Origin of the sequence: Rhodoplanes elegans, assembly GCF_016653355.1 — a bacterium.
GTDB lineage: Bacteria > Pseudomonadota > Alphaproteobacteria > Rhizobiales > Xanthobacteraceae > Rhodoplanes > Rhodoplanes elegans.
This window is the reverse complement of the sequence record NZ_NHSK01000161.1, coordinates 1-51,429: the sequence shown is the minus strand read 5'-3', so window position 1 is coordinate 51,429 and position 51,429 is coordinate 1. Positions and strand designations below refer to the sequence as shown.

Here is a 51,429-nt window from a genome sequence, read left to right as displayed (position 1 = left end):
TCTTCGCCCGTGTAGCCGGAGCGCGACACCAGGCAGGACTCGCCGAGAATCGTGACCGGCCGCGAGTCCATGAACTGCATGGCCGCGACGGCGGGCGCGAGCGCGGCGAGCCCCGCCTCGGCCTTCGGACCCTGCAGGGCGATCAGGGCGTGGTCGGCCAGCGGCTCGACGGTGCAGCGTCCGGCGAGCGCCGTGCGAAGATGCGCTTCGTCGGCCGCCTTGCAGGCGGCGTTGACGACGAGAAACAGGTGGTCGCCCTGGTTCGACACCATCAGGTCGTCGAGGATGCCGCCGGCCGCATCGGTGAACAGCGCGTAACGCTGCCGGCCCGGTGGCAGCGCGACGATGTCGGCCGGCACGAGCGTCTCCAGCGCGCGCGCCGCGTCCTCGGCCTGTCCCGAGGGTGCGCGCAGTACGATCTGGCCCATGTGCGATACGTCGAACAGGCCGGCCTTCTCGCGCGTGTGGAGATGCTCGGCGAGGATGCCGGCCGGGTATTGCACCGGCATCGCGTAGCCGGCGAACGGCACCATGCGGGCGCCGCGCCGGCGATGCAGCGCATCGAGCGGCGTGTGGCGGAGCTCGTGGGTGGAGGGGGCGGTGTCGGTCATGACGCGGTCCTGGCGTGATGCGGTCGGCCTCTGTCGACGGCATCGACGGGCGGCGCAATCTGCCGGACGCGGGTGGTGCGGCGCAAGACGCGAGCCTCGTTCCGCCGTGGTTTCGTCGCAGGGCGCCGGCCGCGCGTGACCAGGAGGGGGCGTCGGTCGGCGTCGGAGGGATCAGGACAGGCGAGCCGGCCCGTCGGTCCGCGCCATGGTGGCGAGCCGATAGTGCTCGGCGCCTTCGCGGACCGGCACGGCGTGCTCGTTCGCGGCATCGTCGGAGACGATGATGGTCGCCTTGACGGTCAGCCACCACGCATCGGCGTGCACCAGCTCGAAGGCGATCGAGTGGGCCTCCTGCACGGCGTCGGCGTCGGAGGCGAAGCTGCCGTCGAGCTCGTTCTCCAGGCGCCGGTCGTTGACGTGCAGACGAAACGAGTAACGACGCAGACCCGGCGTGCGCGGCATGGCTCCCCCCGAAAGTAATCAGCCTAACATTCCAGACGAGAAGCGCGCCTTCGGGAAACTGCGAATCCATCCGGTTCCAAGCTACCTCCAAATGGCGAGCCCCTTGGGGGCGAGCCGAGGCCTCATGGTTCGGGACGCGGACCCTCGGTCCGCGCCTCAGCATGAGGGGCCATCAGAGCAGGGGCGACGGACTAGGCGGCGAAGTCCGAGAGGCTCTCGGGGCCGGGCAGCGCATCGGCGCTCGCGATCACCACACGGGCGAGGGCCGGGGCGCCGACGGCGATCGCCTGGGCGTAGAAATAGGCCGTGGCGATGGTGTCGGCGTGGATCGGATCATTGTCGCCGGCCTCGCGCCGCGCCCGCGCCGCGAGCGCGGCCTTGGCCAGATAGGCGACGCCGGCCGCGAGGCCGAACAGCCGCAGATAGGGCGTGGCGACGGCGAGCAGCTCCTCCGGCGTGCGCTCCGGCGCGCGCAGCCAGGCGGTCGCCTGCGCCAGCGCGTCGGCCGCCTCGCCGACGATTCCGCCGAGCAGGCGCAGCCGCGGCTCGGCGATCGCGCCCGCCGCCGTCCCGACCTCCCGATAAACCGCGATCGTCGCCTCGGTGATCGCGCCGCCGGGCCCCAAAATCTTGCGGGTCACGAGGTCGATCGCCTGGATGCCGTTGGTGCCTTCGTAGATCGGCACGATGCGGGCGTCGCGATACTGCTGGGCCGCGCCCGTGTCCTCGACGAAGCCCATGCCACCGTGGATCTGGATGCCGAGCGAGGCGACCTCGACCCCGGTGTCGCTGCAGCAGGCCTTGGTCACCGGCGTCAAGAGGCCCGCGAGCCGCTCGGCCGCCTCGCGCTCGTCGGCGGTCCGCGCGTGGCGGGCCCGGTCGATCGCCGCCGCGGCCGCATAGGCGATGGCTCGCGCCGCGGCCGTCATGGCCTTCATGGTCATCAGGGTGCGGCGCACGTCCGCGTGCGCCACGATGAGGCTCGACTGATCGGGCGGCGCCCCGGCGGCGCGGCCCTGGCGGCGCGTCTTGGCGTAGGCGAGGGCCCGCTGATAGGCGCGCTCGGCGACCGCGACGCCCTGTACGCCGGTGAACAGCCGCGCCTTGTTCATCATCGTGAACATGCAGGCGAGGCCGCGGTTCTCCGCCCCGACCAGCCAGCCGACGGCGCCGCCGTGATCGCCGAAGGCGAGGCTGCAGGTCGGGCTCGCATGGATGCCGAGCTTGTCCTCGATGCCCGTGCACCACACGTCGTTGCGGGCGCCGAGCGTGCCGTCGTCGCCGACCAGGAACTTCGGCACCAGGAACAGCGACAGCCCCTTGGTGCCGGGCGGCGCATCGGCGAGCCGCGCCAGCACCAGATGCACGATGTTCTCGGCGAGGTCGTGCTCCGCATAGGTGATGAAGATCTTCTGGCCGCTGAGTCGGTAGGTGCCGTCCTCGGCCTTCACGGCGCGGGTGCGCACCGCGGCGAGATCCGAGCCGGCCTGCGGCTCGGTCAACGCCATGGTGGCGGTCCATTCGCCGGCGACGAGCTTGGGCAGATACTTTTCCTTCAGGGCCCGGTCGGCGTGCAGCTCGAGCGCATCGACCGCGCCCTGCGTCAGCACCGGGCCGAGCGAGAACGACATGCAGGCGCTGGTCCACATCTCCATGCAGGCGGTGGCGAGCCGTACCGGCAGCCCCATGCCGCCCCATTCGGGCGGCAGGTCGACCGTGTTCCAGCCGGCCTCCGCCCACGCCTTGTAGATCGCCGGCCAGCCATCCGGCAGCGTGACGGTGCCGTTGGCGAAGCGGGCGCCGACGCGGTCGCCTTCGCGGTCGACCGGCGCCAGCGTCTCGCCGGCGAAGCGCCCGGCCTCTTCCAGGATGTGGGCCGGCATCTCGTGATCGAGATCGCCGTGCAGGCCGGCGGCGAGGTCGTCGGCGAGGCCGGCGACGTCGTCGAGGGCGAGATGAATGGCCTTGACGGGCGCGATATAATCCATGGCGGCGTCCTGAGCAGTGGCGTTCTGAGCAGTGCGATCGGGAACGGCAATTCCGGCAGTTCGGAAACAACGATGGCGACCGACAGGCCGCCGAACATGCGGGGCCGCGTCAGCGCGGCGCCAGTCGCAGCGCGCCGTCGAGGCGGATCACCTCGCCGTTGAGCGCCACGTTGCCGACGCAGGCCATCACCAGGTCGGCATATTCCTCCGGGCGGCCGAGCCGCTTCGGGAACGGCACCGCGGCGGCGAGGCTCGCCTGCACGTCGGCCGGCAGCGTGCCCATCAGCGGCGTCAGGAACAGGCCCGGCGCGATGGCGAGCACCCGGATGCCGAACTGCGCCAGCTCGCGCGCCGCCGGCAGCGTCAGCGACACGATACCACCTTTCGAGGCCGCATAGGCAGCCTGGCCGATCTGGCCCTCGTAGGCGGCGACCGACGCGGTGGAGATTATCACGCCGCGCTCACCGTCGGCGAGCGGGTCGAGCCCCGCCATGCCGGCGGCGGCGAGCCGGAGCATGTTGAACGAGCCGATCAGGTTGACCCGGATCACCCGCTCGAAGTCGGCCAGCTCCATCGGCCCGTCGCGGCCCAGGATGCGCTTCGCCGTGCCGATCCCGGCGCAGTTGACGAGGATGCGGGCCGGGCCGTGCCGCTCGGCCGCGGCGGCGACGGCGGCGGCCGCCTCGTCGGCGCTCGCCACGTCGCAGCGCACCGCGTGGCCGCCGATGCGTGCCGCTACGGCGGTCGCGCCGTCGCGATTCACGTCGAGGACCGCGACCCTGGCGCCGGCGCGGGCGAGCCGCTCGGCCGTCGCCGCGCCAAGCCCCGATCCGCCGCCCGTCACGATCGCGACCTGTCCGTTCACGTCCATGAAGGGTCTCCCCGCTCGCTCTTCGAGTGGCTTGTAGGGTGGGCAAAGCGAAGCGTGCCCACGCGGTCCTGATCGTGAGGCCGGTCTTCGCCGGCCCAGAACTCCGCTCATTCCCGCGTAAGCGGGAATCCAGAGGCCACACCCCGGAGCCCTGGGTCCCCGCTTTCGCGGGGACGAGCGGAGGGAGCACAGCACTTCGTCGACGGGGCGCGGCGCACTCACGCCGCCAGCTTGAGCGCCCGGATCGCGTTCTGCTTCAGAATCAGGTCGTGCACCTCCGGCTTGAAGCCGGCGTCGGCAAAATCCTTGATCCAGCGGTCCGGCGCGATCAGCGGGAAGTCGGAGCCGAACAGCATCTTGTGCTTGAGCTGGCTGTTGGCGTAGCGCACCAGCTCGGTGGGGAAGTATTTCGGCATCCAGCCCGACAGGTCGATATAGACGTTCGGCTTGTGCAGACACACCGACAGCGCCTCGTCCTGCCACGGCCAGGACGGGTGCGCGATGATGATGGTCATGTCCGGGAAGTCGGCCGCGACGTCGTCGAGATGGATCGGGTTCGAGTATTTCAGCCGCAGCCCGCCGCCGCCCGGCATGCCGGTGCCGATGCCCGAATGGCCGGAGTGGAACACGGCCGGCAGCTTGTGGTGGGCGATCACCTCGTAGAGCGGATAGGCCATCCGGTCGTTGGGGAAGAAGCCCTGCAGGGTCGGGTGGAACTTGAAGCCCTTGACGACGCCGGCCTCGATCAGGTCGCGCGCCTCGCGCACCCCGAGCCTGCCTTTGTGCGGATCGATGCTGGCGAACGCCATCATGATGTCGCTGTTGTCACGCGCGGCATCTGCGACCTCTTCGTTCGGGATGCGGCGGGCGCCGATCTCGTGCTCGCAGTCCACCGTGAACATCACGAGCCCGATGCGGCGCTCGCGATAATATGCGATGGTCTCGGCGATGGTCGGTCGCTTGCCGGCCTTGAAGTACTTGTTGGCCGCCTCCTCGTAGGGCGCCCAGGCTGGGTCGTGCGGATGCCGGCACGACACCTCGGCATGGGTGTGGACGTCGATGGCGACGAGATCGTCGATGTTCATGCATGCTCCCCGTGGCCGGCCGGCAGGATCACCCGGTCCGACAGCTCGTCGGCATAGAGCTCCTCGACCAGCGCGGCGCGCCGCGCGATGACGGCGCGCTGGTTGATCGAGCCCTTGTCGGTCACCTCGCCGGCGTCGATCGAGGGCGGCTCGGTCAGCACGAGGGCGCGCTCGATGCGGAACGACGAGCCGTGCACGCCGGCGTTCAGGGCGGCGAGGCGCTCGGCGATCTGGGCGCGCAGCACGGCGCTCCCCAGGATCGCGGCGTCGCTCACCGCGGCGTCGGCCCGGAACGCCGACCGGCACGCCGCGAGGTCGGGGATCAGCAGCGCCGTCACGTCGTCGCGGTCGTGGCCGGCGATGACGAGGTCGCGGATCAGCGGCGCCAGCCTCTCGATGGCGCGGGCACGCAGCGGCCCGACGCTGACCCAGGTGCCGGTGGCGAGCTTGAAGTCCTCGGCGATGCGGCCATCGAACAGGAAGCCCTTCTCCGGGTCGTCCGGATCGGCGAAGCGTACCGCGTCGCCCAGCCGGTAGAAGCCCTCCTCGTCGAAGGCCGTGGCGGTGAGGTCGGGGCGCCGCCAGTAGCCCGGCGTGATCGACGGGCTCTTGATGCGCGCCTCGAGCTTGCCGGCCGACGGCACCAGCTTCATCTCGACGCCGACGTTCGGGATGCCGACGACGCCCGGCGCGCAGGCCTTGGCCGTGACGCTGAGCGCCGACGGTGCCGTCTCGGTCGAGCCGAGCGACGTGAACATCGGGATGCGCTCGCCGCGCTCGGCGATCGCCATGCGCTCGTACTCCTGCCGCACCACGGTCGACAGTGCGGCGCCCGCGTAGAGCAGGAACTTCAGCCGGCTGAAGAAGGTGCGGCGAAGGTCGGCGTCGTCGCGCAGATAGGGCAGCAGCATCTCGAAGCCCTTCGGCACGTTGTAATAGGCCGTGGGCGCGATCTCGCGCAGATTGCGGACCGTCTCCTCGATCAGTCCGGGCAGCGGCTTGCCCTGGTCGATGTGCAGCGTGCCGCCATTCATCAGCGTGACGCCGAAATTGTGGTTCGCCCCGTAAGTGTGGCTCCACGGCAGCCAGTCGACCAGCACGAGCGGCTCCTCGGCGAGCGTCGGGAACGCCGTGTTGATCATCGCCTGGTTGCTGGTGAGCATCAGCTGGGTGTTGATCACGCCCTTCGGGTCGCCAGTGGAGCCCGACGTGAACAGGAGCTTGGCGATGGTGTCCGGGCCGACCGCGGCGTGCGCGGCGTCGACCGCCGGTCCGGCCGGCGTGTTGAGCAGCGCCGAGATCGGCGTCGTCGGCCGGTCGATCAGCGCGTCCTCGCTGACCACGAGCTCGACGTCCTCTGGCACGGTCGCCGTGATGGCGCGTGCGAACATCGCGCCGCTAGAGGCGAACACCAGCCCCGGCGTCAGCACGCCGAGAATGGCGCGCAGCTTGGTGAAGTCGGTCGAGGCGAGCGAGTAGGGCGGCGAGACCGAGGCGTAGGGAACGCCCGCGATCATGGCGCCGAGGCCGAGCAGCGCGTGGTCGATGCTGTTGCCGGACAGGATGGCGAGCGGACGCTCGGGCGAGAGGCCGCGGTCGATCAGCGCCTGCGCGATCGAGCGGGCGAGCGACCGCGCCTCCGCATAGGTGACGTGACGCCACGCGCCGGTGCCGTCGCGCTCGGCCAGATAGGGCCGGTCGGGCGCCACCGCGGCCCAGTGGTCGAGCCGGTCGGTCATCGAGCGATGATAGGGCGGCAGCGGATGCGGAGAGCGCACGATCATGACGCCGTCGTCGCGGCGGATCAGCTCGACCTCGGACGGCCCGCACTGCCGGACCTCTGGCGCATGCAACATCTCGATCGTCGTCATGATCGTCCTCCCGACCGTTTCTTCTCGGTGCGGCGTGCGCGCGTGCGGACCGGCGTCATCACGGCCGGCGGCACGGCGCGAGCGTCACAGCCCCGGCTTCACCTTGCCGGCGCGCTTCTCCAGAAAGTCCCGCAGCCGCTGCTGGGCCTCGGGCGTGCCGGCCGCGATGGCGGCCATCAGCGACTCGGTGAAGAAGCCGGCCGCCGGATCGCTCGCGGCGATGCGCGGCAGCGCATGCAGCACGGCGAAATTGGTCATCTCGGCGTTGCGGGCGATCTTTCGCGCGAGCTTGGTCGCGTGCGCTAGCCCTTCGCCGGCGCCGACCAGATACTGGCTCGCGCCGTGCACGCGGCCCTCCTCGGCCGAGAGCGTGCGGCCGGTCAGCATCAGATCCTGAACCAGCGGCACGCCGATCAGCCGCGGGATGCGGACCGATCCGCCGCCGCCGAGGAAGATGCCGCGCTGGCCCTCGGGCAGCGCGTAATAGGTCGACGGCTCGGCGACCCGGATGTGGGTCGCGGCGGCGAGTTCGAAGCCACCCCCGACGACGGCGCCGTGCAGGGCGGCGACCACGGGCACGCGGCCGAACTGGATCTCGTGGAACGCCTGGTGCCAGGTCTGCGAGTGATGGATCACCTCGAGGATGTCGTCCGGCTCGACCACGTCCTCCAGATCGAGGCCGGCGCAGAAGTGCTCGCCCTCGCCGGAGAGCACGACGGCCCGCACGCCGGACGGCAGATGCGCGAAGAACCGGTGCAGGCCCTGGATGGTGGCGAGATCGAGGGCGTTGCGCTTGTGCGGGCGCGACAGGCGCAGAAGCGCGATCTCGCCGTCGATCTCGGCGGTCAGGGTGGGAGGCAGTCCGATGTCCAGCATGATGGCGGTCCTGGTCGGAAAATCGCTTTCGGTCCGTGCGCTCGGCGGGCCGAGCGGCGGCGTTCAATGCCGGGCGCCGAGCCCGAGATAGCTGTCGATGACGCGGCGGTCCTGCGCGAGCTCGGCCGCCGGGCCATGGATCGTGATCTCGCCGAGCTCCATCACATAGGCGTAGTCGGCGACCTGCAGGGCGGCCCGGGCGTTCTGCTCGACGAGCAGGATCGAGACGCCGGTCTGGCGCAAATCGGTGACGATGCGCAGCACGTCCTTGACGATGCGCGGGGCGAGACCGAGGCTCGGCTCGTCGAGCATCAGGACGCGCGGGCGGCCCATCAGGGCGCGGCCCATGGCGAGCATCTGCCGCTCGCCGCCCGACAGCGTGCCGGCGTGCTGGCGACGGCGTTCCTTCAGGCGCGGGAAGCGCTCGAACACGCCGGCCAATCCCTCGCCGGCGGCGCGGCTGCCGAGCCGCCAGGCGCCGAGCCGCAGATTGTCCTCGACCGACATGGTGGGGAACAGCTCGCGCTTCTCCGGGACCAGGCAGAGCCCGTCGCCGACCCGCGTCTCGACGTCCTCGCCCGCGATGTCGCGGCCGTCGAGCCGGATGCTGCCGGCGGCCGGTAGCACGCCGGCGATGGCGTTCAGCAGCGTCGTCTTGCCGGCCCCGTTGGCGCCGATGATGGTGACGATGCCGCCGCGCGGAATGGTGAGCGACACGCGCCGCACCGCCTCGACGCGGCCGTAGCTGACCGACACGTCGTCGACCGCGAGGATCGCGTCGGCGGGCGCGGGGCGCGGCTCGGCTCCGACGGCAGGCGTCGGGTCGACGAGAGACGAGGCGGTCATTCGACACCTCCGAGATAGGCTTCGAGCACGGCGGGATCGGCAGCGACGGCGGCCGGCGGGCCCTCGGCGATCTTCTTGCCGAAGTCGAGCACGACGATGTGGTCGGTGAGCTTCATTACGAAGTCCATGTCGTGCTCGACCAGCAGGATCGAGACGCCCTCGTCGCGCAGTCGCGCCAGCAAGGCGCCGAGCTGCTGCTTTTCGGCGAAGCGCAGGCCGGCGGCCGGCTCGTCGAGGAGGAGGAGCTGCGGATCGAGGCAGAGCGCGCGGGCGATCTCGGCGACGCGCTGCTGGCCGAGCGCCAGCGAGGTCGCCGGCTTGTGCAGATGGGCGCCGAGCCCGACGCGGTCGAGCTGGCGGGTCGCCTCGCCGAGCAGCCGGGTCTCGTCGGCGCGGTCGAGCCGCAGCATCGCGGCGACGACGCCGGCCCGGCCGCGCAGATGGGCGCCGAGCGCGACGTTCTCCAGCACGGTCATCTGGCGGGCGAGCTTGACGTGCTGGAACGTGCGGGCGACGCCACGCCGCGCGATCGCCCGCGCGCTGGATCGCTCGATCCGCTCGCCCGAGAGCGTGATCTCGCCCGTCGTCGCCGGCAGCACGCCGGTGAGCAGGTTGAAGGTCGTGCTCTTGCCGGCGCCGTTCGGCCCGATCAGCCCGACGATCTCGCCTGCCTTCACCTTGAAGCTGACGTCGTTGACGGCGACCAGCCCGCCGAACTGTTTTCGCGCGTTTACGACGGCGAGCAGCGGCGAGCCGCGCTCGGGCATCGTGCGGGCCGGCAGCGGCACGCCGGCCGCAACGGTCTTCGGGGGGGCCTTCGGCAGCAGCCGCATCACCAAGGGCCACAGGCCGTCGCGCGCCACTTGGAGCACGACCACCATGAGAATGCCGAACACGATGGTCTCGAAGCTGCCGTCGGCGCCGATCAGCTTCGGCAGGACGTCCTGGAGCTGATCCTTCAGCAGCGTCACGATGCCGGCGCCGAGCACACCGCCGAGCACGTGGCCGGCGCCACCGAGCACCGCCATCAGCAGATACTCGATGCCGGCATTCAGCCCGAAGGGCGACGGCGAGACGGCGCGCTGGACATGGGCGTAGAGCCAGCCGGAGAGACCGGCGAGCAGCGCCGCGTAGACGAACACGACGAGCTTCACGCGTGCCGTGTCGATGCCGAACGACTCGGCGGCGAGCCGCCCGTCGCGGAGCGCCCGGATCGCCCGGCCCATGCGGCTGTCGAGCAGGTTCTCGCTGAGGATCACGGCGAGGATCACGGCGATCCAGATCGGATAGAATACGGCGCGCGCATCGATCAGCGGAGTGCCGAAGACGTCGAGCGGCGGGATGCCGTTGATGCCGTCGAAGCGGCCGAGCGCCTCCACGTTGCCGAACAGATAGAAGAAGGCGATGCCCCAGGCGATGGTGCCGAGCGGCAGGAAATGGCCGGAGAGCCGTACCGTGACGGCGCCGATGAGGAGCGCCATGGCGCCCGTGGTGGCGAGCGACGCCGGTAGCGTCAGCCAGGGCGAGAGGCCGAAGTCCTTGGTCAGCACCGCGGTTGTGTAGGCGCCGAAGCCGACGAAGGCGGCCTGGCCGAAGGACGTCATGCCGCCGACGCCGGTGAGCAGCACGAGCCCGATGGCGACCAGGCTCGACAGCCCGATGTAGCCGGCGAGCGTGATCCAGAAATCGGGAATGCCCGGCACCAGCGGCACGATCGCGATCGCGCCGATCGCGGCGACGCGCGGCAGGTGGTGGAGAAGCGGTCGGGACGGGGGCGTGTCGGGCGCGCGCATCAGGTCTCTTCCTCGTCCTGATGGCCGGCGGCGAGCGAGCGCCACAGCAGCACCGGGATGATCAGCGAGAAGACGATGACCTCCTTGAACGGGCTCGCGACGAAGGCCGAGAAGGATTCGAGGAGCCCGACCAGCACGGCGGCCAGCGCCGTGAGCGGATAGCTCGCCAGCCCGCCCATGATGGCGGCGACGAAGCCCTTCAGGCCGATCAGGAAGCCGGTGTCGTAGTAGATCGTCGTCAGGGGGCCGATCAGCACGCCGGACAGCGCCCCGATCGCGGCGGCGAGCGCGAAGGCGGCGCGGCCGGTGGCGCGCGTCGGGATGCCGACGAGGCGGGCGCCGAGCCGGTTGACGGCGGTGGCGCGCAGCGCCTTGCCGGCGAGCGTGAACTCGAAGAACGCCCAGAGGCCTGCGAGCAGCAGCGCCGTCACGGCGAGCACCCAGATCCCTTGCGCCTTGATCACCGCGGGACCGAACGGGACGATCGCATCGGAGAACGGCGTGGTGCGAAAACCCTCGGCGCCGAAGAACACGAGGCCGAGCCCGACCAGCGCGATGTGCACGCCGATCGCCGCGATGAACAGCACCAGCACCGAGGCGTCGGCAAGCGGCTGGAAGGCGAGCCGGTAGACGAGCGGTCCCATCGGCACGAGCAGCACCAGCGTCAGCACGAGGCCGGCCACCGTGCCGGGCTGGAGCGGCGCCAGCAGCACGACCCCGGCCAGCACGGCGGCCGGCAGGGCGACGTCGCGGGCGAGGATCAGGCCGACCCGGCGCGGCGTGAGCGCGGCCCGCTCGCGGACCAGTTCGAGGATCGCGGCGGCGACGCCGAGGACGACGAGCAGCCAGGCGGTGCCCGGCACCTTGCCGGCCTCGAGCGCCGCGAAGGTGAGGGCGCCCCAGGCGACGAACTCGCCCTGCGGTACGAAGATCACCCGCGTGATGGTGAAGACCATCACCAGCGTGACGCCGAGCAGCCCGTAGACGGCGCCGTTGATGACGCCGTCCTGCAGAAGAAAGAGTGCGATCGTCGTGTTCATGCCGGGCTCGCCATGCGGTCGGGCCGCCTCGGAGCGAGCCACGACGTCTCCGCCACGTCCCCGCACCGGCCGGCGGCCGGTGCGTCACGTGTCGACACCAAGAGACTCGAGATCGCCGGAACGCCCGGCGCCGGCGTCAGGTCAGGGCAGCAGCGTCCACTTGCCGCCGTCGATCTTGATCAGCACGCGCGAGCGCTTGTCGAGACCGGCATGGTCGGTCGGCGAGAAGGTGAAGACGCCGTGATTGCCGACGACCTCCTTCGAGCCCTCGATGGCGTCGCGTAGCGCGGCGCGGAACTCCGGCGTGCCGGGCTTCGCGGTGCTGTTCATCCGGCCGAGCGCGTCGATCATCAGCAGCGCGCAATCGACCATGTGGGCGCCGAAGCCGGCGACGGGCGACTTGTTGTTCGCCTCGTAGCCCTTGATGTAGTCGAGCGCGACCTTCTTGATCGGATTGGAGTCCGGAAGCTGGTCGGCGATCACCACCGGGCCGGCCGGGAACACGGTGCCGTCGACGTCCTTGCCGCCGACCCGCACGAACTCCATCGTGGAGACGCCGTGCGTCTGGTAGATGGGTTTGCGGTACCCCTGCTCCTTCAGCGCCTTCTGCGGCATCACGGCGGGCGTGCCCGAGGCCGCGATCAGCACGGCGTCGGGATTGGCGGCGACGATCTTGAGCGCCTGCCCGGTGACGCTGGTGTCGGTGCGCTGGAACCGCTCGGTCGCGACCACCTGGATGCCCTTGCCCGGCATCACCTTGCCGACGGCGTCGAGCCAGCCCTGGCCGTAGCCGTCCGTGTAGCCGAGGAAGCCGATCGTCTTGACGCCGTTCTTCGCCATGTGCTCGGCGAGCGCCTCGGCCATGATGGTGTCGTCCTGCACGGCCTTGAACACCCAGCGGCGCTTGTCGTCCATCGGATCGACCAGCGAGCGGGTCGGCACCATGGCGCAGTAGGGGGTCTTGGTCTCGGCGGCGACGTCGACCAGCGCGAGCGTCGCCGGCGTCGCCGAGGAGCCGAGCAGATAGTCGATCTTCTGCTCGGCGATCAGCTTGCGGGCGTTGGCGACCGCCTTGGTCGGATCGGTGGCGTCGTCCAGCACCGTGTACTCGACCGTGTAGGGGCCGACCTTCTTGGGAAGCTGGGCGACGCTGTTCTTCTGCGGGATGCCGAGCGCCGCGGCGGGGCCGGTCTGCGACACCGTGATGCCGATGTTGACGGTGCCGCCGTCGGCGGTCGCACCGGCCTGCGCATGGGCGGCACCGACGAGCAGTGCCGACACGGCCGCGCCGGCGAGAAGCGCGCGAATCTCAAGGGGCATGGCCCTCTCCTCGATGTGACGTTTCCTCGGCGTGCGTCCGTTAGTTTGCGCGTGGCGGCCGGACGTCTTCGCCTGATGGTGATCTTATATAACTATTATGTTGCGTCAACCGCCGGCCCTGCGTAATTTCGCGGAAGCAGTCGGCCGGCGGCCGCCTGTGTCGAAATGCCTCGCCGGCCGGATCTCCAACTCTCAGGTCCCGAGACAATGGACTCTTCTCTGCGCGCGAGAACGACGAAACCGGTCGGGCGCGACGGCGCCGAGCCGCGACCCGCCGATTCCCCGGCGAAGACGTCCATCGATTTCGGTCCGCTCGACCAGCGGGTCGGCTACGTCCTGCGTCGCGCCCAGCTCGCCGTCTTCCAGGACTTCTTCTCGCGCTTCGAGGCGCTCGACATCCGCCCGGCCCAGTACTCGATCCTCACCGTGATCGAGCGCAACGCGGGTCTGAGCCAGACCCGCATCGCCGATGCGCTCGGCATCAAGAAGACCAATCTGGTGGCGATGATCGACGCGCTCGAGGCGCGCGGCCTCGTGCGCCGCGAAGCGACTGCGCGCGACCGCCGCGCCCATGCGCTCTCGCTCACGGCGGACGGCCGGTTGCTGATGCGAAAGCTGCACCGCATATCGGCCGATCACGAGCAGCGCATCGTCGAACGCCTCGGCGCCGACGTCTATGCCGGACTGTTCGCCCCGCTGCGCGAGATCGCCGCCATGATGGGCGACCGCGACGAGGGCTGACCCCCCTCCGCCCGATCGGACGACGTCCGACCGCGGCGACGCCCGGGCGTCACGCCGCCGCGGATTGTCGCGGGTCGTCGGTTTCCGCGACTCCGGCCAGCGCCCGCATGCGCGCCCGAACCGCGAGGCTGATTTGTAACGTCTCGGCGAGCTGGCCGAGCACCAGGCGCGCGCCGGTCGGGTCGAAGCCGCGGGCCTCGAGCCCGTCGACGAACATTTGCTGCAGCGCGATGTGGCGCCGGTCGCAGGCGACCCGGCGCTCGGCTTGCGAAAGCCTCAGTTGGACGGGGGTGAGCTGTGCCATCCGGGTAATGTTAGCCCGGATGATCCCAACCCGTGAAGAGGTTGCGGATCTGCCGGCGTCACGGCTGCGTCATCGTATCGCGGTGACTCCGACCGATCCCATCGATGAGACAGGTTCGTGGAAGATCCGTGCATTCCATGGCTGCTCGATTGAGCAGTGCAGTGCGGAATGGCGCACAATGCGGCCGGATCGAGCGGCGACTGCCCACCATATCGGCAGACAGCGCGTTGACAGAAGCTGTCTGGTTTTTGATACAATTCACTCCGGCCCGCCCAGACCCGGCGCGCCGTGTCATCTCGCCCGAACGAACCGGGAGCCCCGTTTGACGGCCGCCGTCGAGCTTCTCAAGACACGCCGGCTCTATCTGCTGCTGCGCGACCGCATCGTCACCGGTGCGGTGGCGCCGGGCGGGCGGCTGCCGAGCGAGCCGGCGCTGGCGCAGGAGCACGGCGTCTCGCGTGTCACCGTGCGGCGCGCCCTCGATCTGCTCGCCGACGAAGGGCTGGTGCGGCGGCGCGTCGGCTCCGGCACCTTCGTCGAGGACGTGCCGGCGTCGCGGCCGATCGTCGCCGACTTCTCGAACGTGCTCTCCAACCTGATCGAGATGGGCCGCACCACCGCGGTGAAGCTCCTGTCCTTCGCCTATGTGGTGCCGCCGGCCTCGATCGCCGAGCCGCTCGGCCTCGCCCGCGGCGAGCGCGTGCAGCGCTCGGTGCGGGTGCGGCTGATCGACGGGCAGCCGTTCTCCTATCTGACGACGCATGTGCCGGAGCGCATCGGCCTCACCTATTCGGAGCGCGACCTCGCGACCATTCCGCTGCTCGAGCTGATGGAGCGCTCCGGCGTCGTCGCCGAGCGCGCGACGCAGTCGATCAGCGCCAGTCTGGTCGGTCCCGAGACGGCGGAGGCGCTCGACCTCGCGCCCGGCGACCCCGTGATTTCGCTCACCCGCGTCGTCTACGAGCCGTCCGGCCGTGGCGTCGAGCACCTGCACGCGCTCTACCGGCCCGACCGTTACGCCTTTCAGATGGACCTCGTCCGCACCGGAGCCGACGGCACCCGTCGGTGGACCCCGACCGTGGTGTGCACGAGCGGCCCGTCTTCCGAGTCCAGCGCCCCCCGTCCGAAGCGGACCGCCAGCAAGAAAGGGACCCGTCCATGACATCGTCCGATCGCCGGCTCGCCGCCGCGCTCTCGCGCCGCGCAGTGCTGAAGGCCGGTGCCGCCGGCGCGGCCCTGGTCGCGGCCCCGACCGTGCTGCGGGCGCAGGCGCCGGCCGTGAAGCTCGGCATCATCCAGCCGGTGACGGGCGCGCTCGCCGAGGCGGGCGACCTCGGCCGGCTCGGTGCCGAGCTCGCCATCGCCGACATCAACGCGGCCGGCGGCCTGAAGGCGCTGGGCGGCGCCAAGATCGAGATGGTGTTCGCCGACAACCGCTCGAACCCCGAGGCCGCGGCCCAGGAGGTCGAGCGCCTGCAGGGCGAGAAGGTGGCGGCGATCGTCGGCGGCTTCGGCAGTGGCCTGTGCATGACCGCGACACAGGCGGCAGCCCGCTACGACCTTCCTTATCTGGTCGACGTCGGTGTCGCCGACGCGATCACCAAGCGCGGCCTCAAGAACACGTTCCGCATGGCGCCGAGCTTCAGCATGGCGACCGAGGTCGCGCTGAAGAATCTCGTCACCTTGAACGACGCCGCCGGCAAGCCGGTGAAGACCGTGGTGATCGTCCACGAGGACGGGCTGTTCGGCTCCGGCCTCGCCAAGCTGCTCGGCTCCGAGCTGCCCAAGCTCGGCTTCGAGGTGCTGGAGACGATCTCGCACCCGACGCCGGCGCGCGACATGTCGAACATCGCGCTGCGCATCCGCTCGCTCAAGCCCGACCTCGTGATCCCGTCGAACTACTACGGCGAGTTCGTGCTGCTCGCTCGCACCATGCAGCAGCAGCGCATTCGGCCGAAGGCGATCTATGCGATCTTCGGCGGCGGCGCCTCCAGCCTGCGCTTCGTCAAGGAGTTCCCGCAGGCCGCCGACGGCGTGATCGACTGCAACCACTGGCACGACCCGAAGAACCCGAAGTCGGCCGACATCCGGGCCCGCACCGAGGCGGCCGGAAAGTCCTATGTCTACAACGTGCCGCTCAACTACTCGGCCGTGATGCTGATGGCCGAGGCGATCGAGGTGGCCGGTGGCGTCGCCTCCGACAAGCTGATCGCGGCGCTGTCGAGCCGCGACTTCGGCAGCGGGGTGATGCCGTACGGACGCTCGAAGTTCGTCGAGGGCCAGAACGTCAGCGCGCTGCCGCTCAACACCCAGATCCAGGACAACGACGTGAAGGTGATCTATCCGGACGCCTTCGCCCAGGTGAAGCCGGTCTTCCCGCTGAAGGCCTGATCCTGCGCGGCGGCCGCCCTGCCGCCGCTCACGTCCCGACGACGGCGGAGCTCCGCTCCGCCGCCCCACCCCCGCGCGCCGCCGGACCGTCCATGTACTCACCCCAGATCGTGCTCGAGGCCGTGCTGAACGGTCTGCTGACCGGCGGTGTCTATGCCCTCGTCGCGCTCGGCCTCACGCTGGTCTACGGCGTGCTGCACATCATCAACTTCGCGCACGGCGCGCTGCTCACCTGCGCCATGTTCATGGTGTGGGCGGCGTGGGCGTGGCTCGGCATCGACCCCTACGCGGCCGTGCTGATCGTCGGCCCGCTGATGTTCGGCCTCGGCTACGGCATGCAGCGGCTCGTCATCGGCCCGGCGAGCCGGCACGACGACGGCAACATTCTTCTGGTGACGCTCGGGCTCGCCATCGTTCTGGAGAACGCGCTGCTCGCCGGCTTCAAGTCCGACACCCGCACGGTGGCGAGCGACTACGCGCTCGAGGTCGTTTCGATCGGCCCGCTCCTGCTGTCGCAACCGCGGCTCGTCGGCTTCGTCGTGACATTGGTGATGACGGCGCTGCTGTGGCTCGTGCTCAACCGCACCGACATCGGCAAGGCGATCCGCGCCGTGGCGCGGGAGAAGACCGGGGCGCGGCTTGTCGGCATCGACGTCGATCACGTCTACGCCGTGACGTTCGGCATCGGCTGTGTCTGCCTCGCGGTCGCGGCGAGCCTCTTGATGCCCACCTTCTACGTCAATCCGCGCATCGGCGGTGCCTTCGTGCTGGTCGCCTTCACGATCGTCGTGCTGGGCGGCATGGGCTCGGTGGTCGGCGCGCTGATCGGCGGCCTGCTGATCGGCGCGGTCGAGAGCCTGTCGAGCCTCTATCTCGGCGACAGCCTCGGTCAGCTCGGCATCTTCCTCATTTTCATCGTGGTCCTGCTCGTGCGACCCACCGGCCTGTTTGGAGCGCGCGCATGACCGCGACCGATCTCCTGCGCCCGCTCCTCGTCGTCGCGGTGTTCGCCGTGGTGCCGTGGCTCGGTGTCTCCAACGCGACGCTGAACTTCCTCGTCTACATGCTGATCGTGGCGCTCGCCGCGCAGGGCTGGAACATCCTCGGTGGCTTCGGCGGCCAGTACTCGTTCGGCCACGCGGCCTTCTTCGGCACCGGCGCCTACGCGACCGCGATCCTGCAGGTGCAGCTCGGCGTCAACGCCTGGGTCGGACTCCTCTGCGGCGTCGCCGCCGGTGTCGCGGTCGGGCTGTTCATCGGGTTCCTGTCGTTCCGGTCCGGGCTGCGCGGCTCCTACTTCGCCCTGGTGACGCTCGCCTTCGCCGAGGTGTTCCGGGTCGTCGCCAATGCGGTCGGCTTCACCGGCGGCGCTGCCGGTCTTCTGATCAGGCTCGACCCCGGCGTCGCGACCCTGCAGTTCGCCGATCGCCGCATCACCTGCATGCTGGTGCTCGGCTTCGTCGGAATCGGCCTGGTGATCTCGACCTGGCTGACGCGCTCGCGGTTCGGCGCCCATCTGATCGCGGTGCGCGAGAACGAGCAGGCCGCCGAGGCGCTCGGCGTTGATCCGATGCGGGTGAAGCTCGGCGCCATCGCGCTGTCGGCGGCGCTCACGGCGCTCGCCGGCTGCCTCTACGCGCAGTATTTCCTGTTCGTCGACGCCACCGTCGCCTACGGCCCGTGGATCTCGGTCGAGGCGCTGCTGGCGCCGCTGGTCGGCGGCGCCGGCACGGTCTTCGGACCGCTGATCGGCGCGCTGGCGCTGCACGGGCTCGGCGAGGCGACCAAGGGCATCGCCGGCAGCGTGCCGGGGATCGACCTCGTCGTCTTCGGCGTGGTGCTGATTCTGGTCATCGCCTTCCTGCCCGGTGGGCTCATGGGCGGCCTGTCGCGGCTCGCGGGTCGCCTGCGCACCACCGGGCGCGGACGCAAGCCTGCGGTGGAGGCCTGACATGCTGGTCGCCGAAGGCCTCACGAAGAAATTCTCCGGCCTCGTCGCCGTCGACGATGTCTCGCTCCATGTCGCGGAGGGCTCGCTGACCGGCCTGATCGGGCCGAACGGCGCCGGCAAGACCACGGTCTTCGCCATGCTGGCCGGCTTCCTGCATCCGACCGGCGGGCGCGTGCTGCTCGACGGCGTCGACCTGACCGACGAGGCGCCCTACAGACGCGCGCGGCGCGGCATCGCCCGCACGTTCCAGATCACTCAGCCGTTCGCCGGCCTCTCGGTGCACGAGAACATCGCGGTCGGCGCCTATCTGCGCCACGCGCGTCGCGCCGACGCGATGGACCGCGCGGCCGCTGTCGCCGAGCGGGTCGGGCTCTCTCACGAGCTCGACAAGCCGGCCGCGGCCCTGACCGTCGCCGGTCGGAAACGGCTGGAAGTCGCGCGTGCGCTCGCGACCGAGCCGCGCCTTTTGCTGCTCGACGAGGTCTTGGCCGGCCTCAACCCGTCCGAGGTGCGCGACATGATCCCGGTGCTGCGCGCGATCCGCGACGACGGCGTCACCATCTTCATGATCGAGCACATCATGCAGGCCGTGATGAACCTCTGCGAGACCGTGTACGTGATCGCGCAAGGCCGTCACGTCGCCCACGGCACGCCGCAGCACGTCTGCGCCGATCCGCAGGTGATCGAGGCCTATCTGGGCCACGGCGCCGCCGCCCGCATCGCCGCCGGAGGCGCCCATGCTCGAGGTTGAGGGGCTGGAGGCCGGCTACGGCGGCACCACGGTGCTGCGCGGCATCGACCTGCGGGTCGACGCCGGCGAGATCGTCGCGGTGCTCGGCGCCAACGGGGTCGGCAAGACGACCCTCAACAACGTCCTGTCCGGCGTGCTGCCGGCCCGCGGCGGCACGATACGATTCGACGGCACCCGCATCGATCGCCTCCCCGACAAGACGATCGTCGCGGCGGGCCTGATCCACGTCCCGGAGGGTCGAAAGATCTTCCCCACGATGAGCGTGCGGGAGAATCTCGAGCTCGGCTGCTACCGCCGCGGGCGGGCGAACCGCGACGCCAATCTCAAGCGGGTGTTCACAACGTTTCCGCGCCTGCGCGAGCGCACCTCGCAGCTCGCCGGAACGCTGTCGGGCGGCGAGCAGCAGATGCTCGCGATCGGCCGGGGGCTGATGGGCGAGCCGCGACTGCTGATTCTCGACGAGCCGTCGCTCGGCCTCTCGCCCCTGCTGGTCGAGGAGATGTTCGCGCTGATCCGCCGCCTCAACCAGGAGGGCCTCGCCATCATGCTGGTCGAGCAGAACGTCGTGCAGTCGCTGGAGATCGCGGCGCGCGCCTACGTAATCGAGAACGGCGTCGTGGCGCTGTCCGGCACGGCCCGGGACGTCGCCGCCGACCCGGATCTGCGGCGCGTGTATCTGGGATTGTGAGGAGCCGGGCCGTGTGGATGAGGATGCAACCGCGATCCGCAGCCTGCTCTCTCCCCCCTTGTGGGGGAGAGGTGGAGAGGGGGGTGAGCCTCGCATTCAGCGTTCGTGGCTCACCTCCCTCCCTGTCCCTCCTCCACAAGAGGGGAGGGAACGCAGGAGCCGCTGGGGCCGAAAAGACAGGAAAGAAGCCATGACCCTGAAGCATCGGCTCGACAGCGGCGGGACGATCGTCGCGCCCGGCATCTACGACGCGCTCACGGCCTCCCTCGCAGCAGCGGCGGGTTTCGAGGCGCTCTATCTCTCCGGCGCCGCCATCGCCTATACGCGGCTCGGATGCCCCGACATCGGGCTCGTGACGATGTCCGAGGTCGCCGAGGTGATCACCTTGGTGCGCGACCGGGTGCCGACGGCGCTGATCGTCGATGCCGACAACGGCTATGGCAACGCGCTCAACGTGCAGCGCACCGTGCGGCTGTTCGAGCGCGCCGGCGCGACCGCGATCCAACTCGAGGACCAGTCGTTCCCCAAGCGCTGCGGCCATCTGCGCGACAAGACGCTGATCCCGGCCGCCGAGATGGCCGGCAAGGTGAAGGCCGCCGTCGATGCCCGCGCGAGCGACGAGACCCTGATCGTCGCCCGCACCGACGCCGTCGCCGTGGAGGGTTTCGAGCGTGCCGTGGAGCGGGCGCGCCTCTATGCCGAGGCGGGCGCCGACGTGCTGTTCGTCGAGGCGCCGCGCTCGCGTGATCAGCTCGACCGCCTCGTCGCGGCGCTGGCCGGCACGCGGCCGCTGCTCGTCAACATGGTCGAGGGCGGCGACACGCCGCTGATGCCGGCCGCCGAGCTGGGCGCGCTCGGCTTCCGCATCGTCATCTTTCCGGGCGGCATCGTGCGGGCGCTCGCCCGCACCGCCCAGGCCTATTACGCCTCGCTCGCCGCCACGGGCAGCAATGCCGCGTTCGCCGACCGCATGTTCGACTTTTCCGCGCTCAACACGCTGATCGGCACGCCCGAGATGTTGGCGCTCGGCGCCGGCTACGATCACTTCGGCCGTGATCATTCGGCCACCGACGAGGAGACTGCCGCGTGACCGCCATCGATCCCGTCACGCTCGCCGTGCTGGGCGGCCGGCTGGAGCAGATCGCCGACGAGATGGACGCGACACTCTACCGCTCGGCCTTCAACCCGATCATCGCCGAGGCGCGCGACGCCTGCCACGGCCTCTACCACGCCGAGACCGGCGACACGCTGGTGCAGGGCACCAAGGGCCTGCCGATCTTCGTCGGCGCCATGGCGTTCGCCGTGAGGTCGGTGATCGACTTGGTGAAGACGCGCGGCGGTCTTTCGCCCGGCGACACCTTCCTGTTCAACGATCCGTACGACGGCGGCACGCATCTCAACGACTTCAGGCTGGTGCGCCCTGTGTTCCGGAACGGAACGCTGTTCTGCTGGCTCGCCTCGGTCGGCCACTGGCTCGACATCGGCGGCAACGTGCCGGGTGGCTACAACCCGAAGGCGACCGAGAGCTTCCAGGAGGGCGTGCGCTTTCCGCCCGTGAAGTTGATCGCAGCCGGTACGATGAATCAGGACATTCTTGACATCCTGGCCGCCAACACGCGGGTGCCGCTATCCAACTGGGGCGACCTCAACGGTCAGCTCAACGCTCTCGATCTCGGCGAGCGGCGTTTTCATGCGCTGCTCGACGAGTATGGCGACGCGACTGTCTCGGCCGCCTTCGACGCCTTCTCGGACCGCGCCGAGGCGCTGATGCGCGCCGCGCTCCGCTCGCTGCCGGATGGCACCTACAGCTTCGAGGACTTTCTCGACAACGACGGGATCACCGACGAGAAGCTCACCATTGGATTGGATCTGACGATCCGCGACGGCGGCATGGTGCTCGACTTCTCGCGCTCCTCGGCCCCGCCGCAGGGGCCGATCAACATCTCGCGCGCCACCGCGGTCGCGGCCTGTTACGTCGCGTTGAAGCACGTGTTCGTCGAGGTGCCGGCCAATGCCGGCTGCCTGCGGCCCATCGACTTCGTGATTCCGGACACGACGCTGCTCGGCGCCAAGGCGCCGAAGCCGGTCGCTGGCTATACCGAGACGATCCTCCGCCTGATCGGCGTGGTGTTCGGCGCGCTCGCCAAGGCCGACCCGGCGCGCGCCACGGCCGGCCCGTTCGGCACCATCAACGCGCTCTCCATCGCGGGGCACCGCGCCGACGGCAGCCGCTGGGTGATGTTCTCGTTCTTCGGCGGCGGGCTCGGCGGCAATCCGCAGAGCGACGGCCTCAACCACGCCAACAATCCGATCTCCACGGCGACGATTCCGCCGCTGGAGATTCTGGAGGCCGCTTATCCGATCAAGTTCACGCAGTGGGCCTTGCGGCCCGACAGTGCCGGCGCGGGCGAGCATCGCGGTGGCGTCGGCGCCGTCTACGAGATCGAGGTCCTGTCCGATGCGGAGGTGTCGCTGCTCGGCGAGCGCGGCAAGGTCGCGCCGTTCGGGGTCGCCGGCGGTGATCCGGCGGCGTTGAATTTGTTCCACTGGCAGACCGACGACGGCGAACGGTCTCCGCCGATGGTGTCCAAGGTCACCGACGTGAGAATCAAGGCGGGCCGGCGGGTGCGCCTGGAGACGCCCGGCGGCGGCGGATGGGGCGATCCGGTCGCCCGCGATCCGGAGCGGGTCGCGCGCGACGTGCGCTTCGGGCTGGTCAGCCCGGACGCGGCCTTGAGCCGCTACGGCGTGCATGTCGATGCGGCCGGGCGGCCGGTCGCCGATGGCGCGACGGTCGGTGAGACGCGTGTCGGCGAGAAGCGTGAAGGAGAAGCAGCGTGAGCACGGCACCGGGCCGCACCGTCGGCGTCGACGTGGGCGGCACCTTCACGGATCTGTTCTTCTACGACGAGGCGGAGCGCCGCTTCCGCACGGCGAAAGTGCCGTCGAATCGCGGTGACGAAGCCGTCGGCTTCATGGGCGGCCTCACGACGTTCGGGCCGGTGTCGGAGCTTTCGTCGATCGTCCACGGCACCACGGTCGGCACCAACGCGCTGCTCGAGCGCAAGGGCGCCCGCATCGGCCTGATCACGTCGCGCGGCTTCCGCGACGTGCTGGAGATGCGCCGGCGCGACCGCCGCCACACCTGGGGCTTGTGGGGCGACTTCGAGCCGGTGGTCGATCGTGATCTGAGGATAGAGGTCGCCGAGCGCACCCATGCCGACGGCAGCGTGGTGACGGCGATCGATCCGGACGAGGTCGCGGCGGCGGCGCGGACGCTCGCCGCCAAGGGCGCGCAGGCGCTCGCCATCGTGTTCATCAACGCCTACGCCAATCCGGCGAACGAGCAGGCGGCGCTCGCCGCCGCGACCGCCGCGTGGCCGAACGCCAACATCGCCTGCTCGAGCCAGATCCTGCCCGAGATCCGCGAGTTCGAGCGCACCTCGACGACCGCCCTCAATGCCTATCTGCAGCCGGTCGTCGGCAGCTATCTGGAGAAGCTCGACGGCGCCCTGCAGGCGGGCGGCTTCGCCGGGCGCTTCCACATCGTGCAGTCGAACGGCGGCATCATGTCGACCGCGACGGCGCGCCGCCTGCCGGTGCGCACCGCGCTGTCGGGCCCGGCGGCCGGCGTCATCGCCGCCGCCGCGATCGCGCGCGAGGCCGGCTTCCCGGACGTGATCACGGGTGATCTCGGCGGCACCTCGTTCGACGTGTCGCTGGTGGTCGGCGGCGAGACCGCGCTCGCCCCGCAGACGACGATCGACTTCGGTCTCGTCGTGCGCACGCCGATGATCGAGATCACCACGATCGGCGCCGGCGGCGGCTCGATCGCCCATGTCGACGCGGGTGGTCTCCTGCAGGTCGGCCCACACAGCGCCGGCTCGCGGCCGGGCCCGGTCTGCTACGGCCAGGGCGGCGATCGGCCGACGCTCACCGACGCTAACGTCGTGCTCGGCCGCATCAACGCGGCGCGTCCGATCGGCGGCAAGCTCGCCTCGCTGGACGTCGAGGCGGCGAGGGCCGCGATCCTGCGCGACGTCGGCGCGCCGCTCGGGCTCGACGCGCATGCAGCCGCCGAGGCGATCGTGCGGGTCGCCAACGGCAAGATGGCGGGCGCCATCCGGCTGGTGTCGATCGAGCGCGGCCACGATCCGGGCAGGTTCGTCGCGGTGCCGTTCGGCGGCGGCGGCGCCCTGCATGTCGGCGCGATGATCAAGGATGTCGGGCTCAAGGGCGCGCTGGTGCCGCGCTATCCCGGCGTCACCTCGGCGCTCGGCTGCGTCATCGCCGACATCCGCCACGACCAGGTGCAGACCGTGAACCTCACGCTCGCTGGTCTCGACGCCGCGGCGCTCGACCGCCGCATGGTGAGCGAAGCCGCGGCGGCACGCGCCGTGGTCGAGGACGCCGGCCTCGCGATGGAGCGCATCGATCTCGTCTTCGAGCTCGACATGCATTATGTCGGCCAGACCCACACGATCGCCGTGCCGCTGCCCGTGACCATCACGGCCGGCGGCGCCGGCGACACCACCGGGGTTTCGGCCGAGCTGATCAGGAGTGCGTTCGACCGTGCCTATCAGGCGTCGTTCAGCCGCCTGCTGCCCAGCGTGCCGGTGAAGATCGTCAATCTGCGCACCGCGGCGATCGGCCGGCGGCCGCGCTTCGACCTCGCCGCGCTGGCGCCCGGACCCGAGGCTTCGATGGAGCGCGCCCGCCAGGGCAGCCGGCCGGTGTGGTTCGACGGCGGCTGGCACGACACCGCGATCTATGCGCGGCTCGACCTGCCGGTCGGCGCCGTGGTTCCGGGACCGGCCGTGCTGGAGCAACCGGACGCCACCACCGTGATCGATCCCGATCTCGTCACCCGCGTCGATGCGCTCGGCAACGTGATCGTCGAGCGCAAGGAGGCGCCGCAGGCGAGCCAGGAGGCTGTGTCGTGAGCATCGCCGCCGTTCCGACCGACAAGACCGCGCTGCTGATCGTCGATCTGCAGAACGACTTCCTGCACCCCGACGGCGCCTATGGCCGCGCCGGCCAGAGCGTGCCGGAGATCGCTGCATTGCCGGCGCGAATCAAGCCGCTCGCCGCCGCACTGCGCGCCGCAGGTGGGCTGGTCGTCTCGACCCAGTTCACGCTGGTGCCGGGCCGCGGCGGCGAGCCGATGATCTCGCCGCATCTCAAGCAACTCCGCCCGTTCCTGAAGAAGGGCGACTTCCTACCCGGCGCCTGGGGCCACCAGCTCGTCGACGCGCTGCAGCCGGCCGACGTCTCGGTGGAGAAGATCGCCTACTCGGCCTTCTACATGACGCGGCTCGAATGGGTGCTGCGCAAGACCGGCATCGAGCGGCTGATCGCTTGCGGCATCGTCACCAATGGCGGTGTCGCGTCGACGGTGCGCGACGCGCATGTGCGCGAGTTCGAGATCACGGTGCTGACGGACGGCTGCGCCGCATTCACGCCGGCCGTGCATGCGACCGCGATCGAGGCGCTTCGCCCGGTCGCGCGCATCACGACCGTCGCCGAGGTCCTGGCCGAGATTCGCGCCGAGGCTGGTGCATGACCGTGGTCCCGGCAGCGGGCCGACACTTCGAGGTGTCGATGCCCGTGGTGGTGATCGGCGCTGGCGCCGCCGGGCTCGTCGCGGCGCTCGCGGCGCGCGCCGCCGATGTCGACGTGCTGGTGCTGGAGCGCGATCCCGTGCCGCGCGGCTCGACGGCCATGTCGGCTGGCCTGATCCCGGCGCCGGCGACGCGCTGGCAGGCCGCGGCCGGCATCGTCGACACGGCCGAGCTGTTCGCCGCCGACATCCTCGCCAAGGCGCATCGCGAGCCGGACGCGTGCGTGGTGACGCATCTCGCCGAGACGATCGGCCCGACGCTCGAATGGCTCGCCGACGCGCATGGCCTGCCGTTCGACGTGATCACGGAGTTTCTGTATCCAGGCCACTCGACGTACCGGATGCACGGACTTCCGACTCGATCCGGCGTCGAGCTGATCGAGCGGCTGAGCGCGGCCGCCGAGGAGACCGGCGTGATGATCATGACGGACGCGCGGGTCGACACGCTCTACGCCGATCCGGACGGGCGCGTGCGCGGGATCGGCGTCGTGCGGCCGGACGACAGCCGCGACGAGGTCGGTTGCGGCGCGCTGGTGCTGGCCTGCAGCGGCTACGGCGGCAACCCGGCGCTGGTGGCGCGCCACATTCCCGAGCTCGCCGACGCGCTGTTCTTTGGCCACGAAGGCAACCAGGGCGATGCGCTCGTCTGGGGCGAGGCGCTCGGCGCCGCGACCCGGCATCTCTCCGGCCATCAGGGGCACGGCGCCATTGCGCATCCGCACGGCATCCAGATCACCTGGGCGACGATCACCCAGGGCGGCGTGCAGGTGAACCGCGACGGCCGCCGCTTCGCCGACGAGACGCTCGGATACTCCGAGCAGGCCGCCGCCGTGGTGGCGCAGCCGGACGGCATCGCCTTCACGATCTTCGACGAGCGCATCGCCGCGGTGGCGCGCGGCTTCGAGGACTTTCGCCAGGCCGAGGCGGCCGGGGCCGTGGTGACGGCGGCGTCGATCCCGGAGCTCGCCGAGCGGCTCGGCCTGCCGGTCGCGACGCTGACGGCGACGCTGTGCGCCGTCGAGGCGGCGCAATGCGCGAAGGCGACCGACGCGTTCGGCCGCGACTTCTCGCGGACCCCGCCGTTGGTGCCACCGTACCGGGCCGTGAAGGTGACGGGCGCACTCCTGCATACGCAGGGTGGGCTCGTCGTCGGCACCGATGCAAGGGTGCTCCGCGACGACGGCACGGCTTTGCCGAATCTCTTCGCCGTCGGCGGCGCCGCTTGCGGTGTTTCGGGATCGCAGGCGAGTGGCTATCTCTCGGGCAATGGCCTGTTGTCGGCGGTCGGCCTCGGCCGCACCGCCGGGCTGGTCGCGGCCTGCGCCGTCAAGGCGAAGCCCGTGCCTCGGGGAGACGATGCCCATGCCGGCTGACGCCATCACCAGCGCGATCGCGCGCGGCGCGCCGAAAACCCTGCTCGACAAGCTGTGGGACGCCCACGCGGTCGTCACCCGCGCGGACGGCCAGACGCTGCTGTTCGTCGACCGCCATGTCCTGCACGAGGGCTCGCACCACGCCTTCGCCCAGCTCGCCGCCCGCGACGCGACGGTGGCGCGGCCCGATCTCACCTTCGGGGTGGCGGATCACTACGTGCCGACGCGCGGACGCCCGCGGATCGCCGACGAGAGCGTCAAGGTGATGGTCGATCGCCTGGTCGCCAACACGGCGCGTCACGGTATAAAGCTGTTCGGCCTCGGCGATCCGCGCCAGGGCATCGTTCACGTGGTCGGGCCGGAGCAGGGGCTCACGCTGCCCGGCCTCGTGATGGTCTGCGGCGACAGCCACACCTCGACGCACGGCGCCTTCGGCACGCTCGCCTTCGGCATCGGCGCGTCGGAGGTGGCGCATGTGCTGATCACCCAGACGCTCTGGCAGCGCAAGCCGAAGCGCATGCGCATCGTGATCGACGGGGCGCTCACGCCGGGCGTCGGCGCCAAGGACATGGCGCTCACCTGGATCGCCAAGCTCGGCGCCGACGGCGCGCAGGGCCACGCGATCGAGTATGCTGGGTCCGCCGTCACGGGGCTCTCGATGGAGGGGCGGCTGACGCTGTGCAACCTCTCGATCGAGGGCGGCGGCCGCTGCGGCATGGTGGCCCCGGATGCGACCACGATCGAGTTTCTACGCGGACGGCCGTTCGCGCCGGAGGGCGAGGCGTTCGAGCGCGCCGCCGCCGACTGGCTAGCGCTCGCCAGCGACCCCGACGCGGTGTTCGAGAAGGAGTTCACGTTCCGGGGCGACGAGATCGTGCCGACCGTCACCTGGGGCACCAGCCCGCAGGACGCGCTACCGATCGACGCGACGGTCCCGGACCCGGACCGCATTCCCGATCCGGCGCGCGCCGCCCATGTCCGCGATGCGCTCGCCTACATGGCGCTGGTGCCGGGCCGGCCGCTGGCCGAGGTCGCGATCGACCGGGTGTTCATCGGCTCCTGCACCAATTCGCGGATCGAGGATCTGCGCGCCGCGGCGGCCGTGCTGGCCGGCCGCACCGCGCGGGTGCCGGGGCTCGTCTCGCCGGGCTCGTCGCTGGTGAAGCAGCAGGCCGAGCAGGAGGGCCTCGACCGCATTTTTGTCGCCGCCGGTCTCGAATGGGCCGATTCGGGCTGCTCGATGTGCGTCGGCATGAACGGCGATCTGGTGCCCTCGGGCGAGCGCTGCGCCTCGACCACCAACCGCAACTTCAAGAACCGCCAGGGACTCGGCGCCCGCACCCACCTGATGTCGCCCGCCATGGCGGCGGCCGCGGCCGTCACCGGGCATCTCGCCGATGTCCGTCCGCTGCTCGCCGGGAGACTGTGATGCAGCCGTTCAAAGGCCTCGACGAGGCGATCGCCTGCCCGCTGCCGCTGGCCAATGTCGACACCGACCAGCTCATCCCGGCGCGCTTCATGAAGCAGCCGCGCGCCGCCGGCTACGGCGGCTTCCTGCTGCACGACCTGCGCTTCGCGACCGACGGATCGGCACGCGGCCTCACGCTCGACGATCCCGCTTTCGCGGGCGCGCGCGTGCTGGTCGCGCGGCGCAACTTCGGCAGCGGGTCTTCGCGCGAGGCGGCCGTCTATGCGCTGGTCGACTTCGGCTTCCGCTGCGTCGTCGCGCCGAGCTTCGGCGACATCTTCGCCTCCAACGCGGTCAACAACGGGCTGCTGCCGGCGCGCGTCGACGACGACGCGGCGGAGCGCCTGCTCGATCACGCCGCGGCCGGCCGGCGCGTCTCGGTCGATCTAGAGACGCGAACCATCCGGGCCGGCGGCGAGACGATCCCATTCGCCGTCGACGAGGTGTGGCGGACCAAGCTGTTGAACGGCTGGGACGACATCGACCTGACGCTGAGCCACGCCGCGGCGATCCGCGCTTTCGCGGCGGAACGGGCGGCCGTGCATCCGTGGAGCCTGCCGCGCGATCAGGGATGACGCGCGGCCGGACCGTCAGGCGGGAAGGTCGTCAGCAGTGGCGGGGGCAGTCCTGGTCGATCCGGGCCTGCGCCATCAGGATCACGCTTCGCTCGTCCTGCTGGGGGGTGGTGATGGTCTCGACGACCCCGTAGGTGCCGGGCGCGTAGATCTCGGCCTTCCAGGTCTCGTCGCGTTTGGTGATGATGCGGTAACCGCGGTAGTTGCAATCGGTCATCTCGTCCTCCCGAGATGCGGCGCAGTCTGCATGGACATCCTGGCCGGACGGTGGAGATCTCGTGCCGAACGAGGAAAAAAGCATCAGAATGATTACTGATGAGGCAACTTTTCTCGATGGGGTAGAACCGGACGTGATGGGCACGCGCCGCGTGGGGCCGTGATCTCGGTGCTGCGGTGCAGCACAGCCGCGCCCGACAGTCACGCACCGCGGTGGACCGCGCCGCTGCGGCACGCCATTCTGCCCCCTGTTTTGCGAGACGGGGGACGGCAGGAATGCTCCAGGTGACCATGGCGGGCGGCTTCTATGACCGCACGCGATCCCTGATCGACGGGTCGGTGCGGCCGGAGGGGCTGTCGCTCACCTATGTCGAGCTGCCGATCGAGGAGGTGTTCTGGCGGCTCCTGCGCTACGGCGAGTTCGACGTCGCCGAGTGCTCGCTCGCCTATCACATGATCGCCCGGGCGCGCGGGATCGGCCACGATTACGTGGCGATCCCGCTGTTCCCGTCGCGCTGCTTCCGCCACGGCTTCGTCTTCGTCAACCGCAACAGCGGCATCCGCAAGCCCGAGGACCTCGCCGGCAAGATCATGGGCGTGCCCGAATACGCCATGACGGCGGCGCTGTGGCTCCGCGGCCTGTTCGAGCACGACTACGGCGTGCCGCCCGGCGCGATGCGCTGGCGGGTCGGCGGCATCGAGGAGCCGAACCGCGCCGATCGGATGGAGATCACGGTCGACGCCGACGTGGAGATTCTGCCGATCCCACCCGGCAAGAGCCTGGTCGGCATGCTGGCCGCCGGCGAGATCGACGCCATGATGGGGCCGCGCGTGCCCTCGGTCTTCCGCCAGGGCCATCCCGACATCGTGCGGCTGTTCCCGAACTATCCGGCGGACGAGCGCGCCTGGTACGAGCGCACGCGGATCGTGCCGATCATGCACACGGTCGTGATCCGGCGCGCCCTCTACGAGCGCGAGCCGTGGATCGCCATGAGCCTGTTCAAGGCGTTCCGCGAGAGCTCCCGGCGCGCCTTGGAGCGCATGCGCGACGTCAACGCGCTGCCCTACAGCCTGCCCTGGTACCTGCCGGCCCTGGAGGAGACCATCGCGGTGTTCGGCGAGGATTTTTGGCCCGAGGGCCTCGACGCCAACTGGCCCTCGGTCGCCATGCTGATGCAGTACGCGAGGGAGCAGGGGCTGATCGACCGCCTGTTCACGCCGGAGGAGCTGTTCGCGCCGAGCACCCTCACCGAGTTCAAGATCTGATCATCCGACAGGCCGGGCCGATGCCGCCGCGCAAGTCCGAGACGCTCTACATCGCGCCGCCGGCGCAGCGCGCCGTGCGGCTCCTGCGCGCCGTCGTCGAGGGCGACGCGGTGACCAACACCAGCGTCACGGCCAAGGCGCTCGGCATCAACCGCACCACGCTGATCCGGCTCCTGTGCACGCTGGAGGCGGAACGCTTCATCGAGCGGCGTCCGGGCGGCGATGGCTTCCAGGTCGGCGTCGGCTTCATCGGCCTCGCGGCGCGCGCGCTCGCGGGTCAGGATCTGGTGCAGGTCGCCACGCCCGTGCTCGCGCGCCTGTCCGAGACGTTCGGCCTCTCGGCCCATCTCGGCGTGCTTGACGGCCACGACGTGCTCTATCTGCTGCGCCGCGCGCCCGACCTACCGGTGGTCAGCAACATCCGGGTCGGCAGCCGGCTGCCCGCCCATGCGACCACCATGGGGCGGATCATCCTGGCACATCTGCCGGCGGCCGCCGTGACGGCGCTCTACGGCCGCGGCGCCCTGAAGGCCTTCACCGACAAGACGGCGACGACGCTGGCCAAGCTCGAGGCCCAGATCGCCGCCGATCGCGCCGCCGGCCTCGCCTGGAGCCGCGAGAACTTCGAGCCCGGCATCGACTCGGTCGCCGCCGCCGTGCTCGGTCCTGCGGGGGCCGTCGTCGCCGCCATCAACGTGACCGGACCGAGCGGCCAGTTTCCCGCGGCCGGCGCCGCCAAGGCGCGGCTCGGCGTCGCGGTGCGCGAGGCGGCGGCGGAGATTTCCGCGCGACTCGGGCATGTCTCCTCCGGTGCGGCCGACCCCGGGCGATCCGGCATCGATCTTGCCAAGTCGGCGGCGGCGTCCGAGGATCGCGCGCCCCGGCGCGCCCGGCCCGCCGCGAAGCAACCGTCTCGGACCAAGACTCCGACCAAGAAAAGCCCCCGCGTGTGACATCCGAACAGGAGACCACATGAGAGCCGCCGAACTGCGCGCCGCCATGACGGCGCCGCTCACCGTCGGACACGCCTGCGACCTGCGTGGCCTCGTCGTCGACGAGCCGCTCGATCTCGCCGGCGCCCGGATCGGCAATGTCGATCTCACCGGCACGCGCTTCGAGGCGCCCGTGATCGCGCGCGGCGCCGTATTCGGCGGGCTCGCGTGGTTTCGCGACTGCCGGTTCGCCATGAAGGTCGACTTCTCCGGCGCCGTGTTCGGCAACGACGCGCGGTTCGACGGCGCGACCTTCATGGGCGACGCCACCTTCTCGGGCAGCGAGTTTCACGGCGTCGGCGACTTCGATCTCGCCGCGTTCCACGGCGCGGCGTTTCTCGACCGCCTGCAGGTTCTCGGCAATCTGTCGCTCGAGCGCACCCGCTTCCATGGGCCGGCCTCGTTCGAGGACAACGAGTGCTTCGGCGGCCTGTGGTGTCACGACGCCCAGTTCGACGGCCGCTGCAACACCGCCGGCATGGAGGTGCACGGCCGCACCTGGCTCACCGGCGTCAAGCTGCCGCGCCTCCTCTCCGGCCAGCCCGCGCTCTCCGGCATCCGCAGCTTCGGCTATCGCTGGAGCTGACAGGAACGCATCGAGCGTAGGGTGGGCAAAGGCGCGGAACGCGACGTGCCCACGCCGTCCGGTCCGGTTCGTCACGACCGCGTGGGCACGACGCGCCTGCGGCGCGCCTTTGCCCACCCCACAAGATTCCACGAACTGATCACGTCGCAACTGCCCGCACCGCCGGGCGTGGTCGGGCCGCGGCTGCTCGCGGCCGCCCATTGCGCCGCACAACAAACTCGCACTGCGGCATACGTATTGATGCGGAATTGAGCTTGACGACGCCGCAGGTCCGACCCTAGCCTATTCATCATTGAACGATCTGTTCAATAATGAACAGGCCCGAACGAGCGGCAGCGAACAGGCGACCCCCGATGCCCAGACCGCATTCCGACCTCGCGCATCAGTCCCGTGGACGTGACCTCGGCGCCGACGAGGCGGCGCTCGCCGTCGCGCTCGAGCGCATCTTCGCGGCCGGCACGCACGACTTCGCCGCCGTCGCGCAGCAGCTCTCCGCGCAGCAGATCGTCGCGCCGGCGAGCCGGTCGACGACCTGGACCGTTGATCTGCTTGAGGCCGAGCTGACCGCCATCAACGCATCTCTCGACGAGGCTTACGCGGCTCATGGTTTTGGCGCTTGACTTCATCGGCGTGACCAAGCGCTTCCCGATCGCCGGCAAGCGCGACGAGTTCACGGCCGTCGAGAAGCTGACCTTCCATGTCGGCGCCGGCGAGATCGTCGCCGTTGTCGGTCCGTCCGGCTGCGGCAAGAGCACGATCCTCAACATGGTCGCCGGTCTCGACGGGCCGAGCGAGGGCGAGGTGCGAATCGGCGGCGAGCGCGTCACCGGGCCTACCCGGCATGTCGGCTTCATGCTGCAGAAGGATCTGCTGCTGCCGTGGCGCACCATCGTGTCCAACGTCGAGTTTGGCCTCGAGTCGCGCGGCATCGCGCAGGCCGAGCGGCGCGAGCGGGCGATGCGCGAGCTGGAGCGTTGCCGTCTCGCCGACTTCGCGCACCATTACCCGCATCAGCTTTCCGGCGGCATGCGCCAGCGCGCCGCGCTCGCCCGCACGCTCGCGGTCGAGCCCGACGTGGTGTTGCTCGACGAGCCGTTCTCGGCGCTCGATGCGCAGACCAAGATGATCCTGCAGGAGAGTTTCGCCCGCACCATCGTGGCGACCGGTGTCACAACGGTGCTGATCACGCACGATCTCGCCGAGGCCGTGCTGATGTCGGACCGCGTCGTCGTGATGAGCGAGCGGCCTGGCCGGCTCGTCGAGGAGCTTCCGATCGATCTGCCGCAGCGCGGCGATCCGATGGGGCGCGGCCGCATGCCGCGCGCCCACGAGTACATCGATCATCTGTTCAACACCCTGCATCTCGCCGAGCGCGCCGCCTGAGACTCTCCGCGAGCTGTTCTTCCGGGACTGACGACCGCGACCGAAGACCCCCGCCGGGCCATCAAGGAGACCCCCGATGCCCTCCCTGCCGATCCGACTGGCCGCCGGCGCGGCCCTGCTGCTCGCCGCGACGACGGCGCAGGCCGCCGAGAAGATGACCTATCTGTTCCCGGCACCCGGCGTGCTGCCGGCTTTCGCGCCGTTCCAGCTCGCGCAGGCGCGCGGCTACTACGCGGCCGAGGGGCTCGACGTGACGTTCCAGGTCGGCAAGGGCGGCGCCGACGTCGCCAAGCAGGTCGCGGTCGGCAATGCCGAGCTCGGCGGCGGCATCGGCGACACGCCCGTGATCGTCCGCGCTAACGGCCTGCCCGTGAAGGCGGTCGCGGTACTCGGCGGCCAGGCGCTCACCCAGATCATCGTGCGCAAGGACGCCGGCGTGAAGTCGCTCGCCGAGCTGAAGGGCAAGAAGATCGGCGTGCTCTCGTTCCAGGACACGACCTACTACAACGCGCTCGCCGCCCTCGCCAGCGCCGGCCTGAAGAAGGAGGACGTCTCGATCGAGGCGGTCGGCCCCGCCGGCATGGTTAAGCTGATGATCTCCGGCGACCTCGCCGCCATCTCGGGCGTGCCGGAATGGACCGCGGCGATCGAGGAGGCCGGCATCGGCGTCGACATCTATCCGATCACCAAGATCTTCCCGGCGATGGCGCAGGCGCTGCTCGCCTCCGACGAGACCATCGCCAAGAAGCCGAAGGTGGTGGAGGGCTTCGTGCGGGCGACCCTGAAGGCGGTGCGCGACATCCAGTCCGACCCCAAGAAGGCGGCCGCCGAATACGTGAAGGCGATGCCGCAGCACGCCGGCCGCGAGGCGCAGATCCTCGACATCATGCAGCGCTACAACACGCTCGTGTATCGCACCGAGGACCCGACGGAGCTCGGCAAGCTCGATCCGAAGCGCATCGCCGCCGTGCAGAAGTTCTACGTCGACAACGGCATCGTGCAGACGGCCGTGCCGGTCGCCGAGCTCTACACCAACCAGTTCGTCAAGTGAGCGGGAGCGATCCGATGAGCGTGAACGTTCTCGACGCCGACGCCGCCTCGGGCCGCACGAGACGCCGACTCGCGGCCGCGAACGCGTCGCTCGCCCAGATGGCGCCGGACATCGCCCTGACGTTGACGATCGCCGTGGTGGTGCTCGCCGCTTGGCAGTACGCGCCGCCGCTGCTCGGGGTGCCGCGCTACATCATCCCGACGCTCGGCGACTGCCTCGCCGAGTTCGGCCGCATGGTCGCGCAGGAGAACCTCGCCCGCCACTTCTTCACCACGCTGTGGGTGTCGGTGGTCGGCTTCGCGCTGGGCAGCGCCTTCGGCGCGGCCTTCGGCTACGCGCTCGGTCTCTCGGCCATGTGGGAGCGGGCGATCTCGCCCTATCTGCTCACCCTGCAGATCGCCCCCAAGGTCGCCTTCGCGCCGCTGTTCATCATGTGGTTCGGCTACACGGCGTGGCCGAAGCTGCTGGTCACCCTGCTGATCGTGTTCTTCCCGATCCTCGTCAACGTGCTCCAGTCGATGAAGACGGTCGATCGCGACCTCGTCAATCTCGCCCGCGCCTACAACATGAGCCGGGCCGCGATCTTCTGGAAGATCGAGTTCCCGTCCTCGATGCCGGCCCTGATGGCGGGCCTGCGCATCGGCGCGACGCTCGCCGTCATCGGCGTCACGGTCGGCGAGTTCGTCGGCGGCAATGTCGGGCTCGGCTTCCTGATCACCTATGGCGAAGGCCAGGCCAACACCGCGATGGTGTTCAACGCCATCATCCTGCTGACCGTGATCGGCATCGCGCTCTACATGGCGGTCGCCGCGATCGAGAAGCGCGTCCTCCACTACATCCCCCGTGCCAGCCACTGACGTGGCGGAGCAGAGCCGAAGGAGAGGTCCATGAACCAGCCCGTGAAGATGGCCGAGATCATGCCCGAGGACGTGACGATCCCCGAGGGCAAGACCTTCGAGCAGTGGCTCGAGTCGCGCATCGCTCGCTACGACACCCGCAAGCTCGACTGGAACGCGCTGAAGTTCCAGGCCGACTACGACCCGAAGTATCGCCGCGCCCAGATGCGCTACATCGGCACCGGCGCGACCGGCGTGGCGCACGACGACAACGTCGTCCCGGCCGAGCACTTCACCTTCTCGACCATGGTGCTGCCGGCCGGCTGCGAGGGCCCGCTGCATCTCCACACGGATGCCGAGGAGGTGTTCTTCGTGCTGCGCGGCCGCAAGCTGCGCTTCATGATCGAGCACCAGGGCCAGCGCTTCGAGGCGGTGCTCGGCGAGCGCGATCTCATCTCGGTGCCGCCCGGCATGTATCGCGGCCTCGTCAACGAGGGCATCGAGGAGGCGCTGATGCTGGTGATCATCGGCTCCACCAAGCCGGAGACGCCGACCTATCCGGAGGACCACCCGCTGTCCAAGGTCAAGCGGCCGAAGAACTGACCACCCGCAGAACCGACAGGCCGTCCCGGAGCAGCACATGTCCACGGATCTCAAGGACCGCATCGAACGCCGCATCAACCAGGGCCTGCTCGGCCAGTGGTACGCCGCCGCGAAGTCCGTGCAGGTGAAGCCGGGGCGGCCGCACGGCGTCGCCATCCTGGGGCGCAACCTCGTGCTGTGGCGCGACGCCGCCGGCAAGGTGAAGTGCCTGGAGGACTTCTGCCCGCATCGCGGCGCCAAGCTGTCGCGCGGCGAGGTGCACGAGGGCAACATCGCCTGTCGTTATCACGGCGTGATCCTCGACGGCACCGGCACCATCGTCCAGGTGCCGGCGATGCCGGAATGCGCGCTCGAAGGCCGCCGCGCCATCGAGTCGTTCACGGTGCACGAGATGCGCGACTGCGTGTTCGTCTACATGCCGAGCGCCGAGCGCCCGACCGCGCCGCCGTTCCAGGCGCCGGCCGAGTTCCTCGACGAGGCGTGGGAGGGCTTCCTGTGCATGTCGCGCTGGGGCTGCAACTATCGCTACGCGCTCGACAACCTCGCCGACCCGATGCACGGCTGCTACCTGCACGCGCAGAGCTTCACGCTCGCCTATGGCGCCAAGCAGGATCTGATGAAGCTCGACCGCACCGACGACGGCTTCGTCGTCTCGCGCGTGCAGCAGCAGGGCGAGAACTTCGACTGGACCCACATGGTGGTCACCGAGGCGCAGACCTATTGCCGCCTCGACATCCCCTATCCGAAGGCGGCCGGTCCCGGCAGCGTGTTCCGCATCATCGGCTTCACCACGCCGATCGACGAGACGCACTGCTACGTCTTCTTCTGGCGCATGCGCAAGATCGACGGCCTCGCGCGGCAGGCGTGGCGTTTCCTCTATCGCGCCATGCTGGAGGAGCGGCATTGGCACGTGCTCGAGCAGGACCGCGAGATGCTGGAGGACATGCCGGACGACGCCCGCATGCGCGAGATGCTCTATCAGCACGACATCGGCGTCTCGCGCATGCGCCAGATGCTCACCCGTGCCGCCAAGGCGCAGATCGCCGCCGAAGACGCCGCCGCTTCGCGCACGGCGGTCTGAGTGGACGTGACGCGCGGAGGCGGGCAGGGCGCATGCTGAACGGACGCACCATCGTCGTCACCGGAGCGGCCCGCGGGGTCGGGCGCGCCATCGCGGAGGCCTGTGGCCGCCGCGGCGCGCGCCTGATCCTGGCCGACATTCGGGTCGAGGCCGGCGAGGCGACGACGGCCGCGCTGGTGCGTCAGAACATCGATGCGCGCTTCGTGCCGGTCGATCTCGGCGAGCCGGAGTCGGTCACGCGCTTCGCTGAAGCGATCATGGCGCAGGACGAGACGATCGACGGCCTCGTCAACAACGCGGCGATCGCCACCAATGTCGGCGGCAAGCTCTTCGACGAGATCGATCTCGACCTGTGGGACCGGGTCCAGCGCGTGAACGTGCGCGGCACCTGGCTGGTGACGCGGGCGCTCGCGCCGCTGATGGGCCGCGGCGGCCGCATCGTCAATCTGGCGTCGGATACGGCCCTCTGGGGCGCGCCGAAGCTGCTCGCCTACACGGCCAGCAAGGGCGCCGTGATGGCGATGACCCGCTCGCTCGCCCGCGAGCTCGGGCCGCGGGGCATCGCCGTCACGGCGGTGGCGCCCGGCATCATGCGCTGCGAGGCGACCGACTACGTGCCGGCGGAGCGGCACCAGCTCTATGAGAACGGCCGCGCCGTGCCGGGCCCGCAGACGCCGGAGGACATCGTCGACGTCGTCGCCTTCCTGCTCAGCGAAGGCGCCCTGCCGCTGACCGGTCAGGTGCTGCCGGTCTCCGCCGGGTTCGTGTTCACATGAGCGGCGCAGCACGCATCCTGGAGACCACGGGCGCGGCCGCGCAGGGCATCGTCGGCGGTCGCGCGGACGGCATCGCCTACCTGCACCGGCCGGGACGCGACAAGGCCGTGCCGGTCGTGCTGCTGCACGGCATCGGCAGCGACGCCGCGTCCTTCGTTCCACTGATGGAGGCGCTCGACGCACGCTTCGACGTGATCGCCTGGGACGCGCCGGGCTACGGCACCTCGGTCCCGCTCGCGGCCGCGTGGCCGTCGGCCGCGGACTACGCCGAGCGGCTCGCTGGGCTGCTCTCGGCGCTCGGCATCGGTCCGGCGATCGTGGTCGGCCATTCGCTCGGCGCCCTGATGGCGGCCGCTTTCGCACGAAATCACCCGGAGCACGTGGCCGGCGTTCTGCTGCTGTCGCCCGCGGTCGGCTACGGCACTGCGCCTGGCGGCTATCTCCCCGAGAGTGTCGCGGCCCGTCTATCCGATCTCGATCGGCTCGGGCCGGAGGAGTTCGCGCGGTTGCGCGCGCCGCGCCTGGTCTCCGACGTCACGGTGCTGCCGGCCGTCACCCGTGCAATGGCGAGCGTGGCGATGCCGGGCTACGGCCAGGCGAGCCGCATGCTCGGCTGCGGCCGGCTGATCGACGACGTCGCGGCGCTCACCTGTCCGGTGCTGGTCGCCTGCGGGGCCGAGGACCGCATCACGCCGTCGGCGCAGTCCGCGACGGTGGCGTCCGCGGTCGCGCCGGTCGCACGCGTTCGTGACGATCTTGTGCTGGTCGACGGCGCCGGCCACGCGCTGCCGCAGGAGCGACCAAACATCGTGGCCGCGCTGATCGCGAAGCTCGCGTCGCATCTCGGCATCGACGGAGGCCGGGAATGAGCGATCTCCTCCTGCCCGACAGCCCCGCTTCCGCCGCGGTCGGCGTGCCGCCGGTCGAGCGGGCGATCCGGCTCCTGCGCGCCATCGCCGACGGCGATCCGGTCACCAACATGAGCCGCACGGCGCGCGCCCTCGCCATCAACCGCACCACGCTGATGCGGCTCCTGCAGACGTTGGAGGCCGAGCGTTTCATCGAGCGTCGCCCGCAGGGCGACGGCTATCGCATCGGCCTCGGTCTGGTCGGCATCGCGGCCGGCGCCTCCTACTCGCAGGATCTGGTGCAGACGGCGATGCCGGTCGTCACCCATCTCGCCGAGTCGGTCGGCCTCTCGGCCCATGTCGGCGTGCTCGACGGCACCGACGCGCTCTATCTGGTCCGCCAGGTGCCGAACGTGCCGCTCGCCAGCAACATTCATGTCGGCAGCCGCGTGCCGGCCTATGCGACGACGCTCGGCCGCATCATCGTGGCGTTCTGGCCCGACGAGAAGATCGATCGCGTGTTCGGCGGTCTCGCCTTCACGTCGTATTCCAAGCATTCGCCGCGCACGCTCGACGCCTTCAAGGCGATGCTCGCGGCCGATCGTGCCGCCGGGCTCGCCTGGAGCGAAAGCCATTACGTTTCGGGCGTCAGCTCGTTCGCCGGGCCGATCTTCGACCGCACCGGCGAGCCGGTCGCCGCCGTGAACGTCACCGGTCCGGCGCAGGTGTTTTCCGCGGAGCCCGGACGCCGCAGCCGCATCGGCGAGGCGGTGCGCGCGGCCGCCGACGAGATCTCGAAGCGCCTCGGCCACGTGGCGAAGCCGGCCGCGCCGGCAGCGCCGACGACACGAAGGAGAACCGCATGACGAGCGGCCTGATCAGTCACATGCGCGGCATCGCGATGCGCGCCACCGGCGCGACCGCGACCCGCGACTTCTACGTGAAGAACTGGGGCCTCGTGCCGACCGCGCAGGAGAACGGAATGCTCTATTTCCGCGGCACGGGGCCCGAGCAATACATCTATGCACTGCGCGACGACGACGTGTTCGGCGTCGACTACGTCAACTTCGCGGTGGCGAGCCGCGAGAATGTCGAGCGGCTGCACGCCGGTCTCGTCGCCAAGGGCGTCGACGTGCTCGGCGCGCCGGCCGAGGTGACGACACCCGGCGGCGGCTTCGGCTTCATGGTGCTCGATCCGGACAAGCGCCGGCTGCGCTTCGTCACCGGCGTGGCGCAGCACAACGACACCGAGGACGACATCGCCAAGCCCCGCAAGGTGACGCATGTCGTGCTCAACACGCCGCAGATGGAGCGCACCCGCGACTTCTACATCGATGTGCTCGGCATGCGGATCAGCGACTACTCGGCCGCCCAGATGGTGTTCCTGCGGATCGCCGCCGACCACCACTCGATCGCGCTGAACCAGAGCACCTATCCGAGCGTCAATCACGTCGCCTTCGAGATGCCGAGCATCGATTCCTTCATGCGCGGCATCGGCCGCATGAAGACGCTCGGCCAGGCGCCGGCCTGGGGGCCGGGCCGGCACGGGCCGGGCAACAACCCGTTCGCGTACTTCGTCTCGCCGTCGGGCTTCGTCATCGAGTTCACCACCGAGGTGCAGCAGATCGACGAGGCGACGCACGAGCCGCAGGTGTGGCCGCGCGACGTGCCGGAAAAGATGGACGTGTGGATGACGGCCGGTCCGCCGACGCCGGCGATGCGCGCCGTCATGCAGGGCCGTCCCGACGTCGGCTTCCCGGCGCGGAGCTGATCGGATGGATCTCGGCCTGTCGGGTCGCGTCGCCGTGGTCACCGGAGGCAGCTCCGGGATCGGACTCGCCGCCTGCCGCCTGCTGCTCGACGAGGGTGCGGACGTCGCGTTGTGTGGGCGTGACGCCACCCGCCTCGCCGCCGCTGCGGCGGAGCTGACCGCCCGCCACGGCGCGGCCCGCGTGCTGGCGCAGCGCTGCGACGTGCTGGTGAAGGCCGAGGTGGAGGCGTTTGCGCAAGGCGTGCGGGAGTGGCGCGGGCGATGTGATCTGCTCGTCAACAATGCCGGGCAGGGGCGGGTCTCGACCTTCGCGGACACGACGGACGACGACTGGCGCGACGAGCTCGAGCTGAAGTTCTTCAGCCAGATTCATCCGATCCGTGCGTTCCGGCCACTGCTCGACGAAAGCGATTCGCCGGCGATCGTCGGCGTCAACTCGCTGCTCGCCTACCAGCCGGAACCGCACATGGTCTGCACCTCGGCGGCGCGTGCCGGGGTGCAGAGCCTCCTGAAGTCGCTGGCCCGCGAGCTCGCACCGCGCATCCGGGTCAATGCCATCCTGATCGGTCTCGTCGACTCGGGTCAGTGGCAGCGCCGCTACGATGCCGCCGGAACGACCGAGTCGCGTGAAAAATGGTTCGCGGCGCTGGCGCGCGAAAAAGGCATTCCGCTCGGCCGGCTCGGCGATCCGGCCGAGGCAGCCCGCGCCATCCTGTTCCTCGGCTCGCCCGCGGCCAGCTACGTCACCGGCGCCCAGCTCGAGGTCTCGGGCGGCGTGTCACGATTCATCTAGGACCCCCAGCATGACCATTTCGCTGCCGCTGTCGCGCATCGAGGAGAGCCTCGCCGAGGAGCCGGTCGGCGATCTCGTCGCGCGGTTCCTGGCCGAGATCGGCGTCCGCACCGTGTTCGGCGTCATCTCGATCCACAACATGCCGATCCTCGACGCGATCTTCCGCCAGCGCCGCATCCGCTTCGTTCCGGCGCGCGGCGAGGCGGGCGCGATGAGCATGGCGGACGCCTACGCACGGGTCTCGGGCGCGCTCGGTGTCGTGATCACGTCGACCGGCACGGCCGCCGCGAACGCGGCCGGCTCGCAAGTCGAGGCGCTCACCGCCGGCGCGCCGGTGCTGCACATCACGACCCAGGTCGACAGCCCGTGGGCGGACCGCGACCGCGCCGCCATCCACGACGTGCCGCGCCAGCCCGACATGCTCAAGGCGATCTCCAAGAGCTATTTTCGCGTGTGGGACGCCAACGACGCGCTGGGCGTGCTGAAGGCCGCCGCGACCGCCGCGCTCACCGCACCGACCGGCCCGGTCAGCGTCGAGCTGCCGGTCGACATCCAGCGCGCGCTCGCCCGCATCCCGAAGCGGGTCTCGCTCAACGTTCCGCGGACGGCGCCGAACGACGACGAGCTCGATCAGCTCGCCGCGCTGGTGAAGGCGGCGAAGCGGCCGATGCTGTGGCTCGGCGGCGGCGCGCGCGGGGCGGCCGAGGCCGCGACCGCGCTGGTCGAGCGCGGCTTCTGCGCCGTCACCTCCACCAATGGCCGCGCCGTGGTGCCGGAAGGGCACGCCCGCAGTCTCGGCGCCTTCAACATGACGCCGGAGGCGCAAGGCGTCTATCGCCGCGCCGATCTGATGATCGTGGTCGGCTCGCGGCTGCGCGGTAACGAGACGCGCGACGGCGCCCTGGTGCTGCCCTCGCCGCTCGTCCAGGTCGACGCCGATGCGAGCCGCATCGGGCGCAACTACGCGGTCGATCTCGGCATTGCGGCGGATGCACGCCTGGTGCTCGAAGGCCTGCTGGCGCGTCTCCCCGAGACGCTCGAGGTCGATCCCGGCTTCGGCTATGAGGTGAGCGTCGCGCGTGCCCGCGCCGAGGGCGCGCTGCGTACCCGGCTCGGACCTTATCAGGTGATTGCCGACGCGATGCTGGCGCGGGTCGGTCCGGGCGGGCACCCGTTCGTCCGCGACGTCACCATCGCCAACTCCACGTTCGGCAACCGGTATGTGGCGATCGGCGCGCGGCATCTCGGCGTGCATGCGCTCGGCGGCGGCATCGGCATGGGCATCGCCATGGCGGTCGGCGCCGCCTGCGCGTCGCCCGACGCCAAGACCGTGGCGCTGGTCGGCGACGGCGGCGCGATGCTCAACCTCTCCGAGCTGCTCACCGCCGTGGAGGAGGAGAGCGACATCGTCTTCGTGCTGATGAACGACAGGAGCTACCAGGTCATCCGCAACATCCAGGACGCGCAGTACGGCAGCCGCTACGGCTTCAGCACGCTGCGCACGCCCGACTTCGGCGCCTTCGCCGGCTCGATCGGACTCGCCCATGTGCGGGTCGGTACCGTCGAGGCGTTCGAGCCCGCCTTTGCGCGCGCCCTGGAGACCAAGGGCCCGGTGCTGCTCGAGGTCGACATGACGGCGATCGGTCCGTTCGCCGAGCCGTTCGGTGGGCCGCCCGCCGGCGCCGCCGGCGGCGGCGCGTGATCAGGACGCGCGGATCCTGGGAGACGTAAAAGAGATGCTGATCGCCGACGACAAGATGCCGCCCGATCTCCTCTCTATCGGCGGCGAATGGCGGCCCGGGCGCGGCGCCGAGATCACGTCGATCTTCCCGGCCGACCGCAGCCTCAACCGGGTGCTGCACGGCGCCTCGCGCGAGGACGTGCTGGAGGCGATCGACCGCGCCGAGGCGGCGCAGCGCGATCCGGCCTGGCGGAACCTGAGGGCCCACGAGCGCGCGACCTATCTCTATCGCATCGCGCAGGGCATTGCCGACAGCGCCGACCGCATCGCCCACGTCCAGAGCCGCGACACCGGCAAGACGCTGAAGGAGACGAAGGCGCTGGCGCTCAGCGCCGCCGGCACGTTCCGTTACTTCGCCGCCGTGCTGGAGACGGCGGAGGACGCGCTGACGCCGGCGCGTGGCGACTATCTCTCCGTTTCGGCGCACGAGCCGATCGGCGTCGTCGCGGCGATCACGCCGTGGAACTCGCCGATCGCGAGCGATGCGCAAAAAGTCGCCCCGGCCCTCGCCGCCGGCAATGCCGTGCTCCTGAAGCCCGCGTCGTGGAGCCCGCTGGTCTCGCTCGAACTCGCCCGCATCGTCGAGGCGTCGGGGCTGCCGAAGGGTCTGTTCTCGGTCCTGCCCGGCTCCGGCAGCGTGGTCGGCGATCTACTCGTCGGGCATCCGGCGGTGGGAAAGGTGTCGTTCACGGGCGGCACCGAGGTCGGGCGCGGCATCGCCTGCAAGGCGGCCGACAAGATGATGCCGGTATCGCTCGAGCTCGGCGGCAAGTCGGCGACCATCGTGTTCGCCGACGCCGATCTCGACGTCGCGATCGCCGGCGTGCTGTTCGGCATCTTCTCGTCGAGTGGCCAGTCCTGCATCGCCGGCTCGCGCCTGCTGGTCGAGCGCGCGATCTACGAGCAGTTCGTCGCGCGGCTGGTCGCTGCGACCGAGCGGCTGGTCATCGGCCATCCGTTCGATCCGGCCACCCAGGTCGCCCCGCTGATTCATGACGACCACCGCGACAGCGTCGCGGACTACGTCAAGATTGGGTTGGAGGAGGGCGCGACCCTCCTCACCGGCGGCGCGCCGCCGCGCGGCGACGTCTATGATCAGGGCATCTATTTCGCTCCGACCATCCTGGCGGGCGTGAGCAACGCAGCGCGCATCTGCCGCGAGGAGATCTTCGGCCCGGTGCTGGTCGTAATGCCGTTCGACGACGAGGCGGAGGCGATCGCGGTCGCCAACGACAACGACTTCGGCCTCGCCTGCGGGATCTGGACGCGCGATCTTTTGCGCGCGCGGCGCGTCGGGAGTGCCGTCCAGGCCGGGACCGTGTGGGTGAACACCTACAAGCAGTTCTCGATCGCGACGCCGTTCGGCGGCGTGAAGGACTCGGGCCTCGGCCGCGAGAAGGGGCGCGACGGGCTGCGCGCCTACATGAGCCAGAAGTCGTGGTACGTGGACACGAGCGAGCGGCCGTATCCGTGGGCCGCGTCGGTTCTCGGAGGCGGAGCATGAGCGGACCTCGTCAGATCGCGGTCGTCGGCGCCGGCCCGTCCGGCCTGTTCTCGGCGCAGGCGCTGGTGAAGGCGGTGCCGGGCGCGGTCGTCGACGTGATCGAGAAGCTCCCCGTGCCGCACGGGCTGATCCGGTACGGCGTCGCGCCCGATCATCAGGGCACCAAGGCCGTGACCCGGCAGTTCGAGCGGCTGTTCGAGCGCGACGGCGTCGGCTTTCACGGCAACGTCGAGATCGGCCGCGACGTGTCGCTCGCCGCGCTGCTCGGCCTCTACGATGCGGTGGTGCTGGCGGCGGGGCTCTCGGTCGATCGCCGGCTCGGCGTGCCGGGCGAGAGGCTCGCCGGTGTGATCACGAGCGGCGCGCTGACGCGGTGGATCAACAGCCATCCGAGTGAGCCCGCGACACCGCCGGCGCTCGGGCGCAACGTCGTCGTGGTCGGTGCCGGCAATGTCGCGCTCGACATCGCCCGCCTGCTGGCGAAGACTCCGGACGAGTTCTCCGGCAGCGATCTCGATCCGGCCCGCGCCACGGCGCTCGACGTCTGCGGCATCGAGACCATCGACGTCGTCGGGCGCGGTTCCGCCGCCGCCTGCCGGTTCGATCCGGCGCTGATCAAGGAGATGGCGCATCTCGCCGGTGCCCGTATCGAGGTGCATGGCGATCTCGACGTGGACGCGCCGGCCGAGGCGGCTGCGCGGCTCGCGGCCCTGAAGGTGATCCATGGTGCCGGCCCGGCCGATGCGCGCCGCGTCGTGCGCTTCCGGTTCGGTTTTTCGCCCGACGAGATCCTCGGCGACGCGGCCGGCGCCGTGCAGGCGATGCGGTTCAGGACCGCCGATGGAGCGAGCCTGACTCTGCCCGCGACCAGCGTGATCACGGCGATCGGCTTCTGCTGCGACTCCCGCGCCGCGCTGATCGATCCGGTGGGCGTGTCGGCCGGCGACGGCGCCGGCGCGCTGCCGCATCGGATCGGCGAGCGGCTGTTCGCGGTCGGCTGGTTCCGCGGCGGCGCCGTCGGCACCATCCCGGAGGCGCGGCGCGACGCGAAGCTGTTGGTCGACACGGTTGCAGCCACGCTCACGACCACCGAGGTCACGTCGAGCCCCCGCGCTGGGCGCGCCGGCCTTCTCGCGCGTCTCGCGGCCGCCGGCGTGACGCCGGTGTCCTATGCGCATTGGAAGCACATCGAGGCCGCCGAGACGGCGGCGGCGCCGCCCGGCCGGGCGCGCTTGAAGCTCTGCTCCACGTCCGACATGATCGTCCACGTCCACCGCGCGGCCTGACCCATGACCATCGTGATTCTCTACGGAACCGAGACCGGAAACGCCGAGATGCTGGCCGAGGACCTGGCCGACCGCCTCTCGGCGGATCATCACGTCAAGGTCGTCGCCATGGACGGCGCCGGTCCGTCGGTGTTCGACACCGACGCGCTCTTTCTGATCGTCACCTCGACCTACGGGGACGGCGAGCTGCCGGCCTCGGCGAAGCCGTTCCACGCCGCGCTGGCGGCGGCGCGGCCGTCGCTCGCGGGAAAGCGCTTCGCCGTGTTCGGGCTCGGCGACAGTCAGTATGCCGAGACCTTCAACTTCGGCGGCCGCACGTTCCAGGAGCTGCTGGAAAGCCTCGGCGCCCGCGCCGTGGCGCCGCGCGGCCTGCACGATGCATCGGGTAAGGAGCTCGCCGAGGACGTCGCCGGCCGCTGGCTCGACGAGGTGTTGGTCGCCGCCGAGACGGTGTGCCCCTTCGCAAGTCTGCTGCCGGAGGTCCGGGCGAACTCCTGCCCGTCGTGCGTGACGAAGTCTTGGGCAGGCCCGCGGGTTGTGCAGTCGTGGGGCGATGGTATCCTGTGCCCGAGCGGCTACAGGATCACGCCCGGCGAGGACGGCCCGATGTGCACTGATTCTTCTTCCACCCGCGTGATGCCGATAGCGGCTCCGGGCACGGCCGGCGCGTTTCCGCTGATCGCCGCGATCCGCGGCGGCCCCGGTACCGGGGCCTCCGACGTGCTGATCGCCTTTGCCCAGGCCCGCATGTCCGAGGGACTTTCGGTCGTCGGGCTGGTCGTCGCGCCGGCGCCGGACGGCACGACGCGAGGCGGTCCGCACAGTCACGGCGGGCATGGCGGCGAGGCCTGTGGCTGCGGCGGCGCGCTGCGCGACCTCGCGTCCGGCGAGGTGATCGGCATCCACCAGGATCTCGGTCCCGGCTCGGAGGCCTGCAATCTCGACACCTCGGGTCTGGCGCGCGCCTGCGCCGGCGTCGAGCGGCAGATCGCGCAGGGCGTCGATCTCGTCATCCTCAGCCGGTTCGGCGGCCAGGAGGCCGAACGCGGCGGGCTCACGGCGGCGTTCCAGGCGGCCGTGGCGGCCGGCGTGCCGGTCGCCTGCGTGGTCACCCCGAAGGCCGAGGAGGCCTGGGCCGTGTTCGCCGGCGATCTCGCCCTGATGCTGCCGGCCGATCTCGGCGCGCTGGAGGCGTGGTGGACTGAGCGGCGGGCCGTCCGAGGGCTGGCCGCCTGATTCTTTCCGCCGGTCAGAACACGTCGCCATCGCTGGGTCTGTTCGCGGTCACGGAACAATCTCGCAAGTCCGGAGGACCACCTCGCTCGCCCGGATCCGAGCGGTTTCCAGCCGCCCTTGCTTCGCCTATGATGGTTCGCATCGTTTTGTGATCGCGAACAACAAGAAGCGAACGGGGAGCCGGATGAGCGAGCGTCTGCGCACGGCGATCGGCCGGGTGGCGTTGAAGAACCCGCTGATCGCCGGATCGGCCGAGCATCTGATCGATCGGGAGGGCGTGCGCCGTGCGCTCAAAGCCGGCGTCGGCGCCGTGGTGGTGAAGTCAACCAACGAGTCGCAGGCGGCGCGCCGTCAGCTCCAGGCCGCCGAGTACATGGTGCTGGACGACGCGTGGCGACCGATCCCGTGGAGCAAGGACGCGCCGGCGCACGCCTTCATCGCCTGCCGGTCCGGCCTGTCGCCGCTCTCCTTCGAGGCGTGGCTCGACCAGACCGCGATGCTCGACCGCGAGGCGAGGGCGTTCGACTCCTACGCGGTGGCGAGCCTGATCCTCGCCGATCTCGACGCCTGCGTCGCCATGGCCCGGCAGGTGGAGGCGGCCGGCATTCGGGTGCTCGAGCTGAACATCGGCACGCCCTATGCGAGCCAGGCGCCCGGCGCGGTGGCGACCGAGCTCGATCCGGCCCGCATCACCACCATCGTCGGGGCCGTGCGGGCCGCCGTGACGATCCCGCTGTGGATCAAGATCACGGGCCAGAGCGAGCGCGTGCCGGAGCTCGCGGCGGCGGCCGTCGCGGCCGGCGGCGAGGCCGTCGTGATGGCGGGCCGTTCGCTCGGTCTGATCCCCGATGTCGAGACCTTCGAACCGATGCTCGGCACCACGCTCGGCGTCGGCGGGCACTGGAACCTGCCCCTCACCTGCCAGTGGCTGGCGCTGTCTCGCGCGAGGCTCGGCGCGGAGGCGCCGCTGATCGGCACCAACGGGGCGCAGAGCGGACTCGACGTCGCCCGCATGATGCTGGCCGGCGCCAGCGCCGTGGAGATGTCGTCCGCCGTGATGCTGCGCGGCTTCGAGGTCCTCTCGGACTCGCTCGCCGCGCTCGCGGCCTATCTCGACCGCAAGGACGTGAGTGCGCGCGACCTGATCGGCCGCGCCGCCGACCGCCGCAAGACGTTCGCCGAGATGCCGCTGCGCACCGACAACTGGCGCCGCTACGTGCCGGCGTGAGGGACGTTGCAGCCCGCCGCTGTCGTGATCAGATCATCATCGGGATGGCGATGACCGCCAGGAGAGCCGCGGTCCCGCCGAACGCCACCCGGAACAGCAGTATCGCGCGGCGGATGTCGGCCGGTGTCGCCGCGGCGCGGCCGTCGCCCATCCAGGCGGCCTCGACCCGGTTGCCGCCGTAGACGCGGGGGCCTGCGAGCCGCAGGCCGAGCGCGCCGGCCATCGCGGCCTCCGGCCAGCCGGCGTTCGGCGAGGTGTGCCGGCCGGCGTCGCGGCGCAGCGCGGTCCACGCCCCGCGGGCCGATGCGCCCGGCACGACGAAGGCCGCCGCGACCAGCATCAGGCCGGTGAGCCGGGAGGCCGGCAGGTTGACGAGATCGTCCAGCCGCGCCGCCGCCCAGCCGAAGGCACGATGCCGCGCCGTCTTGTGGCCGATCATCGAGTCGGCCGTGTTGATCGCCTTGTAGGCCAGCATGCCGGGCAGCCCGGCGATGAGGAACCAGAAGGCCGGCGCCGTGACGCCGTCGGAGGCGTTCTCGGCCAGGCTCTCGATGGCGGCGCGGCACACCGCGGCCTCGTCGAGCGTCGCCGGATCGCGCCCGACGATCATCGACACGGCCCGGCGGCCGCCGGCGAGCCCGTCGCGATCGAGCGCGTCGGCGACCGCCCGCACGTGGCGGTCGAGACTGCCGGCGGCGATCAGCACCGCGACCGCGATCACCGTCACGACGAGGCCGACCGGTCGGATTGCCGCTGCGAGCCCGTCGAGCGTGGCGCCGGCCACGACGGCGACAATGAGCAGCAGCGCGACCGTGAGGACGCCGGCGCCGCGTCGCACCGCGTCGGGCCACCCCGGCCGGTTGAGGGTCTGGTCGAGCCGGGCGATCAGCGCGCCGATCCACGACACCGGATGGCCGATCGCCCGGAACGCGACATCCGGATAGGCGACCCACGCCTCCAGTGCGGCGGCGAGAACGAGAACGAGAAGACGGTCGGAGACGTCCAGCATCGCGGCACCCGGCACCGCGGGATCGCGGCGGTCATTGCGGGCGCGGCATACACCGAGACCACCGTCGCGTCACGAGCGGCCCCAGCTCACCTCTCCCCGCTGTGCGGGGAGAGGTCGACAATCGCGCGATAAGCGCGGTTGTCGGGTGAGGGGGCGTCGCCGCGAGTCCGGGCTCACGCGAGTCTCTGCCTTGCGGAGACGCCCCCTCACCCGACTCGCCGCTGCGCGGCGAGCCACCCTCTCCCCGCACGGCGGGGAGAGGGAAAAAGCCCAGTCGCGGCCGAAGCCTCACNCCTCACCCGACTCGCCGCTGCGCGGCGAGCCACCCTCTCCCCGCACCCGGGGAGAGGGAACCATCCCGGTGCCGTCCAGCCCGTTCGGCCCCGTCCTTGTGCCCAAAAGCCCGGCGTGGTTTAACGCCGATGTCGTCGGTGCCTCCATCCGGAGGTGAAACGGGAACACGGTAAGGGCGTCTTCCGATGCGGAAGCGTTCGAAACCGCGGCTGCCCCCGCAACTGTGAGCGGAGCTCCTCGTCCGAACGCCACTGGCCGCCGCGGCCGGGAAGGCGGACGAGACCTGATCCGCGAGCCAGGAGACCGGCCGGCGACAGGCACGTTCGTTCGACGGTGGGTCGACGGAGGATTTCCCTTGAAGCTGTCCGACGCGGCCCGCACCGCCGTCGCCGACCCGCTCGCGCAGCGGGACCGCTCCCGCGACATGGTCCGTGAAAACACCGCCCGCGACGCATCGCGCCGTCGGGCATCCGTGATCCTCGCCCTCTCGGCGCTCCTCGCCGTGCTGGTGCTGCTGTCGCTCGGTCTCGGCTCGGTGCGGCTGTCGCCCGCCGAGGTCGCGGCGGCGCTGTTCGGCGGCGGCAGCGAGGAGAGCCGCATCATCGTCCAGGAGATCCGGCTGCCGCGGGCGATCCTCGGCGTCGCGGTCGGCGCCGTTCTCGGCCTCGCCGGCGCCGCCCTGCAGGGCCTGCTGCGCAACCCGCTCGCCGCGCCGGAATTGTTCGGCGCGCCGCAGGCGGCGGCGTTCGGGGCCGTGCTGGTGATCGCCACCGGGCTCGCCGACGTGCTCTCCTTCGCGCTGCCGCTCGCCGCCATCGCGGCCGCCTTCGTGTCGGTGTTCGTGCTGCTGGCCGTCGCCGGCCGCAATGCGAGCCTGCTCTTGTTGATCCTCGCCGGGCTCGCGCTCTCGGCGCTGGCCGGCGCCGGCACGGCCCTGACCATGAATCTGGCCAAAAATCCGTTCGCGGCGCTGGAGATCTCGTTCTGGCTGCTCGGCTCGCTGGAGGACCGCAGCATGCGCCACGTCGCGCTGGCGCTGCCCTTCGTGCTCGCCGGCGGCGCGCTCCTGCTGTCGCAGCGCCACGCCTTCCGGGTGCTGAGCCTCGGCGAGGAGACGGCCGCGAGTCTCGGCGTCGACGTCGCCCGCACGCGGCTTCTCGTGATTCTCGGCGTCGCGCTCGGGGTCGGCGGCTCGGTCGCGGTGTCGGGCACGATCGGCTTCATCGGCCTCGTCGGCCCGCATCTCGCCCGCCCGCTGGTCGGCCCCGATCCGGCCCGCCTGCTGGTGCCGAGCGCGCTGCTCGGTGCCGTGCTGCTCACCGCCGCCGACATCGCGGTGCGGCTGCTGCCGGCGACCACCAGCGTGCGGGTCGGTGTGCTCACCGCGCTGATCGGCGTGCCGTTCTTCCTGTGGCTGATCGTGCGCGAGCGCCGCTCGCTCGGCGGAGGCGTGTCGTGACGGCGCCCTATCTGGTCGCCGAGAATCTGATCGTCGCGGTCGGCGGGCGCGACGTGATCGCGGACGTCTCTCTCACGGCATCGCGCGGAAACCTGATCGCGCTGGTCGGTCCCAACGGCGCCGGCAAGACGACGCTTCTGCGTGCGCTCGCCGGGCTCGTGCGGTCGCGCGGGCTGCTGACGGTCGGCGGCGAAGCCGTGACGTCGTTGGCGCCGCGCGAACGAGCCAAGAGATTCGCTTATCTGCCGCAGGGGCACGTGGTGCATTGGCCGCTGCCGGTGCGTGACGTCGTGGCGCTCGGCCGCTATCCGCACGGCGCCGTCGATCCGGCGCGGCTCTCGCGTCACGACGCGGAGGCCGTGGCCCGCGCCATGCGGATCGCCGATCTCGATGCGCTCGCCGATCGCCCCGTCACCGAACTGTCCGGCGGCGAGAAGAGCCGCGTCGCGCTCGCCCGCATGCTGGCCGTCGAGGCGCCCGTGGTGCTGGCCGACGAGCCGGTCGCCTCGCTCGATCCCTATTATCAGCTCGAGGTGCTCGGTCTCCTGCAGCGCACGGCACGCGCCGGCGCGCTCGTCCTCGTCGTGACTCACGATCTCGGCCTCGCGGCCCGCTTCGCCGACCGGGTGCTGGTGCTCGCCGCCGGCCGCCTGGTGATCGACGGCACGCCCGAGGAGGCGCTCGGCGAAGGTCCGCTCGCCCAGGTGTTCCGCATCACGGCCTGGCGCGGCGGCGCCGCCGACCAGCCCGTCGTGGTGCCATGGTCGGCGGTGTGAGCGTGGACGCGATTCTCCGGCGCCGACGAAGAGCGACTGCGCGCCGGCGTATGGCCGTGCCGTCTTTCC

Annotated in this window: 49 protein-coding genes and 1 riboswitch; of the genes, 35 read left to right on the top strand and 14 right to left on the bottom strand. The window is 70.7% G+C overall.

The genetic code is table 11. The annotated features are described in order from the left end of the window. From CCR97_RS20380 to CCR97_RS20330, 11 genes are all read right to left on the bottom strand, one after another. The coding region (locus tag CCR97_RS20380) for an aminomethyltransferase family protein (protein WP_476705564.1) at positions 1-611 on the bottom strand (611 nt) is incomplete at its 3' end. 171 nt (positions 612-782) lie between these two features. Continuing rightward, positions 783-1,073, bottom strand: a complete 291-nt coding sequence (locus CCR97_RS20375) for a hypothetical protein (protein ID WP_111359952.1) — start codon at positions 1,071-1,073, stop codon at positions 783-785. A gap of 191 nt (positions 1,074-1,264) precedes the next feature. After that, a complete protein-coding gene (locus tag CCR97_RS20370) occupies positions 1,265-3,061 on the bottom strand; it encodes an acyl-CoA dehydrogenase family protein (protein ID WP_111359953.1) in 1,797 nt (598 codons plus the stop codon). A 109-nt stretch (positions 3,062-3,170) separates the two neighbouring features. Further along, positions 3,171-3,932 (bottom strand): SDR family NAD(P)-dependent oxidoreductase, encoded by a 762-nt coding sequence (locus tag CCR97_RS20365; protein ID WP_201159785.1) that lies wholly within the window; start codon positions 3,930-3,932, stop codon positions 3,171-3,173. Between the two features lie 218 nt (positions 3,933-4,150). Then, positions 4,151-5,017, bottom strand: a complete 867-nt coding sequence (locus CCR97_RS20360; protein ID WP_111355172.1) for an amidohydrolase family protein — start codon at positions 5,015-5,017, stop codon at positions 4,151-4,153. Then, on the bottom strand, positions 5,014-6,888 hold the full coding sequence (locus CCR97_RS20355) for a feruloyl-CoA synthase (protein ID WP_244670582.1): 1,875 nt from the start codon (positions 6,886-6,888) through the stop codon (positions 5,014-5,016). Before CCR97_RS20355 ends, CCR97_RS20360 begins: the two co-directional genes overlap by 4 nt. 84 nt (positions 6,889-6,972) lie before the next feature. Next, positions 6,973-7,764: a crotonase/enoyl-CoA hydratase family protein gene (locus tag CCR97_RS20350; protein WP_111355171.1), complete on the bottom strand. Its 792-nt coding sequence runs from the start codon at positions 7,762-7,764 to the stop codon at positions 6,973-6,975. 63 nt (positions 7,765-7,827) lie between these two features. Beyond that, entirely contained in the window at positions 7,828-8,610 is a 783-nt protein-coding gene (locus CCR97_RS20345; RefSeq protein ID WP_111355170.1) for an ABC transporter ATP-binding protein, read from the bottom strand. Further along, a complete protein-coding gene (locus tag CCR97_RS20340) occupies positions 8,607-10,403 on the bottom strand; it encodes a branched-chain amino acid ABC transporter ATP-binding protein/permease (RefSeq protein WP_111355169.1) in 1,797 nt (598 codons plus the stop codon). The genes CCR97_RS20345 and CCR97_RS20340 overlap by 4 nt, the downstream gene beginning before the upstream one ends. Further along, positions 10,403-11,443: a branched-chain amino acid ABC transporter permease gene (locus CCR97_RS20335; RefSeq protein WP_111355168.1), complete on the bottom strand. Its 1,041-nt coding sequence runs from the start codon at positions 11,441-11,443 to the stop codon at positions 10,403-10,405. Before CCR97_RS20335 ends, CCR97_RS20340 begins: the two co-directional genes overlap by 1 nt. Positions 11,444-11,584: 141 nt before the next feature. Then, entirely contained in the window at positions 11,585-12,763 is a 1,179-nt protein-coding gene (locus CCR97_RS20330; protein WP_111355167.1) for an ABC transporter substrate-binding protein, read from the bottom strand. 207 nt (positions 12,764-12,970) lie between these two features. Between CCR97_RS20330 and CCR97_RS20325 the strand changes: the two genes are divergently transcribed. Then, positions 12,971-13,504 (top strand): MarR family winged helix-turn-helix transcriptional regulator, encoded by a 534-nt coding sequence (locus CCR97_RS20325; protein WP_111355166.1) that lies wholly within the window; start codon positions 12,971-12,973, stop codon positions 13,502-13,504. A 49-nt stretch (positions 13,505-13,553) separates the two neighbouring features. On the opposite strand, the gene CCR97_RS20320 is transcribed toward CCR97_RS20325, so the two are convergent. After that, complete coding sequence (locus tag CCR97_RS20320) at positions 13,554-13,808, bottom strand: hypothetical protein (protein ID WP_111355165.1); 255 nt, start codon at positions 13,806-13,808, stop codon at positions 13,554-13,556. Positions 13,809-14,130: 322 nt separating this feature from the next. On the opposite strand from CCR97_RS20320, the gene CCR97_RS20315 reads away from it, so the two are divergent. The 13 genes from CCR97_RS20315 (at position 14,131) to leuD (ending at position 28,625) form a co-directional block, all read left to right on the top strand. Continuing rightward, positions 14,131-14,970: a GntR family transcriptional regulator gene (locus tag CCR97_RS20315; RefSeq protein ID WP_111355164.1), complete on the top strand. Its 840-nt coding sequence runs from the start codon at positions 14,131-14,133 to the stop codon at positions 14,968-14,970. After that, positions 14,967-16,199 carry an ABC transporter substrate-binding protein gene (locus CCR97_RS20310; RefSeq protein WP_111355163.1) on the top strand — a complete coding sequence of 411 codons (1,233 nt, stop codon included), beginning with the start codon at positions 14,967-14,969 and terminating at the stop codon, positions 16,197-16,199. The genes CCR97_RS20315 and CCR97_RS20310 overlap by 4 nt, the downstream gene beginning before the upstream one ends. A 92-nt stretch (positions 16,200-16,291) precedes the next feature. Next, positions 16,292-17,164, top strand: coding sequence for a branched-chain amino acid ABC transporter permease (locus CCR97_RS20305; protein ID WP_111355162.1), 873 nt, complete (start codon positions 16,292-16,294; stop codon positions 17,162-17,164). Then, on the top strand, positions 17,161-18,150 hold the full coding sequence (locus CCR97_RS20300) for a branched-chain amino acid ABC transporter permease (RefSeq protein WP_111355161.1): 990 nt from the start codon (positions 17,161-17,163) through the stop codon (positions 18,148-18,150). The genes CCR97_RS20305 and CCR97_RS20300 overlap by 4 nt, the downstream gene beginning before the upstream one ends. Before the next feature lies 1 nt (position 18,151). Further along, positions 18,152-18,901: an ABC transporter ATP-binding protein gene (locus CCR97_RS20295; protein WP_111355160.1), complete on the top strand. Its 750-nt coding sequence runs from the start codon at positions 18,152-18,154 to the stop codon at positions 18,899-18,901. After that, positions 18,888-19,589, top strand: a complete 702-nt coding sequence (locus CCR97_RS20290; protein ID WP_111355159.1) for an ABC transporter ATP-binding protein — start codon at positions 18,888-18,890, stop codon at positions 19,587-19,589. Before CCR97_RS20295 ends, CCR97_RS20290 begins: the two co-directional genes overlap by 14 nt. A gap of 190 nt (positions 19,590-19,779) precedes the next feature. Continuing rightward, entirely contained in the window at positions 19,780-20,679 is a 900-nt protein-coding gene (locus CCR97_RS20285) for an isocitrate lyase/PEP mutase family protein (protein WP_111355158.1), read from the top strand. Beyond that, positions 20,676-22,430, top strand: coding sequence for a hydantoinase B/oxoprolinase family protein (locus CCR97_RS20280; protein ID WP_111355157.1), 1,755 nt, complete (start codon positions 20,676-20,678; stop codon positions 22,428-22,430). Before CCR97_RS20285 ends, CCR97_RS20280 begins: the two co-directional genes overlap by 4 nt. Further along, positions 22,427-24,532, top strand: coding sequence for a hydantoinase/oxoprolinase family protein (locus CCR97_RS20275; RefSeq protein ID WP_111355156.1), 2,106 nt, complete (start codon positions 22,427-22,429; stop codon positions 24,530-24,532). The genes CCR97_RS20280 and CCR97_RS20275 overlap by 4 nt, the downstream gene beginning before the upstream one ends. Next, positions 24,529-25,152, top strand: coding sequence for a cysteine hydrolase family protein (locus CCR97_RS20270; RefSeq protein ID WP_111355155.1), 624 nt, complete (start codon positions 24,529-24,531; stop codon positions 25,150-25,152). The genes CCR97_RS20275 and CCR97_RS20270 overlap by 4 nt, the downstream gene beginning before the upstream one ends. After that, positions 25,149-26,582, top strand: coding sequence for an FAD-dependent oxidoreductase (locus CCR97_RS20265; RefSeq protein ID WP_111355154.1), 1,434 nt, complete (start codon positions 25,149-25,151; stop codon positions 26,580-26,582). Before CCR97_RS20270 ends, CCR97_RS20265 begins: the two co-directional genes overlap by 4 nt. Then, positions 26,572-28,011, top strand: coding sequence for a 3-isopropylmalate dehydratase large subunit (gene leuC, locus CCR97_RS20260; RefSeq protein WP_111355153.1), 1,440 nt, complete (start codon positions 26,572-26,574; stop codon positions 28,009-28,011). Before CCR97_RS20265 ends, leuC begins: the two co-directional genes overlap by 11 nt. After that, positions 28,011-28,625: a 3-isopropylmalate dehydratase small subunit gene (leuD, locus tag CCR97_RS20255; protein WP_111355152.1), complete on the top strand. Its 615-nt coding sequence runs from the start codon at positions 28,011-28,013 to the stop codon at positions 28,623-28,625. Before leuC ends, leuD begins: the two co-directional genes overlap by 1 nt. A 31-nt stretch (positions 28,626-28,656) precedes the next feature. Here the strand turns inward: leuD and CCR97_RS20250 are convergent, their stop codons facing one another. Beyond that, the gene (locus tag CCR97_RS20250) at positions 28,657-28,842 is read right to left on the bottom strand and encodes a hypothetical protein (protein WP_111355151.1); all 186 of its coding nucleotides are present in this window, start codon (positions 28,840-28,842) and stop codon (positions 28,657-28,659) included. 275 nt (positions 28,843-29,117) lie between these two features. Here CCR97_RS20250 and CCR97_RS20245 point away from each other — a divergent pair, with 275 nt between their 5' ends. The 19 genes from CCR97_RS20245 (at position 29,118) to CCR97_RS20150 (ending at position 47,822) form a co-directional block, all read left to right on the top strand. Next, positions 29,118-30,107, top strand: a complete 990-nt coding sequence (locus tag CCR97_RS20245) for an ABC transporter substrate-binding protein (protein ID WP_111355150.1) — start codon at positions 29,118-29,120, stop codon at positions 30,105-30,107. Between the two features lie 20 nt (positions 30,108-30,127). Beyond that, the gene (locus tag CCR97_RS20240) at positions 30,128-31,060 is read left to right on the top strand and encodes an IclR family transcriptional regulator (protein ID WP_111355149.1); all 933 of its coding nucleotides are present in this window, start codon (positions 30,128-30,130) and stop codon (positions 31,058-31,060) included. 19 nt (positions 31,061-31,079) lie between these two features. Then, the gene (locus tag CCR97_RS20235; RefSeq protein WP_170145649.1) at positions 31,080-31,685 is read left to right on the top strand and encodes a pentapeptide repeat-containing protein; all 606 of its coding nucleotides are present in this window, start codon (positions 31,080-31,082) and stop codon (positions 31,683-31,685) included. Between the two features lie 353 nt (positions 31,686-32,038). Further along, a complete protein-coding gene (locus CCR97_RS20230; protein ID WP_111357319.1) occupies positions 32,039-32,305 on the top strand; it encodes a recombinase-like helix-turn-helix domain-containing protein in 267 nt (88 codons plus the stop codon). Next, on the top strand, positions 32,289-33,068 hold the full coding sequence (locus tag CCR97_RS20225; RefSeq protein ID WP_111357318.1) for an ABC transporter ATP-binding protein: 780 nt from the start codon (positions 32,289-32,291) through the stop codon (positions 33,066-33,068). The genes CCR97_RS20230 and CCR97_RS20225 overlap by 17 nt, the downstream gene beginning before the upstream one ends. A gap of 76 nt (positions 33,069-33,144) precedes the next feature. Further along, positions 33,145-34,119 carry an ABC transporter substrate-binding protein gene (locus CCR97_RS20220; protein ID WP_111357317.1) on the top strand — a complete coding sequence of 325 codons (975 nt, stop codon included), beginning with the start codon at positions 33,145-33,147 and terminating at the stop codon, positions 34,117-34,119. A gap of 14 nt (positions 34,120-34,133) precedes the next feature. Beyond that, positions 34,134-34,976: an ABC transporter permease gene (locus CCR97_RS20215; RefSeq protein ID WP_111357316.1), complete on the top strand. Its 843-nt coding sequence runs from the start codon at positions 34,134-34,136 to the stop codon at positions 34,974-34,976. 30 nt (positions 34,977-35,006) lie between these two features. Beyond that, positions 35,007-35,558 (top strand): cupin domain-containing protein, encoded by a 552-nt coding sequence (locus CCR97_RS20210; RefSeq protein WP_338049121.1) that lies wholly within the window; start codon positions 35,007-35,009, stop codon positions 35,556-35,558. A gap of 37 nt (positions 35,559-35,595) precedes the next feature. Further along, positions 35,596-36,639 carry an aromatic ring-hydroxylating oxygenase subunit alpha gene (locus tag CCR97_RS20205; protein WP_111357315.1) on the top strand — a complete coding sequence of 348 codons (1,044 nt, stop codon included), beginning with the start codon at positions 35,596-35,598 and terminating at the stop codon, positions 36,637-36,639. Positions 36,640-36,671: 32 nt separating this feature from the next. After that, positions 36,672-37,415 carry an SDR family oxidoreductase gene (locus tag CCR97_RS20200; RefSeq protein ID WP_111357314.1) on the top strand — a complete coding sequence of 248 codons (744 nt, stop codon included), beginning with the start codon at positions 36,672-36,674 and terminating at the stop codon, positions 37,413-37,415. Continuing rightward, entirely contained in the window at positions 37,412-38,284 is an 873-nt protein-coding gene (locus CCR97_RS20195; protein WP_111357313.1) for an alpha/beta fold hydrolase, read from the top strand. Before CCR97_RS20200 ends, CCR97_RS20195 begins: the two co-directional genes overlap by 4 nt. After that, the gene (locus tag CCR97_RS20190) at positions 38,281-39,129 is read left to right on the top strand and encodes an IclR family transcriptional regulator (protein WP_111357312.1); all 849 of its coding nucleotides are present in this window, start codon (positions 38,281-38,283) and stop codon (positions 39,127-39,129) included. The genes CCR97_RS20195 and CCR97_RS20190 overlap by 4 nt, the downstream gene beginning before the upstream one ends. Next, positions 39,126-40,034, top strand: a complete 909-nt coding sequence (locus CCR97_RS20185) for a VOC family protein (RefSeq protein ID WP_111357311.1) — start codon at positions 39,126-39,128, stop codon at positions 40,032-40,034. Before CCR97_RS20190 ends, CCR97_RS20185 begins: the two co-directional genes overlap by 4 nt. 4 nt (positions 40,035-40,038) lie before the next feature. Beyond that, positions 40,039-40,827 carry an SDR family oxidoreductase gene (locus tag CCR97_RS20180; RefSeq protein ID WP_111357310.1) on the top strand — a complete coding sequence of 263 codons (789 nt, stop codon included), beginning with the start codon at positions 40,039-40,041 and terminating at the stop codon, positions 40,825-40,827. A 10-nt stretch (positions 40,828-40,837) separates the two neighbouring features. After that, positions 40,838-42,529, top strand: coding sequence for a thiamine pyrophosphate-binding protein (locus CCR97_RS20175; protein ID WP_111357309.1), 1,692 nt, complete (start codon positions 40,838-40,840; stop codon positions 42,527-42,529). Between the two features lie 34 nt (positions 42,530-42,563). Then, on the top strand, positions 42,564-44,072 hold the full coding sequence (locus CCR97_RS20170; protein ID WP_201159784.1) for an aldehyde dehydrogenase: 1,509 nt from the start codon (positions 42,564-42,566) through the stop codon (positions 44,070-44,072). Then, on the top strand, positions 44,069-45,358 hold the full coding sequence (locus CCR97_RS20165) for an FAD-dependent oxidoreductase (RefSeq protein ID WP_111357308.1): 1,290 nt from the start codon (positions 44,069-44,071) through the stop codon (positions 45,356-45,358). The genes CCR97_RS20170 and CCR97_RS20165 overlap by 4 nt, the downstream gene beginning before the upstream one ends. Before the next feature lie 3 nt (positions 45,359-45,361). Then, positions 45,362-46,594, top strand: coding sequence for a DUF2478 domain-containing protein (locus tag CCR97_RS31840; RefSeq protein ID WP_244670581.1), 1,233 nt, complete (start codon positions 45,362-45,364; stop codon positions 46,592-46,594). A gap of 184 nt (positions 46,595-46,778) precedes the next feature. After that, positions 46,779-47,822 carry a beta/alpha barrel domain-containing protein gene (locus tag CCR97_RS20150; protein WP_111360460.1) on the top strand — a complete coding sequence of 348 codons (1,044 nt, stop codon included), beginning with the start codon at positions 46,779-46,781 and terminating at the stop codon, positions 47,820-47,822. Between the two features lie 28 nt (positions 47,823-47,850). On the opposite strand, the gene cbiB is transcribed toward CCR97_RS20150, so the two are convergent. After that, positions 47,851-48,831, bottom strand: coding sequence for an adenosylcobinamide-phosphate synthase CbiB (gene cbiB, locus CCR97_RS20145; RefSeq protein ID WP_201159783.1), 981 nt, complete (start codon positions 48,829-48,831; stop codon positions 47,851-47,853). A gap of 412 nt (positions 48,832-49,243) precedes the next feature. Further along, positions 49,244-49,451: riboswitch (cobalamin riboswitch) on the top strand. Positions 49,452-49,549: 98 nt separating this feature from the next. Between cbiB and CCR97_RS20140 the strand changes: the two genes are divergently transcribed. Both CCR97_RS20140 and CCR97_RS20135 read left to right on the top strand, forming a co-directional pair. After that, on the top strand, positions 49,550-50,584 hold the full coding sequence (locus CCR97_RS20140) for a FecCD family ABC transporter permease (protein WP_111360484.1): 1,035 nt from the start codon (positions 49,550-49,552) through the stop codon (positions 50,582-50,584). Continuing rightward, positions 50,581-51,360 carry an ATP-binding cassette domain-containing protein gene (locus tag CCR97_RS20135; protein WP_201159782.1) on the top strand — a complete coding sequence of 260 codons (780 nt, stop codon included), beginning with the start codon at positions 50,581-50,583 and terminating at the stop codon, positions 51,358-51,360. The genes CCR97_RS20140 and CCR97_RS20135 overlap by 4 nt, the downstream gene beginning before the upstream one ends. Positions 51,361-51,429 lie beyond the last annotated feature (69 nt).

Excerpts from the sequence above, each read along its gene's own strand:
- CCR97_RS20180 (WP_111357310.1), top strand. The coding sequence starts at position 40,039 with ATGGATCTCGGCCTGTCGGGTCGCGTCGCCGTGGTCACCGGAGGCAGC.
- CCR97_RS31840 (WP_244670581.1), top strand. The coding sequence starts at position 45,362 with ATGACCATCGTGATTCTCTACGGAACCGAGACCGGAAACGCCGAGATG.
- CCR97_RS20210 (WP_338049121.1), top strand. The coding sequence starts at position 35,007 with ATGAACCAGCCCGTGAAGATGGCCGAGATCATGCCCGAGGACGTGACG.
- CCR97_RS20295 (WP_111355160.1), top strand. The coding sequence starts at position 18,152 with ATGCTGGTCGCCGAAGGCCTCACGAAGAAATTCTCCGGCCTCGTCGCC.
- CCR97_RS20245 (WP_111355150.1), top strand. The coding sequence starts at position 29,118 with ATGCTCCAGGTGACCATGGCGGGCGGCTTCTATGACCGCACGCGATCC.
- CCR97_RS20185 (WP_111357311.1), top strand. The coding sequence starts at position 39,126 with ATGACGAGCGGCCTGATCAGTCACATGCGCGGCATCGCGATGCGCGCC.
- CCR97_RS20250 (WP_111355151.1), bottom strand. The coding sequence starts at position 28,842 with ATGACCGATTGCAACTACCGCGGTTACCGCATCATCACCAAACGCGAC.
- CCR97_RS20375 (WP_111359952.1), bottom strand. The coding sequence starts at position 1,073 with ATGCCGCGCACGCCGGGTCTGCGTCGTTACTCGTTTCGTCTGCACGTC.
- CCR97_RS20360 (WP_111355172.1), bottom strand. The coding sequence starts at position 5,017 with ATGAACATCGACGATCTCGTCGCCATCGACGTCCACACCCATGCCGAG.
- CCR97_RS20355 (WP_244670582.1), bottom strand. The coding sequence starts at position 6,888 with ATGACGACGATCGAGATGTTGCATGCGCCAGAGGTCCGGCAGTGCGGG.
- CCR97_RS20285 (WP_111355158.1), top strand. The coding sequence starts at position 19,780 with ATGACCCTGAAGCATCGGCTCGACAGCGGCGGGACGATCGTCGCGCCC.
- CCR97_RS20195 (WP_111357313.1), top strand. The coding sequence starts at position 37,412 with ATGAGCGGCGCAGCACGCATCCTGGAGACCACGGGCGCGGCCGCGCAG.
- CCR97_RS20205 (WP_111357315.1), top strand. The coding sequence starts at position 35,596 with ATGTCCACGGATCTCAAGGACCGCATCGAACGCCGCATCAACCAGGGC.
- leuD (WP_111355152.1), top strand. The coding sequence starts at position 28,011 with ATGCAGCCGTTCAAAGGCCTCGACGAGGCGATCGCCTGCCCGCTGCCG.
- CCR97_RS20265 (WP_111355154.1), top strand. The coding sequence starts at position 25,149 with ATGACCGTGGTCCCGGCAGCGGGCCGACACTTCGAGGTGTCGATGCCC.
- CCR97_RS20290 (WP_111355159.1), top strand. The coding sequence starts at position 18,888 with ATGCTCGAGGTTGAGGGGCTGGAGGCCGGCTACGGCGGCACCACGGTG.
- CCR97_RS20235 (WP_170145649.1), top strand. The coding sequence starts at position 31,080 with ATGAGAGCCGCCGAACTGCGCGCCGCCATGACGGCGCCGCTCACCGTC.
- CCR97_RS20220 (WP_111357317.1), top strand. The coding sequence starts at position 33,145 with ATGCCCTCCCTGCCGATCCGACTGGCCGCCGGCGCGGCCCTGCTGCTC.
- CCR97_RS20230 (WP_111357319.1), top strand. The coding sequence starts at position 32,039 with ATGCCCAGACCGCATTCCGACCTCGCGCATCAGTCCCGTGGACGTGAC.
- CCR97_RS20215 (WP_111357316.1), top strand. The coding sequence starts at position 34,134 with ATGAGCGTGAACGTTCTCGACGCCGACGCCGCCTCGGGCCGCACGAGA.
- CCR97_RS20305 (WP_111355162.1), top strand. The coding sequence starts at position 16,292 with ATGTACTCACCCCAGATCGTGCTCGAGGCCGTGCTGAACGGTCTGCTG.
- CCR97_RS20200 (WP_111357314.1), top strand. The coding sequence starts at position 36,672 with ATGCTGAACGGACGCACCATCGTCGTCACCGGAGCGGCCCGCGGGGTC.
- CCR97_RS20310 (WP_111355163.1), top strand. The coding sequence starts at position 14,967 with ATGACATCGTCCGATCGCCGGCTCGCCGCCGCGCTCTCGCGCCGCGCA.
- cbiB (WP_201159783.1), bottom strand. The coding sequence starts at position 48,831 with ATGCTGGACGTCTCCGACCGTCTTCTCGTTCTCGTTCTCGCCGCCGCA.
- CCR97_RS20170 (WP_201159784.1), top strand. The coding sequence starts at position 42,564 with ATGCTGATCGCCGACGACAAGATGCCGCCCGATCTCCTCTCTATCGGC.
- leuC (WP_111355153.1), top strand. The coding sequence starts at position 26,572 with ATGCCGGCTGACGCCATCACCAGCGCGATCGCGCGCGGCGCGCCGAAA.
- CCR97_RS20370 (WP_111359953.1), bottom strand. The coding sequence starts at position 3,061 with ATGGATTATATCGCGCCCGTCAAGGCCATTCATCTCGCCCTCGACGAC.
- CCR97_RS20225 (WP_111357318.1), top strand. The coding sequence starts at position 32,289 with ATGGTTTTGGCGCTTGACTTCATCGGCGTGACCAAGCGCTTCCCGATC.
- CCR97_RS20150 (WP_111360460.1), top strand. The coding sequence starts at position 46,779 with ATGAGCGAGCGTCTGCGCACGGCGATCGGCCGGGTGGCGTTGAAGAAC.
- CCR97_RS20190 (WP_111357312.1), top strand. The coding sequence starts at position 38,281 with ATGAGCGATCTCCTCCTGCCCGACAGCCCCGCTTCCGCCGCGGTCGGC.
- CCR97_RS20345 (WP_111355170.1), bottom strand. The coding sequence starts at position 8,610 with ATGACCGCCTCGTCTCTCGTCGACCCGACGCCTGCCGTCGGAGCCGAG.
- CCR97_RS20240 (WP_111355149.1), top strand. The coding sequence starts at position 30,128 with ATGCCGCCGCGCAAGTCCGAGACGCTCTACATCGCGCCGCCGGCGCAG.
- CCR97_RS20140 (WP_111360484.1), top strand. The coding sequence starts at position 49,550 with ATGGTCCGTGAAAACACCGCCCGCGACGCATCGCGCCGTCGGGCATCC.
- CCR97_RS20300 (WP_111355161.1), top strand. The coding sequence starts at position 17,161 with ATGACCGCGACCGATCTCCTGCGCCCGCTCCTCGTCGTCGCGGTGTTC.
- CCR97_RS20325 (WP_111355166.1), top strand. The coding sequence starts at position 12,971 with ATGGACTCTTCTCTGCGCGCGAGAACGACGAAACCGGTCGGGCGCGAC.
- CCR97_RS20165 (WP_111357308.1), top strand. The coding sequence starts at position 44,069 with ATGAGCGGACCTCGTCAGATCGCGGTCGTCGGCGCCGGCCCGTCCGGC.
- CCR97_RS20340 (WP_111355169.1), bottom strand. The coding sequence starts at position 10,403 with ATGCGCGCGCCCGACACGCCCCCGTCCCGACCGCTTCTCCACCACCTG.
- CCR97_RS20365 (WP_201159785.1), bottom strand. The coding sequence starts at position 3,932 with ATGGACGTGAACGGACAGGTCGCGATCGTGACGGGCGGCGGATCGGGG.
- CCR97_RS20350 (WP_111355171.1), bottom strand. The coding sequence starts at position 7,764 with ATGCTGGACATCGGACTGCCTCCCACCCTGACCGCCGAGATCGACGGC.
- CCR97_RS20175 (WP_111357309.1), top strand. The coding sequence starts at position 40,838 with ATGACCATTTCGCTGCCGCTGTCGCGCATCGAGGAGAGCCTCGCCGAG.
- CCR97_RS20335 (WP_111355168.1), bottom strand. The coding sequence starts at position 11,443 with ATGAACACGACGATCGCACTCTTTCTTCTGCAGGACGGCGTCATCAAC.
- CCR97_RS20320 (WP_111355165.1), bottom strand. The coding sequence starts at position 13,808 with ATGGCACAGCTCACCCCCGTCCAACTGAGGCTTTCGCAAGCCGAGCGC.
- CCR97_RS20330 (WP_111355167.1), bottom strand. The coding sequence starts at position 12,763 with ATGCCCCTTGAGATTCGCGCGCTTCTCGCCGGCGCGGCCGTGTCGGCA.